Consider the following 57671-nt stretch of genomic DNA (forward strand, 5'->3'; position numbering starts at 1 on the left):
GGTGCCGACCATGAGGGCGGTGGGGGTGGCGAGGCCCAGGGCGCAGGGGCAGGCGATGATCAGGACGGCCACGGCCGCGGTGAACGCGGCGGTCAGCCCGGCGCCGTTGACGAGCCAGAAGGCGAGCGTGCCGAGTGCGAGCACCATGACCACCGGGACGAAGACGGCGGAGATCCTGTCGGCGAGGCGCTGGGCGGCGGCCTTGCCGTTCTGCGCGTCCTCGACGAGCTTCGCCATCCGGGCGAGCTGGGTGTCGGCACCGATCCGGGTCGCCTCGACGACCAACCGGCCGCCCGCGTTGAGCGTGGCACCCGTCACCGAGTCGCCGACACCGACCTCCACCGGGACGGACTCGCCGGTCAGCATCGACGCGTCCACGGCGGACGTGCCCTCCACGACCGTTCCGTCGGTGGCGATCTTCTCGCCGGGCCGGACCAGGAACCGGTCCCCGACCCGCAGCTCGGCCGTCGGGACGGTCTCCTCACGGCCACCGCGGATAACGGTGACCTCCTTGGCGCCGAGTTCGAGAAGCGCCTTGAGGGCCGCGCCCGCCTTCCGCTTGGAGCGGGCCTCGAAAAAGCGTCCGGCCAGGATGAAGGCGGTGACCCCGGCGGCGGCCTCCAGGTAGATGTTCCCGGCGCCGTCGCTGCGGCCGATGGTCAGCTCGAAGGGGTGTGTCATGCCGGTCATCCCGGCGGTCCCGAAGAACAGTGCCCACACCGACCACAGGAACGCTGCCGAGGTGCCGACCGAGATCAGCGTGTCCATCGTCGCCGCCCCGTGCCGGGCGTTGGTCCAGGCGGCCCGGTGGAACGGCCAGGCGGCATACGTGACGACGGGGGCCGTCAGGGTCAGGGCGAGCCACTGCCAGTAGTCGAACTGGAGCGCCGGGATCATCGACAGGGCGATCACCGGCACCGCGAGCACGACGGCCGTGGTCAGGCGCTGCCGCAGGGTGCGCAGCTCGTCCGGCTCCGGGGCGTCCTCGTCCCCGACCGCCGCCCCGCGCTCGGCGGGGACGGGAGGAGCGGGCTCCTGCGCGGTGTAGCCGGTCTTCTCGACCGTGGCGATCAGGTCCTGCACCGAGACGTCCTCGCCCCGGTAGCTGACCTTGGCCTTCTCGGTGGCGTAGTTGACGGTCGCCTCGACCCCGTCCATCCGGTTGAGCTTCTTCTCGATGCGGGCCGCGCAGGAGGCGCAGGTCATGCCGCCGATCGCGAGCTCGACCTCTGCGGTGGTGCCGGCGGCCGTGCCGGAACCCGTTCCGGTGGTGGCGGTGTGCGCGGACACGATGTCCTCCCTGACGAGACCTTCATACCCCTGGGGGGTATCCCTTGTGGGTTCAGGTATACCCCCCACCCCTATAAAACGCAAGGGCGGAATGGCCGAGTGAGTCCGGAGTGTGCGAGTCCGGGCGGTGGGATGCGTTCGACCTCACGCATCTTCGCTCCGCATTCCGGCTGCGTACGCGGTTGCTCGCCCCGTAGGCTGGTCATTGGACTAGACCTATTGGCCGCTTCCTGGAGGATTGGGATCCGATGAGCAACCGTGCAGTCCTGGAGGTGATCGCTCTCGACGCGGAGGACGCGGTCGCCGCCCAGACGGGTGGTGCGGACCGGCTTGAGCTGGTCACCGACATGGCGGCGGACGGCCTGACCCCGTCCTGCGCGACTTTCGCGGAGATCCGGGCAGCGGTGGACATCCCGCTGCGGGTGATGATCAGACTGGCGGACGGTTTCGCCGCCGGTGACATCGACGTCCTCGTGGCCAGGGCACATGAACTGCGGGCGGCGGGCGCCGAGGAGTTCGTCCTCGGCTTCCTCGACCCCGAGGGCTGCCCGGACCTGGTGGCCGTCGAACGGCTCGTCGCCGAACTGGACGGCTGCCACTGGACCTTCCACCGGGCGATCGACCGGGCCGCCGACCGGGACGCCCTGCGCAAGCAGCTCGCGGACCTGCCCGGCCTGGACACCTACCTCACGGCGGGCTCCCCGAAGGGCGTCGACGACGGCATCCCGACCCTGGTCGCCGAGGCGGCGCGCAAGGGCGAACCCGGGTACGAACCGCGGATCCTGGTGGGCGGCGGCCTCCGCCTGGAGCACCTGCCGGACCTGCTCGCCGCCGGCATCGACGCGGTGCACATCGGTGGCGCGGCCCGCCCGCACGGCTGGTCGGGCCCGGTGGACGCGGCGGCGGTACAGGAGTGGCGGACCGTGCTGGACGCCTGACCGGCTCCGCCACGCGAACGTTCCCCCTTCATGCCGCGCAGGGGCGGCGGGCGAGGCCAGTACCCGCCGCGCCGCCCCGGCGGAGTTCCCGCAGCCGGCCTGAGGCCGGCCCGCCTCCGGTGCTCGCCGCGCCGCCCCGGCGGAATCCCCGGACGAGTACGCCCCGCCGCCGCCGGGCCGCCCCCAATCCCAGCGCGTCCGGCATCCGGCCGGGCCGCCCCCTGCTCCGGCGCGTCCGCATCCGGCCGGGCCGCCCCTACTGCCTCAGCGCATCCGGCATCTGCGCCGCGTGCACCACCGTCAGCCCCGACACCGCACGCGTCAGCGCCACGTACAGCCGCCGGAGCCCCGTGCGCTCGTCCGGTTCGCCGTCCACCACCGCGGCCGGCTCGTCAAGCACCACGTAGTCGTACTCCAGGCCCTTCGCCAGCGACGCCGGAACCAGGGTCAGCCGGGACTCGGCCGTCGTCTCCTCGCCCGGGGAGAGGCACGTGTGGCCCGCGGCCGTCAGCGCCTCCGCCAGCGACGGCACCCGCGCGTCGGCCGCGATCAGCCCGATCGACCCCTCCCGGGCCAAGGACTCCTCGCACGCCGCCAGCACCGCCGCGTCCAGCTCCTCCGGACCGGCCACCCGCCGCACCTCCAGCGAACCCGGCGACTCGCGCACCGACTCCACCGCCGCGAGCCCCGGCGAGATCGACGGCAACAGCCTGGACGCGTACGCGATCACCTCGCGCGGCACACGGAAGCCCGCCGTCAACTCCTCCACCACCGCGTCCGACTTGCCGAGATGGTGCAGCGCCTGTGCCCAGCTCTCCGTCGACCACGGCGTCGTGCCCTGTGCCAGGTCCCCCAGCACCGTCGCCGAACCCGTCGTGCAGCGGCGGCCCACCGCCCGGTACTGCATCGGCGACAGGTCCTGCGCCTCGTCCAGCACCACATGGCCGAGCGAGTGCGTCCGCGCCACCAGGTCGTTCGCCTCGTCGATCAGCACCGCGTCCGCCACCGACCACTTCGCCGACTTCACGCTCCGGACGGGCTTCGCCCACAGGATCGCCTTCTGCTCGTCCTCGGTGAGCAGCCCGTCCGCGTGCGCGGCCAGGAACTCCGCGTCCGACAGCAACCGCAGTACGAGCTTCGCCGGATCGACGGCCGGCCAGACCGCCTTCACGGCCGCCTTCACCGCCGGATTGCGGGCCACCGCGTTCTGCACCCGGTCGTCGGGCGCCTCCCCGGCCTCCTCCATCCGGACCAGGACGGCGTGCGCGATGCGCTGCGGGAGCGCCTCGTGGGCGGCCCCGTACCGCATGTCACGGGCCAGCAGCTCGCCGACCATCTCCTCCAGCTCGTACGCGGGCACCCGCCAGCGGCGCGAACCCCGCACCACCACGACGGGCTCCGTCGGCATCGTCACGTGCGACCGGATCGCCCGCCGCAGCACCTCGGCCATCCTGGCGTCACCCTTGACGACGGCGGCCTCCGCCGCGTCCGTGCCGCGCACCTCGACACCCGCCGTCACCAGGTCGTCGACGGTCGCCTGCTTCACCTCCAGCTCGCCGAGGGCCGGAAGCACCTGCTCGATGTAGTGCAGGAAGGACCGGTTGGGCCCGATGACCAGTGTCCCGGTACGGGCGAGCCGCTCGCGGTGCGCGTACAGCAGATACGCGACCCGGTGCAGGCCGACGGCCGTCTTCCCGGTACCCGGCCCTCCCTGCACGCACACCGTTCCGCCGAGCCCGCTGCGGACGATCTCGTCCTGTTCGGGCTGGATCGTCGCGACGATGTCCCGCATCGGGCCCACGCGAGGGCGCTCGATCTCCGCCTGGAGCAGCCTGCTGGTCCGCTCGGCCTCCGCAGGGTCGGTGAGGTCCTCGTCCTCGTACGCGGTGAGTTCACCGCCGGTGTAGCCGAAGCGGCGGCGCCTGCCGACGTCCTGCGGGTCCTTCTTCGAGGCCCGGTAGAACGGCTGCGAGACGGGCGCACGCCAGTCGATGACCATCGGGTCCCCGTCGCCATCGTGGACATGCCGGCGCCCGATGTAGAACTCCTCCCCCTCCGCGCCCTCGGCCCGGTCGGCACCGACGACGTGCAGGTAGTCAAGGCGTCCGAAGAAGAGCGGCGTATGGGCGAGGTCCGCGAGGGACTTGATGCGTTCGTCGATCTGCGACTGCAGAACCGCCGCGTTGACCCAGTTCGCGGTGACATCGCGGATGTCGAGCGCCTGGACGTCCTCCCGCATGGCGCGCAACGCCGAGCGGGACGCGGCGAGGTGGGCGCGCTCGTGGGCCAGTGGGTCGGTGGTGGGGTCGCTTTCGTGTGCGTGCGCGGGCACGGTCTTGCCTCCGGCTTTTCAACGCAGGACGACGGACCGCACCCCGCCCCCGTCACGGCTCGGGGCGATGCGGTCCGCTCGGGGATCGATCACGGGTACGCACGCGGGCGGCGCGTACGGATGTCGGCCGGTTTCCGTCCGGTCGGCGGCGCTCCCCCGGCTGCCGGCGACGGCCGGTACCACGGTGCGGGAGGCGGGCAGACCGGCGAGTGTATCGACCGTCCCGGTCGGGGTCCAACGAATAACGGGCGGTGCGAGGCGTACGGCCCGCCCGGGGGCGGGCCCGGACCCGGGACCTCGTCCCCCGGCTCCCGTCCCCCGGCTCCCGACCCTCGTCCCCGCCTCCGTCCCCGAGACGTCGTTCCCCGTCCCGTAGGGGTCGGGTCCGTCGCGAAGAGGACAGCGTGAGACCCGAGAGGTACGAACGCGTCGTCCCGGTTCCGCCCGCGGGCCGATGCCTCCGCGGGGCGGGCGCAGCACCATGGAACACATGAGCACCGTCACCCTGAACCCCCGCAGGACCGGCCCCGCGCACGGCGCGACCGCGGCCACCGGTCACCCCCACGGCCACCGTTTCGGCGACAGCCTGCGCGCCGTCAAGGTCTTCGTCCGCGCCGCGTTCGGCGTGGTCGTCATGGGCGAGTACGCCGAGGAGGCAGGCGTCCGCACCCGCAGCCGTTAGCCCGCAGCCGTTGGCCCGCAGCCGTTGGCCTGCCGCCCCGCCCCCGGGGCGCCCGTGCCCGCACCCGCGTCCACCGAGCACGGACCTCCGGAGCGCCGAACGCGAACGCCGTACGAGGATCAGCCGCCGTTCAGCAGCTCGTCCGCGTCCATGATCCGGTACGCGTACCCCTGCTCCGCCAGGAACCGCTGGCGGTGCGCCGCGAAGTCCTGGTCGATCGTGTCGCGGGCCACCACCGAGTAGAACCGGGCCTCGTGCCCGTCCGCCTTCGGCCGCAGCACCCGGCCGAGCCGCTGTGCCTCCTCCTGCCGCGAACCGAACGTCCCCGACACCTGGATGGCGACGGTCGCCTCCGGCAGGTCGATCGAGAAGTTCGCGACCTTCGACACCACCAGAACGCTCAGCTCGCCCTCGCGGAACGCGTCGAACAGCTTCTCGCGCTGGGCATTGCTGGTCTCGCCCTTGATCACCGGGGCGTCCAGATGCTCGCCCAGCTCGTCGAGCTGGTCGATGTACTGCCCGATGACCAGGGTCTGCTCGCCCTTGTGCTTGCGCACCAGCGCCTCGGTCACCTTCCGCTTCGTCGCGGTCGTGGCGCAGAACCGGTACTTCTCCTCGGTCTCCGCTGTCGCGTACGCGAGGCGCTCGGAGTCCGTCAGATCGACCCGCACCTCGACGCAGTCCGCGGGCGCGATGTAGCCCTGCGCCTCGATCTCCTTCCACGGGGCGTCGAACCGCTTCGGCCCGATCAGCGAGAAGACGTCCGACTCGCGGCCGTCCTCGCGCACCAGCGTCGCGGTGAGCCCGAGCCGCCGCCGTGCCTGGAGGTCGGCGGTGAACTTGAAGACCGGTGCGGGCAGCAGGTGCACCTCGTCGTAGATCACCAGCCCCCAGTCACGGGAGTCGAACAGCTCCAGGTGCGGGTAGACGCCCTTGCGGCGGGTCGTCAGCACCTGGTACGTGGCGATGGTGACCGGCCGGATCTCCTTGCGGGTGCCGCTGTACTCGCCGATCTCGTCCTCGGTCAGCGAGGTCCGCTTCACCAGTTCGTGCTTCCACTGCCGGGCCGAGACGGTGTTCGTCACCAGGATCAGTGTGGTCGCCTTCGCCCGGGCCATCGCACCGGCCCCGACCAGCGTCTTTCCCGCACCGCAGGGCAGTACCACGACGCCCGAGCCGCCGTGCCAGAACCCCTCGACGGCCTGCTGCTGGTACGGCCGCAGTGCCCAGCCGTCCTCGGCGAGCTCGATGGGGTGCGCCTCCCCGTCGACGTAACCGGCGAGGTCCTCGGCGGGCCAGCCGAGCTTCAGCAACGTCTGCTTGATCTGCCCGCGCTCCGACGGGTGCACGGCCACCGTGTCCGGGTCGATCCGGGCCCCGACCAGCGGCTGTACCTTCTTCGACCGGAGCACCTCCTCCAGCACCGGACGGTCGGTGGAGGTCAGCACCAGGCCGTGCACCGGGTGCTTGGAGAGCGTGAGGCGGCCGTACCGGGCCATCGTCTCGGCGATGTCGACGAGCAGCGCGTGCGGAACGGGGTAGCGCGAGTACTGCACGAGCGCGTCGACGACCTGTTCGGCGTCGTGCCCCGCGGCCCGCGCGTTCCACAGCCCGAGGGGCGTCAGCCGGTAGGTGTGGATGTGCTCGGGCGCACGCTCCAGCTCGGCGAACGGCGCGATGGCGCGACGGCAGGCGTCGGCCAGGTCGTGGTCGACTTCGAGGAGGAGCGTCTTGTCGCTCTGGACGATGAGGGGTCCGGTCACGCGCGTCGGCCCTTTCTGCTGCGGGGGCGGCCCTGAACGGCCGGGACTGGCCAATCGTCCAGTGTGCCGTATGCGGGCGGCACATCGCCGGGTGCGGGGGAGCGGGGGCGGCCGGGTGCCGAGAGTGCGAGCGCCGTTCCCACCGGAGATCCGGATGCGTGAGAAGCCAATGTGTTGTCGTTTGAACAGCGCTATCGTCGGAATCTGACGAGAATGCTTGTCTGGTGACATCGTTCATTGCTTGGAGGAGCTGCTGTGCTGCTTCGGTTCCAGGTCACGAATCACGCTTCGCTCCAGGAGGAGCAGGAGCTGTCCCTCGTCGCCACGGACCGGCACCCGGAGCGGGCCGAGGCGGTAATCGCGGGCGGCGAGTTTCGCGCGGTGCCCGTCGCGGCCGTGTACGGGACCAACGCGTCCGGGAAGTCGAACGTCATCGACTCACTCGGCTGGATGCGGTCGGCGGTGCTGTCGTCGTTCCGCCGCTGGGATCCCGACGGCGGAATTCCGCGTCGGCCCTTCGCACTCAGACGCGATGCCTCTTCCTGCCCCAGCACGTTCGCTGTCGACTTCGTCGTCGCCGGGGTGCGTCATCAGTTCGGTTTCTCGGTCGACGACAAACGGGTGGCCGAGGAGTGGCTCTACTACTACCCCGAGGGCCGGCAGCGTCGTCTCTACGAGCGCGGGGCCGACGACAAGCCCGTCTTCGGGCGCTGGCTCACCGGACGGCGCAAGGTGATCGCCGAGTTGCTGAGGCCGAACAGCCTCTACCTGTCGGTCGCGGCAGCACAGGGGCACGATCAGCTCGGGGAAGTGTTCCGCTGGTTCGGGCACGGTCTGCGCATGGCGACGGACCACGATTTTCCGCAGCGGCTGGACCATACGGTGCAGCTCTGCCTCGCCGACGACGCCGAGCGCACAGCGGCGTCCACGATGTCCCTGCTCCGTTTCGCGGATCTCGGCGTGTCCGGACTGGAGATCAAGGAGTACGACGAAGAGGCGCAGGAGGATCACAAGCGGATCACCCGGGCGCTCAGGGACGCGTTGGGGGAGAAGGTCCGGATCCAGCACGGCCACGGCAAGCGCGTACGCGTCGAGCACCGTACGGCGGACGGTGTCTTTCCGCTCGACCTCGCCCAGGAATCGAGTGGGACGCGTACGTGGATCGGTCTTGTCGGTCCGGTGATCACCACACTGTCGCAGGGGGGTGTCCTCTGCGTGGACGAGCTGGACGCACGTCTGCATCCGCACCTGGTCGACGCGCTGGTCGGGATGTTCCAGTCGCCCGAGACCAACAGGACCGGAGCACAACTGGTCTTCAGTACACACGAAGCGGCTCTGCTCGGCCGGAACGTCCGGACCGAACTCTTCAGGGACCAGGTGTGGTTCACGGAGAAGGACCCGGACACGCTCGCGACCCGGCTGTTCCCGATGACGGAGTTCTCGGTGCGCGAATCCGCCGACAACCTGGAGAAGCGATATCTGGGCGGACGCTACGGAGCGGTGCCGCACTTGGACGACGCACTGCTGCGGGACATCGCCGCAGCCGTCCGGCACGGGGGTGGGCGTGAAGCGGGGCAAGCCGCTGCAACGAACGAAGGGCGCGCGCCCGGCGCAGCGTAGATCCGGGGTACCGCACGTCGGCCCAGGCACAGAAGGCGCTGGAGAAGCTGGATTCCTGCGGATACTCCGTCAGCCGCAGGCACCTGACGTACGGGGGTTTGCGGGACGGTCACGACCGGGCCGAGGCGCGCGCCCGGACGTTGCGCCGGAAAGGAACGAAGGGGCACAGGGAGAACCCGTGGACGGACGTGGACCGTTTGGTGGGGCTGCTGAAGGCGGCACGGTACGGACGGACCTGAGGAACCCGGGGCTCGCGACGCGATGCCCCGGGTCCTGCCGCTTCGGCCCGAACGGTCACGGCGTGGCGTCGTCCGCGAGTTCGGCGACGCCGGTGATGCGGTGCAGGGGGTAGGTGCGGACGCCGTCGGCCGTGTGGTCGTACGCGGTGACGAAACCGCCCTCGACCTTCACCGGGGCGATGACGTGCTGGCTGGCCGCGCCGTCCGCGTTGACGTAGCCGATCCAGAGCACCGTGCCGGTCATCGCGGCGGCCTGGACAGTGGCGAGGGTCTCGGCGGCTGAGGTCCGGGGCAGGGCGCCGGGCGGGGCGGGGGAGTCGGCGGAGTCGCGGCCGGGGTCCTTGCGGGCGACCGTGGCGGCGGTGTCGCCGGCCCGGATCGCCCGAATCGCCGCGCCGAGCAGGGTGGTGTCGGGGACCGGGGGGCCCTCGGGCACCGGGGCGGGGGGTGTGCGGGGCGGGGTGCGGTGGGCGCCCGCGCGGGTGATCAGGACGTCGCCCTCGGCGGATTCGGCGGCGGGCGCGTACCCCATCTCGCGCAGCCCGTCGAGCAGGGACGCCGGGTCGACCTGGGCGGCCAGGACCGTCGGGGCGAGGCGGCGCAGGCGCAGGCCGGCCGCGCGCCGGTCGGCGAGGATCTCGTTCAGCACGGCCTCGTCGTCGCAGCGCACGTACGAGGAGGCGGCCCCGATCCGCAGATGGCCGTGGCGGCGGGCCACGTCGTCGATGAGGTAGCTCAGCGGCTGCGGGACCGGTGTGCGGCTGTGCGCGGCGAGGAACGCGTGCAGGTCGGCCGCCGACCGCCCGGCGTCCAGGGCGCGGCGCACGGACCCGGGGGTGAAGCGGTAGACCGTGGCCCCGCCCTTCGACTCGATGTCCGCGAGCACGGAGAGCATGTCGGCGAGGGGGCGTTCCAGCGGGCCGGGCGCGACGGCCGTCAGGTCGGCCTGGAGCAGGACGTGGTCCAGTGGTTCGGGGATCAGCGGCGCGAGCCGGGCGGCGGCCTCGGCGGGCCCGGATTCGAGCAGGGCGCGGGTGTGCGCGGCGAGGGCGCCCCGGCCGGTGATGCCGAGGAGTTCGGCCTCGCTCAGCGTCCACAGGGCGATCCGGGAGCGCAGATCCCCCGTGTCCCCGCCGGAGGTGTTCTGCCCCGACGGGGCGCCTCCCGGCGCGGGGGCGGAGGCACCGCGCAGCGGGCGTTCCCAGCGGAGCCGGGCGAGCAGGCTGTCCGGGGTGGGTACGGTGCCCGGTTCCAGGTCGGCGAGGAGGGCGAGGATCCGGTGGCGCACCTCGGGCGCGCCGGAGCGGTCGAGGCCGGGGCCGAGGACGGACATCACCCGGCCCTTGGCGTCCTGGCCACCGGCCAGGCCCGGGGTGCGGGTGCCGGCGAGCCAGACGGTGGCGAGGGCCGCCCAGCGCTCCTCGGTCGGGAGTTCGGCCCACTCGTCGTACGCGGGCGTCGGCGCGTACCGTTCGTCGGCGGCGCCGTCGGAGGCCACCAGCCCGGCCGCGTGGGCGAGTTCGGTCCAGAACGCGGCGACCGGCTCGGGAACGTCGAGGGCGGCGGCGGTCCGCTTCAGGTCGCGGACGCCGATCCCGCCCGCCCGCAGTGTCGGGGGGCCGCCGCCGTTCCAGCCCTTCAGCAGTTCCTCGACGGTCGCCACGGCGAGGAACGCCTGGCCGGCCGCGGCGCCGTCCACAGCCTGTGGATCGCGTTTCGCGAGCACGTCGAGGACGGGCGGCAGCGGTTCCGGGACGCGGTGGGCGCGCCCGGCCCGCAGATGCAGGGCGGCCTCGCGGGGCAGCACCACGGTGCGGGCCGACACCGGGAGCAGCAGCCCCCGGTCGCGCAGCCACCGCACCGGCGGGGTGGGGTTCGGGGTCACCTCCCCGTACGGCGGCCCCCACACCAGCCGGTCCAGTACGGACAGGGCCTCGGCGGGTGCGGAGTCCAGCAGCGCGCCCATCGCGGCCCGGTCGGTGAAGAGCCCGGCCAGGGACGCCACGGCGGAGACCGGGTCATGGGTGGCGGGCAGCCCGGCGGCGGCCAGGATCTCCTGGAGGCGGCCCGGCGACATTCCGGCGGTCGCCTCGGCGACGGTCGGGCCCAGGCCGGTGGGGGAGGGATGCTGCGGGGACGGGGCGAGCAGTTCGCGGGCGGTGCGCACCAGCCGCAGCCGGTCGTCCTCGCCCCAGACGAGGGCCTGTTCGCGCAGTGTGCCCAGGGCCGCGGGCAGCGTGTCCGTGATCGCGCCGTCCGTGTCGCCGCGGTGCGTGCCGTCGTCGTGGCCGTCGCCGGTGAGCAGGCCGAGCAGCGTCTCGTACGGGGCGGGGTCGGGGGCCACGGCGAGCGCCTCGGCGGTCTGCAGGGCGAACCGGTCGAGGTGTTCCAGTGCCCGTATGACGGAGGCGCGGGTGCCCGCCCTGGTGGCGAGCTGGGTGATGTCGTTGGGCACGGGGGTGAGGAGATCGGGGCGGGCGCGCAGCAGCGCCGCCAGCGACTCGTCGTCCCGGGCGCGGAGGGCTTCGGCGAGCGTCCGCGGTGGTGTGGTCATCCCCATCCGACCCACCGTAGTCGTTGTCCTTCCCGAGGCAGCCGCTTCGGACGGGTCTTCTCGCGGAGCGGACTGTCCCGGGGAAGGGGGGCCGTGGGGGCGATCTCGTGCCAGGAACGGGGTTTCGCGGGGCGGTGCCGTGCCCGGGACGGGATTTCGCGCGGCGACGATGTCGTGCCCGGGACGGTGTTTCGTGGGGTGGTGCCGTCCCCGGCCGGCCGTCACCCGGTGGTCGCCCGCGGCGCGTCCCGAGGGACGGTCGCTCCGGACGGGCCCGGACGCTACCTTCGGTGCAGGGCGGTAGAGGGGAACCATCGCGTGGGGATCGAGAGCGACCAGCTCGTCTACGACTATCTGAGCCGGGTCGGGGACCTGGCCCAGCGGCAACAGCTTTCCTCGGCCGAGCGGATGAGACTCGTGTCGACGCTCCGGGGCGAGATCGACCGGCAGCGGCAGCAGCAGTCGGCCCACACCCCGGCGGCGGTCCGTCGCATCATCGGGAAGCTCGGGACGCCGGACGAACAGGTCGCCGCCGTCGCCGCGTCGGTGACGGGGGCCGGGGAGGGCGCCGGACCGGTGGAGCCGCCGCCGCGGCGGCAGGAGCGCGCCGCCCCGGGGAGGCGTGACGTGCCCGGTTCGCGCGAGGCGCGCAAGGGCTTGTTGCGGAAGTCCGGTTCCGGCACGGGCGCGTCGGGAGCGGGCGCGGGGGAGGGCACGCGGGCAGGGGGACCGGGAGGTCCCGAACGGCCGGAAGATCCCGAACGGTCCGGTGGTTCCGAACGGTCGGGCGGTTCCGAAAGGCCTGGCGGCCGGTCCGGCGGTCCCGGGCTCCCGGATGGTCCTGAGCGTCCCGGAGGGGCTGAGTCCGCGGTGGACGCGGGGGATCCGCCGTGGCCGGAACCGTTCGCCGGGAGGGGCGCCCTGCCGCCTCACATGGCCGGTTCCGACGAACTGGGACCGTCCGGTGACGACCCCGACTGGTGGCAGGTCGAGCCGGAACCGTTCGGAGTCGGCGTCGACGTGCCCGGGTTCACCGGCGGCGTCGAGATTCCGGACATGATGCGTCAGCCGTCGGCCGGGGACACCGTTCCTCGGCCGCGTACGGCCGAGGACGGACGGCCGGACACCGACGGGGACGAGGCCCCCGTCGAGGAGGCCGGACCCGACGGGGCCGCGCGGCGGCGTCGACGGTTCCCGGGACTGCGCCGCCGGACCCCGGGCGAGGAGACGAAGGCAGGGGGGAAGAAGGCCGGAGGGGAGGGAGCGGCACGGCGCGGGTTCTCCCACCCGCTGTTGCTGCTCGCCGCGGCGTTGCTGGTCGCCGGGGTGGCGCTGGGGTCCTGGCCGGCGCTGGCGGTCGGCTGGCTGCTCGCGTACGGCTCGCGCACCTTGTCCCGCCGGGAGGCGAAGTGGGCGGCGATGGGGCTGCCAGGTGTGGTCGGGGCGGGCGCCCTCGTCTGGCTCTGGGGCAGGACCGCCGGCCGGTGGGGCGAACCGATCGGCGACGGGCAGATGGGGGAGGCGCTCGGCCAGATGTGGCCGTGGGTGGTGCGGGGAGCGGCCCTCGCCTCCGCGCTCTACCTGGTGTGGCGGGCGCGGAGGCCGCGGTGAAGCCGTACCGCGTGGGCCGTTTCGACGGGCACGGAGGCCACGGCGGGCGGGCGGCAGCCGTCGGGCGGGCCCCGGCGGGCCCCGGCGGGCCCCGGCGGGCCCCGGCGGGCCCCGGCACGGTCGGGTGCGGTCGGGTGCCGGGCGACCGTCAGCCGGTCATCTTCGCCCGGAACTCGTCGAGGATCTCGTCGGCGGCGGTGTAGCCGATGCCCGCGATCCACAGCCGGTCGTCGACCTTGAAGACCTTTCCGGCCTTCGACGCCTTGAGCCCCTTCCACAGACCGCCGTCCATGGTCTTGGTCGTACCCGCCTTCGCCGGGTCCCCGTACGTCGACGTGAAGATGACGTCCGCGTCCGCGAGGTCGATCTTCTCGGGGGACACGTCGTACGAGAAGCCGTCCTTGGCCTTGTCGGTGATCGCGGGACGCCCCATGCCGAGGTCGGCGAGGATCGAGCCGATGTAGTTCTGCTTGCCGTAGATCCGGATGTCGGCGCCCTCGACGAAGCGGACGAAGTTGACCTCCGTGGCGGCGGCCTTCTCCTTGCCGCCGATCGCCTCGGTGACCTCGGCGACGTGGGCGTCGTACGCGGCGACGACCTTCTTCGCCTCGGCCTGCTTGCCGAGCGCCTCCGCGTGCAGCTGGAAGTTCTGCTTCCAGGCGGAACCGGTGGACTCGGTCATCACGGTGGGGGCGATCGCCTTGAGCTGGTCGTAGCGGTCGCCGTCACGGACCTTGCTGGTGAGGATCAGGTCAGGCTTCAGCGAGGCGACGGTCTCAAGATTGGGGTTGGCGATCTCGCCGACCTCCTTGATGCCCTTCGTCCGCTCCGCGGGCAGGTAGGTGGGGAAACCGTCCTCGGACGCCGAGTGCGTCGCCCCCACGGGCCGCACGCCGAGACTGAGCGCCGAGTCCAGTTCGCCGGTGTCGAGGACCACGACGCGCTTCGGGGCCACCGGGACCTGGACGTCACCCATCACGGTCTTGACGGTGTGCGTCCTGGCGGCGTCGGAACCGGAGGCCTTGTCGTCGTCCGAGGAACCGCAGGCGGAGAGTGCGAGCATCCCGGCCAGGGCGAGCGCGACCGGCGGGAGGGCGCGACGGGTGAGGGTGGTCATGGAGTGCCTTTCGTGAGGGTGAGGTGGGGCGGGGGTGCCGAGGCCGGTGCCGTTTCCCGTTCCCGCTTCCGCACCGACCGGGCCGACGGCGGGCCGACGCGGGCACCCGGCGGCGGGGCAGCGGTACCGGGGCGCGGGTTCACGGCGTCGGGGCGGCCTGCCAGGGAGCGCCCGGCACGACGAGCGGTGAGCCGGTCACCGGATCCGGGACGATCACCGCGTCCAGGCCGAAGACCTCGTGCACCAGCTCCGCGGTGACGATGTCCTCCGGGCGGCCCTCGGCGACGATCCGTCCGGCCTTCATCGCGACCAGGTGGTCCGCGTACCGGGCGGCCTGGTTGAGGTCGTGGAGCACGGTGACGACGGTCCGGCCGCGGGAGCCGTCCGCTGCCGGGGCGGCGAGCTGCCGCACCAGGTCCAGGACCTCCACCTGGTGCGCGATGTCGAGGTAGGTGGTCGGCTCGTCGAGCAGCAGCAGATCGGTCTCCTGGGCGAGCGCCATCGCGATCCAGACCCGCTGGCGCTGACCACCGGACAGCTCGTCCACCGACCGGTCGCCCAGCGCGGTGACGTCCGTGCGTTCCATCGCGTCGGTCACCGCCCGCTCGTCCTCCTCCGACCACTGCTGCCACCAGTGCTGGTGCGGCTGACGGCCGCGGGCGACGAGGCCGGAGACGGTGATCGCCTCGGGGGCCACCGGGGTCTGCGGCAGCAGCCCGATCGACTGGGCGATCCGCCGGGTGGGGATCTTCGACAGCTCGGTGCCGTCGAGGAGGACCGCGCCGCCGCTCGGCCGCAGCAACCGGCCCAGCGCGCGCAGGGTTGTCGACTTGCCGCAGGCGTTCGGGCCGACGATCACCGTGACCCGGCCGTCGGGCACGGAGAGGTCCAGCTCGTGCACGACGGTGCGGTCCTCGTACGCGAGGGTCAGCCCCCGTGCGGCGAGCCGACAGGTCGTGGCCGTTGCCGCCGTGTCCTTCGTGCCGGGTGCGGCGGGTGTGCCGGGGGCGTCGGACGCCCCGGACGCCTCGGACGTACGGGTCGAACTCATGCGGTACCTCCCTTGCGACCGCGACCGCCGCCGTGACCGCGAATGATCAGCCAGATCAGATACGGGGCGCCGACCGCCGCCGTCAGAACACCCACCGGCAGTTCGGTGGGGGAGAACAGCCTGCGCGCCAGCAGGTCCGCGAAGACCACGATCACCGCGCCCATCAGCGCCGAGCACAGCAACGGGATCTGCGCGGTGCGGGTCAGCCGACGGGAGATCTGCGGGGCGAGCAGCGCCACGAAGTCGACGGGCCCGGCCGTCCCGGTCGCCACGGACGCCAGCACCACACCGAGGGCGACGAGCCCCAGCCGTACCCGCCCGAGGCGCACCCCGAGCGCGGTCGCGGTGTCGTCGTCGAGCGAGACGGTGCGCTGCGCCCGCGCCGCCCACAGCACGGCAGGCAGCAGGATCAGCAGCGTCCAGCCGATCGGCGCGGCCTCGGACCAGCCGCGGCCGTTGAGCGATCCGGTCATCCAGATCTTCGCCTGCTGGGCGACCAGGTAGTCGCCCTTCGTCATGAACAGGGTGGTGACCGACTTCAGCGCGATGGCGAAGCCGATGCCGATCAGGACGAAGCGGGTGGCGTGCAGCCCGCCGCGCCAGGCGAACACGTACACCAGGGCCGCCGCGGCCACCCCGCCGACGACGGACAGGTACGGCAGCACGGTGTACGAGGTGATGCCGAAGGTCATCGCGCCGACCGTGAGCGCGCTCGCCCCCTGGCTGATGCCGATGATGTCGGGGCTCGCGAGCGGGTTGCGGGCGACGGTCTGGATCAGCGCTCCGGCGATCCCGAACGCCGCGCCGACCAGCAGTCCCACCGTCATCCGCGGCAGTCGCAGCGTGCCCACGACCAGCTCGTCCGGGGACGGCCGGCCGAGGATCACCTTCACGACCTCGCCGGGTGCGACGAAGTTCTCGCCGACGCACAGGTACGCGACGCAGAGCCCGGCCAGCAGCACGACGAGCCCGGCGGCCACGACGGCGGACCGCCGGTGCAGCAGGAACCGTCCCCGTGCCCCGATCCGCACCACCCGGTACCCGCTGGGCCGTACCCTCACGGCCTGCTGCGCGCTCATGCGGGCACCGCCTTCCGCCGGACCAGTGTGACGAGGAACGGCACTCCGAGCAGCGCGGTCATCACCCCGGCCGGGACCTCGCTCGGCGGGAAGACCACCCGGCCGACGACATCCGAGACCAGCAGCATCACGGGCCCGATCAGCGCCGCCGTCGGCAGTACCCAGCGGTGGTCGGTGCCGACGACCGCGCGGGCGATGTGCGGGACGGCGAGCCCGATGAACGCGATCGGCCCGGCCGCCGCGACCCCGACGCCGGTCAGCACCGTGGCGCCGAGGCCGCCGACGATCCGGACCGTCGCGACCTTCTGCCCGAGCCCCTTCGCGACGTCCTCGCCGAGCGCCAGCGCGTCGAGTCCGCGCGCCACCGACAGCACGAGGACGGTACCGAGCAGCAGGAACGGCCAGATCTGCCCGGCCACCTCGGTCTCCCGTCCGGCGAGCGAACCGACCTGCCAGAAGCGGAACTCGTCGAGTGCGGACGCCTTGGTCGTCAGCACCCCGGTCGTCACCGACACCAGCAGCGCGTTGATCGCGGCCCCGCCCAGGGCGAGCTTCACCGGGGTGGCGCCCCCGCGCCCGCTGGAGGCGATCGCGTACACGGCGACCGAGGCGGCCGCCGCTCCCGCGAAGGCGAACCACACGTACCCGGTCAGGGTGTGGACACCGGCGTACGCGATGGCCAGCACCACGCCGACCGACGCGCCCTGGCTGATGCCGAGGATGCCGGGATCGGCGATGGGGTTGCGGGTGATGCCCTGGAGCGCCGTGCCGGCCAGGGCCAGGGCGGCGCCGACCATCAGCCCGATCAGGGTGCGCGGCACCCGCATGCCCCGGACGACCTCGGCGTTCTGCGAGTGCCCGCCGTGCAGGAGGGCGTCGAGCACCTCGGACGGGGGTATGGTGCGGGCCCCCACGGCCAGGCTGAGGAGTACCGCGACCAGCAGCGCCGCGACGGCCGCCGCCGTCACGAGTGCGCGTCTGGGGCGGCGTGGTGCGGCGGCTGACATCGGACCCAATCGGAAGCGAGCAGAGGTGCCACCTCGCCCCTGATCGGCAGTGCGGCGAGATGGTTAGGCTTGGCTAAGTCTAAGCACCGCCGGTTTTCGGCCCGAGGGCGTGTTTCGAAAGTGGCCCCGCGACAATGGGGTCATGCCCGCGCAGCAGCCCTCCCCCCGGTCCCCGCTCCCGTTGACGGTCGGATTCGACCTCGACATGACGCTCATCGATTCCCGGCCCGGCATCCGGGCCGCCTATCTGGCGCTCTCCGCCGAGACCGGGACCCCCATAGACGCCGACCTGGTGGTGAGCAGGCTCGGCCCGCCCGTCGACGAGGAACTGCGGAACTGGTTCCCGGCCGAAGCGGTGGCCGCCACCGCCGACCGCTACCGGGAGATCTATCCCGCCCACGCCATCGCCCCGACGTCCGCGCTGCCGGGTGCCCGGGAATCGCTCGCGGCGATCCGCGGGCGCGGCGGGCGTTCGATCGTGGTCACCGCCAAGTACCGGCCCAGCGCGGAACTCCACCTGACGCACCTCGGGATCGAACCCGACGCGCTCGTCGGCGGTCTGTGGGCGGAGGCCAAGGCCCGGGCGCTGCGCGAGCACGGCGCGTCCGTGTACGTGGGCGACCACGTCGGCGACGTCCGGGGAGCCCGCACGGCCGGGGCCCTGTCGGTGGGGGTCACCACGGGCCCGTGCGACGCGGCCGAACTCCGGGCGGCGGGGGCGGACGTCGTCCTGTCGTCCCTGACGGAGTTCCCGGCCTGGCTGGAGACGTACGCGGCGTAGACGTCTAGCCGGGCCGCGCGGCGCAACCGCTCCACGGGCCCCGGCCGGGCGGTTCCTGCCGCTCCCGCGGTTTCTACCGCTGCCGCGATCCCGCGCGCGCCGACCTGACCACGCCCGCGGCGGCGATCAGGAAGCCGACGCCCATCAGCATGCACAGCGACCACGCGATGGACGGGAGCGGACGCGTGCCGAGGAACAGGGGGGCCATCGTGGCCAGTGTGGCCAGTGCGCCGAGGAAGAAGACGATCGCGCCGGCCCGGACCAGCCGGTCACCCGCGCCAGGAGGTGTAGTACTCACCACGCCAGGGTAGTTCCCGACGGCGGTGGGACCGGCCCGCGGGTGACGGCGGCCGGTGCAGGCATCGTTTCCGGACAGGGTCCGGATGATCCGGCTTGACGAGGGGTGCTCCCCCTGGGGAGGCTGCTGCCAGCAGGGGAGCAGCACCACTGGATAGCCTGACCTGCTGAGGCTTTGTTCCGGCATACGGGTTGAGATGGGGTGCGTGCTTTGCCGACTGGCAAGGTCAAGTGGTTCAACAGCGAGAAGGGCTTCGGCTTCCTCTCCCGCGACGACGGCGGCGACGTCTTCGTGCACTCCTCCGTGCTCCCCGACGATGTCGACGCGCTCAAGCCCGGCCAGCGGGTCGAATTCGGTGTCGTCGCAGGTCAGCGCGGTGACCAGGCGCTGTCGGTGACGGTCCTGGACCCGACCCCGTCGGTCGCGGCCGCACAGCGCCGCAAGCCGGACGAACTCGCGTCCATCGTGCAGGACCTGACCACCCTGCTGGAGAACATCACGCCGATGCTGGAGCGGGGCCGCTACCCGGACAAGGCGGCGGGCAAGAAGGTCGCCGGGCTGCTGCGCGCGGTCGCCGACCAGCTCGACGTGTAGACCCCGTCGTCCGCCGCGGACCTTCCGCGTCCCGCCGCGTCCGCTTCCGGGCCGGAGGTCACCCGACAGGCCCTCGGACGAACGACAGCGCGTCCGGCCCGAGGGGCGGTACCAGCCCCTCGGCCGCCGCGCGGGTCAGCAGCCCGCGGATCGCCGCGTAGCCGTCCTCGCCGAGGTCGGCGGTGAACTCGTTGACGTACAGCCCGATGTGCTGGTCGGCCACCGCCGGGTCCATCTCCTGGGCGTGCTCCAGCACGTAGGGGCGTGACGCCTCCGGATCGTCCCAGGCCATCCGTACCGAGGTGCGCACCGACTCGGCGAGCAGCTTCAGCGTGTCCGCGCCCAGCGACCGCTTCGCGATGATCGCGCCGAGCGGGATCGGCAGCCCGGTCGTGTCCTCCCAGTGCCGGCCCATGTCGGCGAGGTTGTGCAGCCCGTAGTTCCGGTAGGTGAAACGGGCCTCGTGGATGACGAGACCGGCGTCCACCTTCCCGTCGCGCACCGCGGGCATGATCTCGTCGAACGGCATGACGACGATCTCGCCGACGCCGCCCGGTACCGTCTCCGCCGCCCAGAGGCGGAACAGCAGGTACGCGGTGGACCGCTCGCTCGGCACGGCGACGGTCCGGCCCGTGAGGTCCGTGCCCGGCTCCTTCGTGAGGACGAGCGGCCCGCAGCCCCGGCCCAGCGCCCCGCCGCACGGCAGCAGCGCGTACGTGTCGAGCACCCAGGGCAGCACCGCGTACGAGACCTTGAGGACGTCGCCCTCGCCGCGTTCGGCCATGCCGTTGGTGATGTCGATGTCGGCGAAGGTGACGTCGAGGGCGGGTGCGCCGGGGACCTTTCCGTGGGCCCAGGCATCGAAGACGAAGGTGTCGTTCGGGCACGGCGAGAACGCGATGTCCAGCGGTTCAGGCGTCGTTTCGGTCATGACGGGTCCAGCCTTCCAGTACGACGGTTCCAGCCTTCCAGCACGGGGACGAGCTTCCCGAACGCCCCGGTGAGCGCGGCCAGCGCGTCCCCGATGCGCCAGGCGTCGCGGTCGCGTGGGCCGACGGCGTTCGAGACCGCCCGGATCTCCAGGACCGGGGTGCCGGTCCGGTCGGCGGCCTCGGCGACCCCGAAGCCCTCCATGGCCTCGGCGGCGGCGTCCGGGTGCGCGGCGCGCAGGGCCGCGGCGCGCCCGGCGCCGCCCGTCACCGTGGAGACGGTGAGGATCCCGGCCGCGAGCGCGCCGGTCGCGCCGGCCGCCTCCCGGACCAGCGACCGGGGCGGAAGGTACTGGTCGCGGCCGAAGCCCAGCGCGGTGACGGGCACGAAACCCTCGGGGGTCTGTGCCCCCAGGTCCGCGGCGACGATCCGGCTCGCGACGACGAGCGAGCCGACCGGGGCGACGGGAGCGAACCCGCCGCCGATCCCCGCCGAGACGACGAGGTCGTACGGGGCGGCGTCCGGCCCGGGCCGGTGACCGGCGGCCAGGGCGAAGGCGGTGGCGGCGGCCGCGGCGGCCGGGCCCGCACCGCCCGCGAGGATGTCGAAGCGCCCCGCGCCGCCGGGGGCGTCCACCCGGTGGATCCCGGCGCCGGGCACCTGGTGCGCGGACTGCCCGGCCCCGTCCCCGAACGCACGCGCGACCGCGTCCCGTTCCGCGGGGACGGCGGTCACGACGAGCACACGCACGGAGGAGATCACCGGATCGGGGAGGGCCGGAAGAGGGACGACGGGGGCCGGGAGGTCAGGAGGACTTCTTCAGCTGGAAGTGCCAGATGCCCGTGAGGTTCTTGCCGTTCGTCTCCACGATGCTGACCTGCGTCTCGTTCGAGGTCTCACCGGTCTGGCTGGAGAAGAAGGCGCTGCCCGGGATGGACCGGTAGGTCTTCTTGTACGGCTCCTGCTCGGCCTGCTGGCCGTTGATGAACAGGGTCCAGCCGTGGTCGGCGATCTCGGGGTCGACGCCGAAGCGGACCTTGTCGTCCATCGAGACCTCGACGGACTTCTCCGCCTTCTTGTTGAGGCAGCTCTTGATGTCGGACGTCTTGATGGCCTTGCCGTCGTTGTAGCAGGCGGCCTCGGTGTTCACCGAGTTGCCGCCGACCGTGACGGTCGCGAGCGGCGTCGGCTTGTCGCAGGCGGACAGGACGAGGAGTCCCGCGGACACGGCACCGAGGGCGACGCCGATTCGACGGCTCTTGCCGGAGAAGAACGCAACGGTCATGGGCCGAAGGCTATCGGTCGCCCCGGCTCACGCCACGCGGGGGTGCGGCGAGCCGTGCCGCGCGGCGCTCAGCAGCCCCCGTACGGACGTGGCGGCACCGAGGGCGAGGACGGCCGCGGCGACCGCCATGCCCAGTACGCCGTTGAGGGGCAGGAGGATGCCGATGCCGCCCCCGGCCACCCACGCCATCTGGAGCACCGTCTCGGCGCGGGCGAACGCCGAGGCCCGCACCTCCTCGGGCACGTCGCGCTGGATCATCGCGTCCAGCGAGAGCTTCGACAGGGCCTGGCTGAAGCCCGCCGTCGCACTCAGCGCGGCGACCGTGACCGTGCCGAAGAACAGCGCGGCGAGCACGGCCACCCCCAGCGCCAGGGCCAGCACCGAGGCGGCGATCACCTCGGGGCCGCGGGCCCGGAGCCAGGACCCGACCGCCGTGCCGAGCGCGTTGCCGATCCCGGCGGCCACGCCGACGATGCCGAGCGAGACCGCGGCGCTCTGACCGGCCAGCGGCTGGTCGCGCAGCAGGAACGCCAGGAAGAAGATCAGGAAGCCGGAGAGCGCGCGGTGGGCCGTGTTGGCCTGGAGCCCGTTCAGCACGGACGGCCCCACGGACCGCAGCCCGGGCCGCCTCTCGCCGTTGCCCGCCCGGCCCCACCGCCGCCCGTTCCGCTCCGCCCGGGGACGCGACGGCGTCACCCCGTACGGCGGAACCAGCCGCGCCTTCCGCTCCCCCTTCGCGGAGTCGACCTCGGGCGGCAGCGTGAACGCGAGGACGGTCCCGCCGGCGAAGACCGCGCACGCGCCGTACAGCGGCCAGGCCGGACCGACGAACTGGAGCCCCGCCCCGACCGGCGCGGCGAGCCCGGTCGCCAGCAGACCGGCCAGGGTGACCCGGGCGTTCGCCCGCACCAGGGAGATGCGCGGCGGCAGCAGTCGCGGCACGACCGCGCTGCGCACCACCCCGTACGCCTTCGAGCAGACGAGGACGCCCAGCGCGGCCGGATACAGCTCCAGACCACCCGTGGCGACCGCGCCCGACATGGCGAGCGCCAGCACCGCACGGGCCAGCATCGCCCCGGCCATCGCGGCGCGGCGGCCGTGCGGCAGCCGGTCCAGGAGCGGGCCGATCACGGGCGCGAGGAGGGTGAACGGCGCCATCGTGACGGCGAGGTAGAGCGCGACCCGGCCGCGGGCCTCGTCCGTCGGCACGGAGAAGAACACGGTCGACGCGAGCGCCACCGTGATCATCACGTCGCCCGCGCCGTTCACGGCGTGCAGCTCGATCAGCTTGCCGAGTCCGGATTCTCCCGCGCCGTGGGCGTGCGTCGCCCTGCGGACGGACCGCGCGGTGCCCGTGAACGGGGCGCGGAGGGCACGCCCGACCGCCCGGCCCGTCCTGCGGAACGGGCCGGAATCCTGGTGCGACCGGGCGGAAGTCACTTCGTCATAGTGCCCCAGCCCGGGCGGTCACGAACCGGTATCGGCCCGGGGCACGGGCGCACATGGCCCTGTCGGGTCAGTGGCCGGTTCCCGTCGGTCTCCCCCGGTTCGGGACGGGCAGGTGGGCGGGGGACGGCGAAGGGGGTAGCGTGCGTAGCGCGCCACCGGCGGTTGTGCTCGGCCGCGCGCCTATCGGCGATCCCGCAGAATGGATGGCAGAAGGTGCGCCCGAGGCAGGCACGACGGGTGTGGACGTCGACGCGGCCCCCAGGTCCGCTCCGCCCGCATCCGCCACGGCCGAAATCGATGGATGTGCAGGCGCGCCCGTGAGACTGGCGTATGGAGAGAAGCGATACCTGTGAGTGCTGCGACGACGCGAAGCCGTTCGGCCCGTACCCCTGCCCTCGATCGCCTGTGCGCCGAGGCGGTGGACCTCGCCCGCGCCGCGGCCGAGGAGGCAGCCGACCCGGGGGCCGTCGGCGAGCATGCGGGGGTGATCGCCGAGGGCGACCGGGTCGTCACGCACTTCTTCGAGTGCCACCTGCCCGGATACCGCGGCTGGCGCTGGGCGGTGACGGTCGCCCGGGCGTCCCGCGCGAAGAACGTCACCCTTGACGAGACGGTTCTGCTGCCCGGCGACGACGCACTCCTCGCCCCGGAGTGGGTGCCGTGGAGCGAGCGCCTGCGCCCCGGCGACATGGGCCCCGGCGACCTGCTGCCCACCCAGGCGGACGACCTCCGCCTGGAGCCCGGCTACACCGGCGAGGACGAGCCGCCGCCGAACTCCGCGGTGTCCGAGGTCTCGCGGGAGATGGCCGACCTCGTCGACACGGAGGACGCGGAGCTGACCACCCGCCCCGCGACGACCGGCCGGGGCGCGATCGCGGCGCTGGCGGACGAGCTCGGCATGCGGCGGGCCCGGGTGCTGTCGCGGTACGGGCTGCGTCAGGCGGCCGAGCGCTGGGACGAGGCGTTCGGGGCGAGGACACCGATGGCCCAGGCCGCCCCGGCCTCCTGCGTCAGCTGCGCGTTCCTGGTGCCGCTCGCGGGCTCGCTGCGGCAGGCCTTCGGCGTGTGCGCCAACGAGTTCGGCCCGGCCGACGGGCACGTCGTGTCGCTGTCGTACGGATGCGGCGGCCACTCCGAGGCGGCAGTGATGCCGAAGACCCCGAAGCCGGCCCCGCACGCCCTGGACACCATGCGGGTGGACGAGTACCCGCTGCGCCCGGCCCGCGACTCCGGCTCGGTCCCGGCGGAGCCGGACGGCCCGGCGGAGGAACTCGGCCACTCCTGACGCGGGGCGCGCGGCACACGGTCGCACACGTCCCTGCGCACGCCCGTACGCCCGGGCACACCCCGGCGGTGGCGGGCGCACGCCCCGCACGTCCTGGGGCCTCCCGCCCCCCGGCGGTGAGCACGCCCTGTCCCCGGCCGCCGGGCCCGTCGCCCGGCGCGGGCCCCGCGTACCCGCAGTCGACCGTGCGAAGCGCGGCAGGGGCGGCACCGCCCGCCGGGGTGACCCGGTACCTTCGAGCGCACACTTGGCGGCACGGGGCGCCCATCGGCGGCACGGGGCGCTCAACCGGAAAGAGCGGAGCACAGCGTGAGCATGAATGCGACCGAGGGGGCCGACCCGTTCGGGACCGCACGGCTGCGACGTGGGGTGCTCGACGCCTGGGGCGCCGGCCCCGCCCGGTTCCGTGAGGACGCCAACGCCGAGGAGGAGCTCGCGCTCGGCGGCTACCGCGACCGCCTCGTCGTCGAACTCGCCCAGAACGCCGCCGACGCCGCCGCCCGCGCCGGTGTGCCGGGCCGGCTCCGCCTCACCCTGCACGCGGCGGCCCCCGACGCCCCCGCCGTGCTCGCCGCCGCCAACACCGGCGCCCCCCTGGACGCCACCGGTGTGGAATCGCTCTCGACGCTGCGCGCCTCCGCCAAGCGCGAGGGCCACGAGGGCGCCGTCGGCAGGTTCGGCGTCGGGTTCGCCGCCGTACTCGCGGTGAGCGACGAACCCGCGGTGATCGGCAGGCACGGCGGCATCCGCTGGTCCCTCGCCGAGGCCCGCGACCTCGCCGCCCGCGCCGCCACCGCCAGCCCCGGCCTCGGCGACGAACTGCGCCGCCGCGACGGCCACGTCCCGCTGCTGCGCCTCCCGCTGCCCGCCGAGGGCACCGCGCCCGAGGGCTACGACACCGTCGTCGTCCTCCCGCTGCGCGACGGCGGTGCCGAGGACCTCGTCGTCCGGCTGCTCACCGCCGTCGACGACGCGCTGCTGCTCACCCTGCGCGGCCTCGACGAGATCGTCATCGAAACCCCGGACACCGCACGGACACTGCGCCGCACCCAGCAGGGCCCGTACACGCACATCGAGGACTCCGCGCACGGCACGCACCGCTGGCGCACCACCACCCACCACGGCCCCGTCGACGCCGGACTGCTCGCCGACCGGCCCCGCGAGGAACGGCTGCGCCCGCACTGGTCGGTCACCTGGGCCGTCCCGGTGGACGCCGAGGGCGCCCCGACACGCCCCCGCACCGCCCCCGTCGTCCACGCCCCGACCCCCACCGACGAACCCCTCGGCATCCCCGCGCTGCTCATCGCCTCGCTGCCGCTCGACACCACCCGCCGCCACCCCGCGCCCGGCCCGCTCACCGACTTCCTGGTGCGGCGCGCCGCCGACGCGTACGCCGAACTGCTCGCCGACTGGCAGCCGGTGTCCGTCGACACCATCGACCTCGTCCCCGGACCGCTCGGCAGGGGCGAACTGGACGGCGCCCTGCGCGGGGCGATCCTGGAACGGCTGCCGCGCGTCGCGTTCCTGGAGCCCGCCGCCCCGCGCCCCGCCACCGAGCCGGAGGCCGCGGACCGGTGGGACGCCTGGGATGCCGACGGCATCCGTGGGACCGCCGCCGCCGCGCTGCGCCCCATCGAGGCCGAGGTCCTGGAGGGCGTCGGCGCCGAGACCGTACGGGTGCTCGCCGAGGTCCTGCCGTGCCTGCTGCCCGCAGGACTGGAACGCCGCAGCGAACTGCGCACCCTCGGCGTCGCCCGTGTCCCGCTGACCGAGGCCATCGACCGGCTCGCCGGACTGGAACGCGACCCCGGCTGGTGGCGGCGGCTGTACGACAGCCTCTCCGGCATCGACCCGGACCGCCTCTCCGGCCTTCCCGTCCCGCTGGCAGGGACACCGGGGACGCCGGAAGCCGAGCCCCCGGCCACGCCCCGCACCACCATCGGCCCCCGCCAGGTCCTGCTGCCGCTCCCCGACGCCCTCACCGGCCCGGTCCTGGAACGGCTCGCCCGGCTCGGGCTGAAGGTCGCCCACCCGGACGCCGCCCACCCGCTGCTGGAGAAGCTCGGCGCCCTGCCCGCCACCCCGCGCGCCGTGCTGACGACCCCGCAGGTGCGGGCCGCCGTCGCCGGATCGCTGGACGCGGGCGAGATCTGGGACGAGGACGCGCCGAGCGCCGACGAACTCGCCGAGACCGTCCTCGCCCTCGTCCGGGACGCCGAACTGGCCCCCGGCGACGAACCCTGGCTCGGTGCCCTCGCCCTGCCCGACGAGGACGGCGAACTCGCCCCCGCCGGTGAACTCGTGCTGCCCGGCAGCCCGTTCGCCGCGATCATGCGCGAGGGCGAACTGGCCCACTGCGAAAGGGAACTCGCCGAGCGCTGGGGCGAACAGCCGCTCACCGCCTGTGGGGTGCTGGCCACCTTCGCCCTGGTGAGGGCCACCGACGTCGTCCTCGACCCCGACGAACTGGAGCCCCGCGAGGGAGACTTCGCCGAGCCCGACGACGCCGGACTGCTCGACGCCGTGGACGTGTGGTGCGAGGACGTCCTCGACCGGCTTCCGGACGCGCCGGTGCCACCGGTCGCCACCGAGATCGTCGCCGTCCGCGACCTGGACCTCGTCGACGACGACGCCTGGCCACAGGCGCTCGCGATGCTCGCCCGTCCGCCGCTGCGGGACGCGCTGATCCAGCCGGTGCGGGTGCTCCTGCCCGACGGCACCACGCGGTCCGTCCGCCCCTACACCGCCTGGTGGCTGCGCGACCACCCGGTCCTCGACGGCCGCCGGCCGGCCGGGCTGCGCGCCGCGTCCGGCGACCCGCGGCTCGCCGGGCTGTACGACTCCGCCGACGCGACGGGCTTCGACGACGCACAGGTGCTGCGCGCCCTGGGCGTCCGCACCTCGGTGGCCGCGCTCCTCGACGAGCCGGGCGGCGCCGCCGAACTCCTCGGGCGGCTGGCGGACGGGGACCGTCAGGTCGACCCCGTGCAACTGCACGCCCTGTACACGGCACTGGCCGACCTCGACCCCGAACAGGTCACCCTTCCCGACGAGCTCCGGGCCGTTGTGGACGGAGAGGTCCGGGTCGTCGACGCGGCGGACGCCGTCATCGCGGACGCCCCGGACCTGCTGCCGCTCGCCGCGGGACTGCCGCTGCTCCCGGTCGCCCCGGCGCGCGCGGCCGAACTCGCCGAGCTGCTCCAGGTGCGGCGGCTCGGCGACAGCGTCGAGGCCGAGGTGACCACGGACGGCGAGGAGCACCGCGTACCCGATGCGGTACGGGTCCTGCTCGGCGTCGGCACCCCGGACACGTACCTCGAACACGCCGAACTGCGCGCGGGCGGCGTCGAGCTGGACTGGCGCCGCACCCCGGACGGCACCGTGCACGCCGCCACGCTCGAAGGCGTCGCGGCCGGGCTGGCCTGGGCGGCGGGCCAGTGGCCGCGCCGCTTCGAGGTCGCCGCGCTGCTGGAGGACCCGTCCCGCACGGAGGAACTGGCCCGGGACCGCTGGTTCGACTGACCCCCGGCGGGGGCCGGACCGCCGCGCGGACCGTGCCCCCGCCGACGGCCGAGGGCCCGCCCGGGGATCTTCCGGTGGCAGCCCGGCGGGAGCGGCTCGATGATGGGGTGAGACTCCGTCCCCGCAGGGGGTCCGATGAACTACGGAATCAGCGTCCTGTTCCGTGCCGTCCCCGTCCTCATGGGCGCCGTCTCGGCAGCTCTGGGCGGATACGTGCTCGCCCACGCGTCCGGTGCGAGTGCGCGCGTCGCGGGGCTGGTGCTCGTGTTCCTCGCGGCCATCTGTCTCTGCCTGTTCGCCACCGCGGCGACGATCATCAGACAGCTCATCGGCAGGTACACCGCGCTGGACCGGCTGGTCTACCCGGTGTTCGGCTTCGCGGTCAGCGGTGTCACCACGGGGTACGGGCTCTGCCTGCTCACCCAGACCCCGCGGCCACCGCCCGATTTCATCGCCGGGCACGTGGTCTTCGGCGTCGGCATGATCTGCGTGTGCGTCTCGTGCGTGGCCACGGCCTCCACCCGGTTCACCCTGATCACCGAGAACTCGGCGCTGCCCGAGGGCTCGCCGCCGCGCTCTCCCGCCCCCTTCGGCCCGCTCGCGGTACGCGTCCTGCTGGCGCTTCCGGTGCTCGCGGCCCTGGTCACCTGGGCGTGGGCCTTCCTCCTGCTGGCGGGCGGGGGCGGCGGAGTCGCGGCGGGACGTTTCACCTCCGGGCACGTGATGATCGGTCTGGCGCTCGTCTGCACCTGCCTGATCGGGCTGGTGGCCAGCATCCTGCGGCAGATCCAGAACACCTACACCCCGCGGGACCGCGTCCTGTGGCCCGCGTCGGCCGCCGCCCTGGGGGCCGTCGGCATCCTGTGGGGCCTTGTCGTCATCGCCGCGCACACCCGGCCCACCCAGCTGTCGGCCGGTTTCGTACTGGTCGGGCTGGGGCTCATCTGCTGGAGCATCCTCAGCAAGGTGCTGCTCCTCGCGCTGGTCTGGCGCCGGAGGGCCCCGCTGGCGAACCGGGTTCCGCTGATTCCGGTCGGTACGGCCCTGCTCTGCCTGTTCCTCGCGTCGTTCCTCTTCGAGTCGGCCGATCCCGCGGTGCTGGTGGCGGCCCGCGTGCTGATCGGTCTCGGCTGCATCTGCTTCTCCCTGTTCTCCATCGTCTCCATCCTGGAGTCCGGAACCAGTGGCGACGCGGACGACGAAGGGACCGCACCGGCGAGCAGGTGACGCCCCACCGGGACGGCGGTGGGCCGCACCACCGGCCGGTGGTGCGGCCCCGGGGGCACCCGTCGCGGGATCAGGCCGGGAAGCGGCGGCCGACCAGCCGCCAGGCGTACTCCAGGGCGGCCGACGCCACCACCGCGATCCCCACCGCCGTCCACGGCATCGTCGTCCCCACCAGCTTCAGCGCGAAGAACTCCTGGAGCCACGGCACCACCAGCACGAGCAGGAACGCCAGCCCCATCGCCACCACCAGGCAGATCCGCCACCAGGTGTAGGGGCGGGCGATGATCGCCAGGACCCACATCGAGACCAGGAACAGGGTGAGGGTCGCCGCGCTGGTCTCCGCGTCCAGCGCGTGCGCGCCGGTGTAGTGCTGCCGGGCGAGCAGGTACGTCACGAAGGTGGCGGCGGCCGCGATGACACCGGACGGGATCGCGTACCGCATGACCCGGCGCACGAAGTGCGGATGGGCGCGTTCCTTGTTGGGCGCGAGCGCCAGGAAGAAGGCAGGGATGCCGATCGTCAGCGTCGACAGCAGGGTCAGGTGGCGCGGCAGGAACGGGTAGTCGACCTGGGTGCACACCACCAGGATCGCCAGCAGCACCGAGTAGACGGTCTTGGTGAGGAACAGGGTGGCGACCCGGGTGATGTTCCCGATCACCCGGCGGCCCTCGGCGACGACCGACGGCAGCGTCGCGAAGCTGTTGTTCAGCAGCACGATCTGGGCGACGGCCCGGGTCGCCTCGGAGCCCGATCCCATGGACACGCCGATGTCGGCGTCCTTGAGGGCCAGCACGTCGTTGACGCCGTCGCCGGTCATCGCGACGGTGTGGCCGCGGGACTGGAGGGCCGCGACCATGTCGCGCTTCTGCTGCGGGGTGACCCGGCCGAAGACCGCGTTCTGTTCCATGGCCGAGGCCATCTCGTCCGGATCGGTGGGCATCCGGCGCGCGTCCAGGGTGTTCTCGGCCCCCGGCAGGCCGAGCTTTCCGGCGACCGCGCCCACGGAGACCGCGTTGTCGCCGGAGATGACCTTCGCGGCGACGTTCTGGTCGGCGAAGTAGGCGAGGGTCTGCCCGGCGTCCGGCCGCAGCCGCTGTTCCAGGACGACGAGGGCGTGCGGCACGGCCCCGGCGGAGATGTCCGGCCCGTCGAGTTCGCCGCGCGCCCGGGCCAGCAGCAGCACCCGCAGCCCCTGCCGGTTGAGCTGCTCGATCTCGTCGAGCGCCGGGTCCTGCTCGGGCAGCAGCACGTCGGGGGCGCCGAGCAGCCAGGCCGACGTCCGGCCGCCGCCCTCGTCGAACGCGGCACCGCTGTACTTGCGGGCCGAGGAGAACGGCAGCGTCTGCGTGCACCGCCACTCCTGGCCGTCCGGGCAGGCGTCGACGATGGCCTGGAGGCTGGCGTTGGGCCGGGGATCGGAGGCGCCGAGGGCGCCGAGCACACGGTGGACGTATGCCTCCTGCGCGTCGCCGAGGGTGCGCACCTCGGTGACGTCCATGCCGCCCTCGGTGAGGGTGCCCGTCTTGTCCAGGCAGACGATGTCGACGCGGGCCAGCCCCTCGATCGCCGGAAGCTCCTGCACCAGGCACTGCTTGCGGCCGAGCCGTACGACACCGATCGCGAAGGCGACCGACGTCAGCAGCACCAGGCCCTCGGGGATCATCGGGACGATGCCGCCGACGGTCCGGGCGACCGCGTCCTTGAAGTTGTTCTCCTTGACGACGAGCTGGCTGATGACCAGCCCGATCGCGGTCGGCACCATCATCCAGGTGACGTACTTGAGGATGGTGGAGATCCCGGTGCGCAGCTCGGACTGGACGAGGGTGAAGCGCGAGGCCTCCTCGGCGAGCTGCGCGGCGTAGGCCTCCCGGCCGACCTTGGTCGCGGAGAACGAGCCACCGCCCGCGACGACGAAGCTGCCGGACATCACGGGGTCGCCGGGGCGCTTCAGCACCGGGTCGGCCTCGCCGGTGAGCAGGGACTCGTCGATCTCCAGGCCGTCCGCCTCGGCGACCGTGCCGTCCACGACCACCTTGTCGCCGGGGCTCAGCTCGACGAGGTCGCCGAGGACGATCTCGGAGGTGGAGATCTCGGCCGAGACCCCGTCCCGCCGCACCGTGGGCTTGGCCTCGCCGATGACCGCGAGGCCGTCCAGGGTCTTCTTGGCGCGCCACTCCTGGATGATCCCGATGCCGGTGTTGGCGATGATCACGAAGCCGAAGAGGCTGTCCTGGATCGGCGCCACGAACAGCATGATCAGCCAGAGCACGCCGATGATCAGGTTGAACCGGGTGAAGACGTTGGCGCGGACGATCTCGCGGACGGAGCGGGACGAGCGGACGGGGACGTCGTTGACCTCGCCGCGGGCGATCCGCTCGGCCACCTCGGCCGCCGTCAGCCCGCGGGTGTCCGCGGCCGGGACCGGCAGCTCCACCGGGTGGACCGGGTCGAGCTCGGCCCCGGCGTCGATCATGGCCGGCCCGTGGCGGCCGTCGGCGCCGGAGGCCTCGGAGGCCTGCTCGCCGGAGGAATGGGGTGCCCGCTGCGTCATGGTTCCGACGGTACGGGGGGAACGCCCGGATCACCCATCGGGGGTCCGAAGATCAGACCGGGGGAGGAGAGGAATGGTCCCGTGGGGGTACGGGTGCCCTGACGGGACCCGGAGAGGCCACGGGCCTGCCCCGGGTCCCTGCGGGCCTTGACGGGCTCCGGACAAGCCTTGACGCATGCGGGACACGGAACGCCGGACGCCGCGTGCGGAACGCCGGGCGGAGGGGGCGGTGCCGGGTCAGGCGGTCGCGCCGCTCGCGCCCCCGGCGTCCGGGGCCGACGCGCCGGAGGCGCCGGACGCCTCCGCCTCCCGGGCCGCCGCCCGCTTGATCGCCGCGTCGCGCTTCCGCACGTACCAGATGCCGATCAGACCGAGTCCGGCACCGGCGAGGCAGGTCCACAGCCACCACAGGTGGCCGTGGTCGTCGAACCAGCCGTAGAACGGGAGCTGGACCAGGAAGAGGACGAACCAGAGGATCGTGCCGCCGGTGATGGTGGCGACGACGGGCCCCTCCAGGGGCTCGGGTGCCTCGTGCTTCGGTGTCCACTTCGCCATGAACTCAGTGTATGGGCCGCACGCGCCACCCTTCCGGCCCCCGTCGGGAACGGGTGCGGACAGCGGGCCGGGCCGTACCCGACAAGGGTCTACGCGCGGAGATAGCGATCTTCGCCCTATGTATTCATACTGAATCTGCTTAAGACTGTCTCGAATTATTCGTGTGAAAGTCCAAAGCTGGCTACTTTTTGTCCCCCTCTACGTACGACTGAGGTCATACATGTCCCCCTCGGCCACCGCCCCGGTCGATTCCGAGCAGTCACCGGTCCCTCGGCCGCAGGGCGGCCTGGATCGTTTCTTCAAGATCTCCGAGCGGGGGTCGTCGGTCGCGCGCGAGATCCGCGGTGGATTCGCCACATTCTTTGCGATGGCATACATCATCGTGCTGAATCCGATCATTCTCGGCAGCGCGAAGGACATCAACGAGCACTACCTCAACCACGGGCAACTGGTCACCGCCACCGTGGTGACGGCGGCGTTCTCCACCCTCCTCATGGGGGTCATCGGCAACGTGCCGATCGCGCTGGCGGCCGGACTCGGTGTCAACACCGTCGTCGCGCTCCAGCTCGCGCCCAGGATGACCTGGCCCGAGGCGATGGGCATGGTGGTGCTCGCGGGCATCGTGGTCATGCTGCTGGTCGCGACCGGGCTGCGGGAACGCGTGATGCACGCCGTGCCCGGGTCGCTGCGCAAGGGCATCGCGATCGGTATCGGTCTGTTCATCCTGCTGATCGGCCTTGTCGACTCCGGCTTCGTCTCCCGCATCAAGGACAAGGCCGAGACCACCGTTCCGCTCCAGCTCGGCGCGGACGGTCACCTCAACGGCTGGCCGGTCCTGATCTTCGTCATCGGCGCGCTGCTCACCATGGCGCTGCTCGTCCGCAAGGTGCCGGGCGCCATCCTGATCTCCATCGTGTCGATGACGGTCCTCGCGCTGGTCGTCAACGCCGTCGCGGGCCTGCCGGGCGAGGCGTGGGGGCTGACCGTCCCGGAGTGGCCGGGCAATCCGGTCGCCACCCCGGACTTCGGGCTGATCGGGCAGGTCGACCTGTTCGGGGGATTCCAGAAGGTCGGCATCCTGACCGGCATCCTGTTCGTCTTCACCGTGCTGCTGTCCTGCTTCTTCGACGCGATGGGCACCATCCTCGGCGTCGGCGACGAGGCGAAGCTGACCGACAAGGACGGCAACTTCCCGGGCATCAACAAGGTGCTGTTCGTGGACGGCATCGCGGTCGCCGCGGGCGGCGCGAGCTCCTCGTCCGCCTCGACCTGCTTCGTGGAGTCCACGGCGGGGGTCGGCGAGGGCGCCCGTACCGGCCTGGCGAGCATCGTGACGGGTCTGCTGTTCACGGTGGCGCTGTTCCTGACGCCACTGGCCACCATGGTCCCGTCCCAGGCGGCCACCCCGGCGCTGCTGGCGGTGGGCTTCCTGATCATCTCGGGCTCGGTGCGGGACATCGACTGGAGCGACTACACGCTCGCGATCCCGGCCTTCCTGGCCATGGTGATGATGCCGTTCACGTACTCGATCACCAACGGCATCGGCATCGGCTTCATCGCCTTCTCCGTGCTGCGCGTGGCGGCCGGGCGCTGGCGCGAGGTACCGGCGGCCATGTACGTGGTCTCGGCGGTCTTCGTCTTCTACTACGCGATGCCCGCCCTCGGCCTCACGTAGCCTCCTCCGCCCCGATCCCCGCGGTCCCCTCCGCCGCCCCGACCCCGGCCGCGCCCCCGGCCGGGACCGGGCCGGTGCCCTCCGCGGCGTAGAACTTCTCCGTCTCGTCGACGGCCGCCTTGAAGCGCTCGTCGAAGTCATCGCGAATGAGCGTCCGGACGACATAGTCCTGGACGCTCATTCCGCGTCTGGCGGCGTGCTGCCGGAGCCGGTCGAGCAGCTCACCGTCTATCCGCAGGCTGAGCACAGTCGATCCCATGACAAGCAGGGTTACCTGTCCGAGAAGTCGTTTCACGGCTCTTTCCGGATCCGACTCACTCGTTCGGGTGAGCGATTGGGCGATCCGGTCGCGCGCGTGTAGCCGCGCGCGTGTCACACGAATGGTCTTTAGGGTAGGTAATGAGTTACGCTAATAAACATGCCTGACCTGATCCACGACGGCGACAGTGCGGCCGCCGTGAGTTCCCTCCGTTCCGCCGTGATGCTGCTCGGCCGGCGCCTCAAGCACCAGCGCGTCGACGAGTCGCTGAGCCCCACCGAGATGTCGGTGCTCGGCACCCTGGCCCGCTGCGGCTCGGCCACCCCCGGCGAGCTGGCCCGCAAGGAGCACGTGCAGCCGCCGTCGATGACCCGCATCGTCGCGCTGCTGGAAGCGAAGGGGCTGGTCAGACTGGAACCGCACCCCGATGACCGTCGCCAGAAGATGGTCAGCCAGACCGAGCAGGCCGAGGCCATGCTCGAAGAGAGCCGCGCCAAGCGGAACGCCTGGCTGACCACGCTCGCCGAGGGCCTGGACGAGGACGAGTGGGAGACGCTGCGCAAGGCGGCGCCCGTGCTGGAGAAGCTGGCCCACCTGTAGCGGGGCGGGGCGCGCCGGACCACGGCCGACGCGCCTCCCGCCGCGTCCCGTCAGTCAGAGAACCGCAGACGCCCGAGGAGGCGAACCCCTTTGAGTACGGGATCCGGAGCAGACTCCGCCCCCGCACCGACTTCCACCCACGAGAGCAAGCCCGGCGGGACCTTCTCGTCGCTGAAGATCCGCAACTACCGCCTGTTCGCCACGGGCGCCGTGATCTCCAACACCGGTACCTGGATGTCCCGCATCACGCAGGACTGGCTCGTCCTGAGCCTCACCGGGTCCGCCGCCGCCGTCGGCATCACCACGGCCCTCCAGTTCCTCCCGATGCTCCTCTTCGGCCTGTACGGCGGCGTCATAGCCGACCGCGTGCCGAAGCGGAAGCTCCTTCTCGTCAGCCAGGCGGCGCTCGGCCTGTGCGGGATCGCCCTCGCGGTGCTCACGCTCTCCGGGGTCGTCCAGGTGTGGCACGTCTACCTCATCGCCTTCCTGCTCGGCATGGTGACGGTCGTCGACAACCCGGCCCGCCAGTCGTTCGTCTCCGAGATGGTCGGCCCCGCCCAGCTCCGCAACGCCGTCAGCCTCAACTCGGCGAACTTCCAGTCCGCCCGGCTCATCGGCCCCGCCGTCGCGGGTGTCCTGATCACCACGGTCGGCAGCGGATGGGCGTTCATGTTCAACGGCCTCTCCTTCGCCGCACCGCTCATCGGCCTGCTGCTGATGCGACCGCACGAACTCCACAAGGTCACCGTCGTGCCCCGCGCCAAGGGACAGCTGCGCGAGGGGCTGCGCTACGTCTCCGGCCGCCCCGAGCTGATCTGGCCGATCGTCCTGGTCGGCTTCGTCGGCACGTTCGGGTTCAACTTCCCGATCTGGCTCACCGCCTTCGCGGACGAGATCTTCCACGGCGGCGCCGGGATGTACTCGTTCTTCAACATCCTCATGGCCGCCGGCTCCCTCGCCGGAGCCCTGCTCGCCGCCCGCCGCCGCTCCTCCCGGCTCCGGATGCTGGTGGCCGCGGGCACCGTCTTCGGGCTGCTGGAGATCATCGCCTCCCTGGCACCGGCCGTCTGGATCTTCGCGATCCTGCTGGTCCCGATCGGCATGATCGGCCTGACGACCAACATCAGCGCGAACACCAGCGTCCAGATGGCCGCCGACCCGGAGATGCGCGGCCGGGTCATGAGCCTGTACATGATGGTCTTCGCCGGTGGTACGCCGGTGGGCGCCCCCATCGTCGGCTGGATCAGCGACGCCTACGGGGTCCGTACGGGCATGGCCGTCGGCGGTGCGCTCTCGCTGGCGGCGGCGCTCGGCGTCGGCCTCATGCTGGCCCGCGTCGGCGGCCTGCGCCTCCGGGTCGACCTGCGTCCCGGCCGCCCGCACGTCCGCTTCGTTCCCCGGGAGGAACTGGCCGCGGCGGCCTGACGGCCGCGGGCACACACGGCACGGCCCCGACCGGAGGCCACCGGCCGGGGCCGACGTCCGCGCGGACACGGGCCCCGGCCGGTGGCCGACGACGCGGACCGGGCCCGGCGCCCCGTACCCGCACCGCACGGCCCGGCGCCCCGTACAGGTACCGCACGGCCCGGCGACACGTACGCGGGCCGGGCACGTCGTCGCGGTGCCAGACTCGGCCCATGAGCAGCCTCAGACTCTTTGTCGCCGTTCTCCCGCCCGACCCCGCCGTCCAGGAGCTGCGCCGCGCGGTCTCCGCACTGCACGCGCTTCCCGGCGCCGACCGGCTGCGCTGGACGGCCGAGCCGAACTGGCACTTCACACTCGCCTTCCTCGGGAACGTGGACGAGGACCTGCTGCCCGAACTCCACACCCGCCTGGCCCGCGCCGCCCACCGCACCGAACCCTTCCCGCTGCGCGTCCACGGCGCCGGGCGGTTCGGCGGCCGGGCCCTGTGGGCCGGGGCGGCGGGGGCGCTCGACGCCCTGCGGCTCCTCGCCGAACGCGCCGACGCCGCCGCCCGCCGGTCCGGCGTCCCGATGGACGAGCACCGGAGCTACAGCCCGCACCTCACCCTCGCCCGCAGCCGCGCCGAGACGGACCTGCGCCCCTTCGCCGAGGCGCTCGGGGGCTTCGAGGGCACCCCGTGGGAGGTCGGCGAGGTCGCCCTGGTCCGCAGCAGTCTCCCCGGGAGCGGCGTGCCGGGCGAGCGGCCCCGGTACGAGGCGCACGCATCCTGGGCGCTGGGCCACTGAGCACGGCGGTTACGCTCGAAGGGTGGACCCGAAGACCAGAAACCGCATCATGGCGGCCGCGCTCGTGCTGATGTTCGTCGTCGTCGCCGTGGCAGCCGCCGTCGGCCAGTGACGCGTACGGCTGCCGTCGGCGGTCGGGCCGGGCGTCCTGTACCGGGTCCGGAGACGTACGCCGAAGCCGTGCGGGGGAGAACCGCACAGACCGTCCGAGGCCGCCGGGTCCGGAATCGGAACGTAAGCCACCGCGTCGGCCCCGGCCCTGCTCGGAGCCTGCCGAACTCCCTCCGGCCGGACCGGCACGCCCGTGATTCCGGGCGGAGGTCACCCGACGGGTTCCCCGGAGGCGTGGGGCTCCGCCCGCTGCATGAGTGTCCACAGGTCGGCGTACTTCCCGCCGGACGCCACCAGCTCGTCGTGCGGGCCGAACTCCACGAGTCGGCCCCGGTGGAGCACCGCGATGCGGTCGGCGTCGCGAATGGTGGAGAGCCTGTGGGCGATGGTGATCACCGTGCGCCCCTCGGACACGCGGTCGAGCGACCGCTGGATGTCGTGCTCGGTCCTGCTGTCCAGGGCGCTGGTCGCCTCGTCGAAGATCAGCACCGGCGCGTCACGCAACAGTGCGCGTGCGATCGAGAGCCGCTGCTTCTCCCCTCCTGACAGCTGGTGGCCCCGCTCGCCGACCGTGGTGTCGTAGCCGTCCGGCAGCTCGGATATGCGGGCGTGGATACCGGCGGCCGCGCAGGCGTCCCTCAGCTCCCGGCCCTCGGCGTCGGGCTTGGCGATCCTCAGGTTCTCGGCGATGCTCGCGTGGAAGAGACACGGGTCCTGCGACACGATGGCGACCGCGTCCGACAGGGTCTCGAACGTCAGATCCCTCAGGTCCTTGTCGTCCAGGGTGACCCTGCCCTGTGTCGGGTCGTACAGCCGGGCCAGCAACCGGGCGAGGGTCGACTTCCCCGATCCCGTCTCACCCACGATGGCGATTCGGGATCCGGCGGGGATGTCCAGGGAGATTCCCCGGAGAGCCGGCTCGGCATCGGCGGAGTAACGGAAACCGACATCGTGCAGATGGAGGGAGCCCCTGATCCGCGACCTGGGCACGGACAGGGCCGTCGGCTTCTCCTCGATCTCGGGTTCCTGGTCCAGGTACTCGAAGATCCTGGTGAACAGCGCCATGCTGGTCTGCAGTTCGACACCGAGCTGCGCGAGCGACATGGCGGGCCCGAGCAGGGCGGACTGGAGGGTCACGAAGGCGACGAGGGTCCCGATCGAGAGGGAGGAACTCCCGTACGCGGAAGCCAGCCCGGCACCCCAGTAGAGGAACACGGAGAGCGAGGCCATGGCGATGGACAGCTGGGCGATGCGCCGGCGTCCCGTCACCGCGGCCCGGACGTCGAGGTCGGCGAGTTCGCGGGAGCGCACGGCGAACTTCTCGACCATCGCGGCGGACCGGCCCATGGTCCGCCCGAGGACGATGCCGTCCACGGACAGCGATTCGTTCACGAGCGACGTGAGGGACGCCATCTTCTCCTGACGCCTTCGCATGATCTTCCTGCGTGCCCTGCCGACGTTCAGGCTCACCAGGGCCACGACCGGAAGCAGGGCGAGGGAGACGCAGGCGAGCCGCCAGTCGAGAACGAACATCGCCACGGCGGTCGCCAGCAGCGTGGTCACGCAGTTGACGGCGGCAGCCGCGGTGTTCGTCACGAACGACTGCACGCCGCCGATGTCGTTGGCTATCCGGGACTGCAACTCACCGGAGTGCGTCCTGATGAAGAAGTTCAGGGAGAGCCGGTGCAGATGGCTGTAGACGGACACCCGCAGGTCGTTGATGACCCGCTGTCCCACGGTGGTGGACATCCGTGCCTGCCGGACCTGCAGGGACTCCGTGACCGTGATGACCGCGAGCATGCCGACGGCCAGCGCCGACAGCAGCCCGGTGCGCCTCTGCGGAATGGCGGTGTCGATGATCTCGCGTATGAGGAACGGAGAGCTCAGCGAGATCGCCGAGGCGACGACGATGAGGCCGACCACGGTGAACAGACGTGATCGGTAGGGAGCGAAGAGCGCGAGGATTCTTCGTGCCTGTGCCGTGTCGAACGGCATACGAGTCCCAATCTGCGGAGACGGCGGCCGGAGCCCGTCGGGGACGGGCTCCGAGCCGGAACGGCTGTCACACGGTGAGCAGGGCGGCCCCCCATTCCCCGGCCGTCGTGTTTCCCCGTGCGTACGACTCCAGGGCGAGGCCCACCCCCGTGGCTCCGTCGAGGAATCCGGGGAAGTCCGCCGTTCCGTCCGAGCCCTCCACCGTGAAGCGCAGCCCGAACGCGCTGTCCGCGTCGAAGGATTCGATGATGCGGACGACGATGTCGTCGAGGACCCGCGACACCTGCGGGCAGTCCTCCTCGAAGAACTGGAGCAGGTGGAGAGCCCCGGCCCAGCCGTGGCAGGCGGAGGCGTCGTGCACGACCCAGTCGGACGGGGGGACGCTCAGCTGGGAGGCCACCGAACGGATCGCCAGGTCCGACCAGTCCGGACGGCCGAGCGCGTCTCCGGCGAGTTGCAGGGCACGCGACACCCCCGGCGAGCCGTAGCACCACGAGGGACGTTTCCTGCGCCACGGGCCCACCTCGCCGGCCCGCCACTCGTCGAAGCTCACCCACCCGGGCCAGAAGACCCCGCGTTCGTCCCGGAGGCTCCAGTCGTCGAGGAGACCGACGAGCCTCTCCACGGCCCCGCGCTGTCCGTCGACGACGACGCCGGCCGACCACGCGAGGGACAACAGGGCGAGGGGGCCCGCGATCCCGTGGGCCAGGCCCAGGTTGAGATGGCCGTCCGCGCCGAAGGGCAGAGCCCTGTCCGGATCGGCGGTCGGCGGCACCAGGGACCAGTACCCGGGCACCCGCGAGCCGCCGTACTCCACGTCGGACGCCATCCGCACCAGGGCGGAGAGAACACCTTCGAGCTCTTCGCCCATGGTGTCCTTCCGCATGAGCAGGTAACGCCCCATTCCGGTCAGGCCGGAAAGCACATCGAAGTCCTGAAAGCTCCGGCAGGGGCCGCCGTCGGCCATGGAGACCATGGTTTCGGAAACGTGGCGGACATGTGTGTCGAGTTTCCCGACCGCCTGGACGTATCCACCGGTCGCGCGATGTGCGGCCCAGGTGGCGAACGCCAGGGAGCTGACGTCGTTGTACAGGCCCTTGATGCGGTCGGTGCCCCGGAGGGCGGCGAGCGATTCGGCGAGGTACCTATGCGTGAATGCCGCGCTTCCGGGATCCCTCCCGATACGGCTGCTGAAGAGGAGGGAAATTCCGGTGAGTCCTGAGCCGAGGGAGAGCGGATACCATTTCTGACTCTCCGGGAGCAGTTCCTCGGGTGCCCATACCTGGGCGTGCACCCTGACCGGATCCGCGAGCTTCTCCGCGATGAGGTCGGAAATGCGGAGGGCTTCCTGCGCGTACGTGCGGGCCACTTTCCTTCTCCTTCTTCACCGGGTGGCGTCGAGGGCGCGCGACGCTTTTTCCAGGAGCGCCAGGGTCCTTCGCTCGTGTGGGACGTCCGTGCCGAACAGGCGGTTGTGCTGCATATGGAGCAGACCGACGAGTGCCGTGTTCCGGGAGTCCGTGTCACGCTGCCCGTTCCGGACGCGGAGGATATGGTTCCCGTACTCCCGCGCCACCGCGGAGTTCTCCCAGAAGGGCCCGAGCGCGGCGACGCCGGTGACCTCGGCGAGCCGCTGGGCCGTTCCGCCGGGACGTATGAGTGCGGTGGCCATGTCGACGAAGTCCCTGGGGACGGGCACCGGGCCGGAACTCCTCGGCACGACATGCGTTGCCCACTCGCACCAGTCCCATTTCCCCAGGGATTCCAGGAGGGTCGCGTAGTTGGCGACCAGGAGGACCTCCGTCGGGATGTCCTTCCCGACGGTGGACAACTGCGCGAGAACCGACTGGCTGTCGACGCAGAAGAGCTGTTCCGCCGGGACGATCGCTTCCGGGCCGCCGTAGCGCGACACCTCGGGTTCGTAGGAGCCCAGTTGCACATCCCGGAGCAGCCCCGCACTCCTCATCGTCCGCGTATGACGGAACAGGGCGGGAAGAACCTTCTGGCAGATCTTCTCGGGGTCGCCGTGAAAGCGGATTCTCAGATGCGGGTCCGGATCGGCGTACCGGATGAAGTGCCATCGGTCGATGGAATCGGCAACGTCCCGTACGAGCGCCGGTACGAACGTCGAGAGGAGTTCGTTCTGGGTCGACTCGGAGCAGTAGAGCTTCGCGAAGATCCACTCGCCGCCGGGAAGGTGAAGGGTTTCATCGAGCACCGCCGGCATGGTGAAGTGCGAGTGGTCTTCCTTCTTCGACCGCCGGGGCAGGAGCGGAACAATGAATTCATTGCTCCGTCCGTGGATCCAGTCGAATTCCCGGCGGCTGGAGTTCCTGTCCTCCGACACCCTGGTGTCGGGATTCCTGGAGATCTCGCGACGCAGCATCTCCTGTTGGAAGGCGTTGCCGAGATCGATGCCGTACACGCGGTCGTACGTGGCGACGTTGATCCGGTCGGGCACGTCGAATCTCTCGCGCCAGTCGTCGAGCGAGGCCCTCCAGGTCCTCCGGTCGGTGGCGGCGCGCCGGAGTTTGCCGTCGATGTTCCACTGGAGGGGCGAGGCCACGGTTCTTCCGAAGCGCACGCGTGGCAACTGCGGGGCGTGTTTCTGGCCGGACCAGTCCCAGGGCTGCCACATCTTGGACTCGCCGCCGTACCGGAATTCCGCGAGGAACCGTGCGATGTTGGGTGCGTGATCCCGCACGTTGAGCATGTGCGGGAGCACCGAGACGACCTCCTGGCCGGTCTTCTGCCAGTACAGGCGCATGCGGTGCCCGTCGTCCGCCACGCAGAGGTCGCGCCAGTCGATGTTCGACGGATCGGCCGGATCGTGGAAGGTGCCCAGATGGATCTTGTACGGTGCGACGGCCGGGACCTGGACGAGGTTGAAGAGCCTGGGCGTTCTGGGCATGAAGAACACCTGGGCCGTGATCGCGTCGGGGTCCGGTGCGGCCATGAGTTTCGCCAGTTCGTCCGTACTCCCGGTGACGCCGGCGAACCGCCCGGTCGTCGCGCCCGCGGTGACGCTTCCGGTCAGCGGTGTCGCGAGAAGTTCGAAAGCCCCCGAGTTGAGTGCTTCCAGGTCGCGTGCGAGTACCTGGAAGCTCAGTTCCATCGCGGTGGGAACGCCCGGCTGCCGGTCTCCCGACAGATCGAGGATGTCCTGACGACTGAGACGTATTTCCCGGGTGCCGCGACCGAGGCCCTCCTGCAGCAGTGACGCCAGTTTCTCTTCGCGACCGGTGTCCGTTTCCGGGTGCTGGTGCGTGAGGCTCCGGTGCGAGGACGGGTTCTGATAGGTCGCCGGAAAACCGAGCCCCGCATGCGGATCGATGAGCCTCCCCAATGGAACGGACCGTGCCGTGCCGTATTTTTCGAGAAAGGCGTTCCGGTACTCGTTCCAATGGGAGTTGGGCGCGCTCTCCGGCGCAATGGTCCACATCGCGGACGCGTAGGCCTCCGCTTCGTCCAGCACGGATCGGGGCAGGGTCACCGACAGCCCGGAGAGCAGATCCACCTGAACGGGAGGACGGCCGCTGTCCTCCACGGCGGGGACGAGTTCCAGAATGTCCCGCCAGCTCTCGATTCCGTCTCCCGGAGCGAGTCCGGCGTACGCCTCCAGGGATTGGGAGACGGCGGCCATGCGAGGTGTTGCGGGGGAGTCCGGGCCGAGCGCGGTCATCGCGCTGCGCAGGGGCGTCTCGTTCGGATGCGCGGGGACGAACGAAGTCAGCAGCAGTTCGTGCCGGATGAGCCCGGCCATCATGTCGTCGATCTTTTCCAGCGCGGATTCGCCGAACTTTTCGGCCGCCTCGTCCAGCAGCGAGGAGTATTCCATTGCTTTACTTGTTCGTGACCGGAGCCAGGAGACGGCCTCGGTATGACGGACCGAGAACTCGCCGCTGAGACGTGATGTGCCGTCGGTTGCCTCGTCGCCGACTCCGGAGCGGGTATAGGGAAGTATCAAACGGTTTCCGCGGACGAAACACAGGTTGTTGAATGTGACCGTGACCCGCCGTCGCGTCGAGGGGTCCTCCAGCCACTGAGTCGTCATTCTGTGGAGCCATTCGCTGTCCAGTCGGACGGACTTTCGCTCCGGAACCTTCGGGCCGACGCTCCCCGCGGTATCGACCGATGCCCTGGTAATTCCTGCGAACAGACCGAAAGGTGTGGTGCGTCCGATCATGCGGAGCATGTAGCGGGTCAGGGACACGGCCGAACTCATCAATTTCTTCCGCTTCACGGGAGAGCCGTGAACGATGCGTTCGACAGTTTCGAGGAGGGAGGTGCTGGAGACTGCGATTCCTTCGCGGAGGACGGGATCCTTCATGAGCAGCCCGATGTATTGGATCAAATCTTCGTCCGTCGCATCCGGACCACCGGGTGCGTCCGGACCCACGAATTCGAAGTCCTCCCGGGATCGCGAGGAGATCCGGCACATGACGGGTTCGCCGACTGCGTAGCTCTTCTCCGGTTCCAATTCCTCATCCTCACGCGCTTCGTCCAACGAGAAAGGCCCCCTGCCGGGCGTGTGCGATGCCGGCAGGGGGCCTCCCGCCACCTCGGCCGGGGGCTGTCCGGCCGGGGCGGCGGGGCCGGCCCTCACTTCCCCCCGACGGGGCAGCCCTCGGTCAGCAGCACGACCTGCACATGGAGAGGAGCGAGCAGGAGTGGGTGGCGCCGCTCTGGGTCGGGGCACAGTTGACGGTGCCGCAGTCCTGGCCCATCGACATCATGGGCTTGGTGTCCTCCGAGACGGACGCGCCGGGGATGAGCTGGATGTCGAGATCCAGCTCGCTGAGCTCGATGGCCGTGGCGTCGTTTTCCAGAAGCATGGAAGTGCCCATGGGGAATCTCACCTTCAGTTGATGGAATGAGTGCTTTCCCTGCGGCAGAAATTCACCGCGGTTGGACGGTGCCATGCCGACGAGGAAGGTTCCTTGCATGTTCCTTGAACCGGTTCTCAAGGAATCTGCAAGTTCCTTCGTCCCCTTCCCGGATTCCACGCCATCGCCCGCACATGCCGCTTTCGTCCGGCGGCCGGTGCCCACCGGACCACTTCCTCCACGAGGCCGGGCGAGGGGTGCCGCAGGTCGGCCCCCCGTGATGTGCGGCCGTCGGCGAACCGGAATTCGCGTGGTTTCGGACGTGCCGGAACCGGGTTCATGCGGCGTCGTGCCGGACCGGTATCCGGGGGCCCGGCCGGGCCGGAGTCCTTCCGTTATCCGGCCGGACGGCGGTGGTGGATACGGATGCCGGCGCGACGAAAGCCCGCCCGGTGGAGCTCGAATCCCCGACGGGTGGAAAACGCTGCGCAGTGCGTGTTACGAGTCCCGAAGGTAAAGGCTGTCCGGGCTCCGCCGTGCCCTGGTCCGGTAGAAGTTCCTGACCTACCATGATCTTTCCAGCGGAGCCGTCGCGGCTCTTCGGTACCGCGACGACGGCAGGGGGGCGCGTGAGATTTCAGCTGCTGGGCCCCGTGATGGGCTACGCGGGCGAACGGCGGATTGATCTCGGTTCGGCAAAGCAGCGGTGCGTACTGGCGGTTCTGCTGCTCGACGCGGGACGTGTCGTGCCCATCGAGCAGTTGATACACCGGGTCTGGGGCGAGGAACCGCCCCGTACGGTTCGTTCCACCCTCTACAGCTATGTGGCGCGCATCAGGTCCGCCCTGCGCGAGCCGGACGGGCAGGCGGCCGGAACGACAGTGGTGCGGCACGCGGGCGGCTACGTGCTGGAAGCCGGGCACGAGCGCATCGACGTGCACAGCTTCCGGCGCCTCACCGAGGCCGCCCGGGTCGCCGGCGACGGTGAGGCGGGCGGCCTCCTGCACACCGCGCTCGGTCTGTGGCAGGACGAGGCCCTTTCCGGGCTGACGGGTGCGTGGGTCGAGGGCATCCGCACCCGGCTCGACGCCGAGCGGGTCGCCGCGGCGCTCCAGTACAACGACATCCGGATCGCGCTGGGGGAGGGCGAGGCACTTCTGCCGGAGCTCCGCAGCCTGATGGCGTTCCGGCCGCTGGACGAACGGCTCGCGGGGCAACTGGTGACGGCTCTCTACCAGGCGGGGCGTCAGGTCGAGGCGCTGGAAACCTACGAGGCGATCCGCGACCGGCTCGTGCGCGAACTCGGCATCGACCCGAACCCGGACCTCCAGGCACTGCACCGGCAAGTGCTGTCGGCGGCCCCCGCGCTGAAGGGCACGAGCAGCCGCGAACCGGAGGCCCTCACCACGGTCCCCCGCCAGTTGCCGGCGCTGCCGACCCCCTTCGTCGGCCGTGAACCCGAGCTCTCGGTCCTGGACGAGATGATCAGCGAGGGAGCGGAATCCGAGAACGCCGCGGTGGTGGCGGTGATCGCGGGCATGGGCGGGGTCGGCAAGACCTGGCTGGCGTTGCGTTGGGCATACCGGCACCTCGGCCGGTTTCCCGACGGACAGCTCCATGTCGACCTGCGCGGATTCGACCACACCGAGGGCCCGATCTCGCCGACCGCGGTTCTCCGGGGGCTGCTCGGCGCCCTGGGCGTCCCGCCCGCCGCGATTCCGGCCGGGGTGCACGCGCAGACGGGCCTGTACCGGTCCCTGGTCGCCAGGAAACGCATGCTGATCGTGCTGGACAACGCACGTGACACGGCACAGGTGGCCCCCCTGTTGCCCGGTGGTCCCTGCTGCACCACGCTGATCACCAGCCGCAACACGCTGGCGGGGCTGCACACCACTTCTCGGACGCGTGCTCTCACCCTCGGCGCCTTCGCGGACGAGGACGCGCGTGGACTGCTGGCCGAGCGGCTGGGCTCCGACCGGCTCGACGACGAGACGGACGCCGTCGACGCGTTCCTCTCGCACAGCGCGGGCCTCCCGCTCGCCCTGGGCATTCTGGCGACCAGAGCCGCCGCGCATCCCGGATTCCCGCTGGCGGTGGTCGCCAAGGAACTCCACGACGAGGCGACGCGGCTCGACGCACTGGCCACCGGCGACCTCTCCACCGACCTGCGCGCGGTATTCGCCTCCTCCCGCTCGGCGCTCGACCAGGAAGCGGCAAGGATGTTCGACCTGCTCGGGCTTGTCCCGAGCTCCGACATCGGCCTGGACGCGGCCGCCAGCCTCGCGGACCTGCCTCCGCCGCGTACGCGCGTGCTGCTGCACCGGCTCGGCGCGGCCCACCTGGTGCAGCAGCAGAACCCCGGGCGGTACGCCATGCACGATCTCGTCCGGCTCTTCGCGGCGGAACACGGCAGCATGACGCTGGGGGTCGTCGCCAGGCACTGCGCGCTGAGGCGCCTTGCCGACTTCTGCCTCCACACCACCTACCGGGCCGACCGGTTGCTCAGCCCGCACCGGGAGACGATGGGGCTGCCGATCCCCCTGGAGGACAGGCCCTCCGACGTGGTCCACGACGCGGCGAGCGCACTCGCGTGGTTCGAGGCCGAGCACGGCCTGATCGCGGACGTCCAGTCACTCGCCGCGAGGCACGGGTGGCACGCGCTGGTCTGGCAACTGGCCTGGCTCTCTGAGCCCTTCCTGCTGAGGCAGGGCCGCTACCAGGACAACCTCATGGCGTGGCGGCTGGCACTCAAGGCTGCCGAACACCTCCGTGATCCGGGCGTGTCCGCCCCCACGCTGCGCTTCGTCGGCCGCGCCCTCGCGATGGCCCGCGAGTGGCCGGGAGCCGAAGCCCACCCGTCCTGAGCGTCCGCCGAGCCGGGAGAACGCGGGGTGACGACGGGCCGGCCCGCAGACCCGGCCGACCCGCCGTCACCCGGCCGTCGTCACCAGGCGAAGGCCTCCGGCGACGGACCCGGCCCCGGGAAGATCTCGTCCAGCGAGGCCAGCAGCTCCGCGGAGAGGTCCAGCTCCAGCGCCCGCAGCGCAGAGTCCAACTGCTCCCGGTTGCGCGGACCGACGATCGGCCCCGTCACACCCGGCTGCGCCAGCAGCCAGGCCAGGCCGACCTCGCCCGGTTCCAGACCGTGCTTGTCGAGCAGGTCCTCGTAGGACTGGATCCGCTCGCGCTGCGCCGCGTCCTTCAGGGCGTCCGCGCTGCGGCCGGAGCCCGAGCGTCCCGCCGTGCCCTCGCGTTCCTTCCTCAGCACACCGCCGAGCAGCCCGCCGTGGAGCGGGGACCACGGGATGACGCCGAGACCGTAATCCCGTGCGGCCGGGATGACCTCCATCTCGGCGCGGCGTTCCATCAGGTTGTAGATGCACTGCTCGCTGACCAGGCCCTGGGAGCCCCGCCGGGCGGCGGCCTCGTTGGCCTGCGCGATCTTGTAGCCGGGGAAGTTCGATGATCCCGCGTAGAGGATCTTGCCCTGCTGGACCAGGACGTCGATCGCCTGCCAGATCTCCTCGAAGGGGGTGTTCCGGTCGATGTGGTGGAACTGGTAGAGGTCGATCCGGTCCGTCCGCAGGCGCTTCAGCGACGCGTCGACGGAGCGACGGATGTTCACGGCGGACAGTTTGTCGTGGTTGGGCCAGGCCTCGCCGTCGGCGCCCATGTTCCCGTACATCTTGGTGGCCAGGACCACCTTGTCGCGGCGGTCGCCGCCCTTGGCGAACCAACTGCCGACGATCTCCTCGGTGCGGCCCTTGTTCTCGCCCCACCCGTACACATTTGCCGTGTCGAAGAAATTCAGGCCCGCGTCCAGTGCCGCGTCCATGATGGCGTGGCTGTCGGCCTCGTCGGTCTGCGGGCCGAAGTTCATCGTGCCGAGGACGAGTCGGCTGACCTTGAGTCCGGTGCGTCCGAGCTGCGTGTACTCCATGACCACCAAGCCAACGCCTTCGAGTCCGCTCAAGGCAAGGGCTGCCGGATCGCGCGGTGCCCGCGTCCCGGCGGAACACCGGGACGGCGGACACGGACGCGGCCGCGGAAACGGCTGCGGAAGCGGGCGCGAACGGGTCGTCGCGCCCGCTTCGGACAGGGGCGCGCCTACTTCAGATAGACGATGCCGTCGGTGGTGACCGTCGGGCGGCCCTTGGTGGCGACCACGACGATCTTGACGGTGTGCCTGGCGCTGCCGGACCAGTTCGTCGTCCACAGCGCGTCGCGGTACTTGGTGGTGGCGGACTTCAGGTCCACCGTGGTGACCTTCTTGCCGTCCACGTAGACATGCGCCTGGCCGGAGGTGGAGGCCCGGGACGCGACGAGGGCGACCGAGCGGCCGGTGAACGTCCAGGTGAGGGTGGCGTTCTTGGCCGAGCTGGAGTACGACTTGCCGCCCAGGTAGCTGGAGGAGGACTTCGTGGTCCAGCTACCGGTCTTCTTCGCCGCGCTCTCCTGGAGGATGACCGGCGTGCCGGAGACCGACGCGGCGGCGGTGTTGCCCGCCCGGTCGTACGCGGTCATGGCCCACTTGGCCGCCACCCCGGACTTGGCGGTGTGCGAGGCACTGGTGGCCGTCGGCCCGTAGGTCCTGGCGACCGGGGCGGTGAGCCGGACCTCCTTGAGCGCGGCGGCGTCGGTCGCCTTCCACCTCAGGGTGAGCGGGACGGCGGCGGTGTTCACCGTGCCGGTGCGCAGCGCCAGGTTCGGCTTGGTGGTGAACGTGGGCGCGGTGCGCTCGGCGACGACGGTGGCCGCCGCGGACGTGGTGACCTTGCCCGACTGGTGGGTGGCGCGCACCTGGACCTTGTGGGTGCCGACGGCGAGCACGGCCTTGGCCGAGGCGGCGGTGCCCGCGGTGGTCGCGACGGCCTTGCCGTCGACCAGCAGCTCGTAGCGGGAGACGAACGCGGCAGGGGTCGTCGACGTCCAGCCGACGGTGATCGCGGACGTGGTGTAGTACGTCGTGCCCGAGAGCCCGGCGCCGGTGACCGATTTGACGGCGAGTCCGGTGACGGGGCCCGCGGCGAGGGCGCGGATCGCGGGCAGTTGCCCGTACAGCCTGGTGCCGGGGCACTGGGTGTTGAAGCCGTCGCGGTGACCGGAGACGGTGCTGAAGGTGTACTTCGTGCCGACGGCGAACTTGGTGCCCGCGAAGTTGTTGCCGGTGGCCCCCGCGGTGAGCTGGGTGCTGCCCGCCGGGTCGGTCTTGTACTGGCCGAGCTTCCACGCGGCGACCCGGGCGACCGCGCTGGTGGCCGCGGCGGGGGCGGTGGTGTCGGTGTACGTGCCGATGACCGCGATGCCCGCGGTGTCCCGGTTGAAGCCGTAGGTGTGCGCGCCGAAGACCGGCCGGTCGACGCCGCCCTTGCGGCCCTCGAAGACGGTCCCGCACTTGTCGACGACGAAGTTGTAGCCGAGGTCCTTCCAGCCGTTGGCCTTCACATGGAACGCGTACAGGCCGCGCACGATCGCCGCGGAGTCGGCGCACGAGTAGTTGTTGGTCTCGGCGGTGTGGTGGACGAAGACGGCCTTGACCGTGTTCAGGTACTCGGGTGCCTCGGGGCTGATCGACTCGTCGGCGCCCCAGCCGGACCGCGAGACGATCGGCGGGCGCGGCACGGTCGACGGCGGGCCGGGCTGCGTCGTCTGCGTCGGGGACGCGGAGGGGCTGGGGGCGGTGCTCGCCGGGGGAGTGGGCTCCTGGGAGGCCGGGGCGGTGTCGGTGGGCGGGGCGGCCGGGGTGACCGCGTCGGACGGGCCCGTGCCGTCACCGGGCTCGGGGGGCTCGGGCGAGCCCGGGTCCGCCGGGTCGGTGGGCGGCGTGGACGCGGGGTCCGACGTGCCGTCCGGCGTGTCGTTCGCCGCACCGTCCGGGGCGCTGCCCGACGTGCCGTCCGCCGCGGGCAGGTCGGCGGCGAAGGCGGCGGGCTGGGCGTTCAGCGTGGCCCGGCCCGGGTCCACGGTGTCGAGCCGCAGTCCCGCGGGCAGCTTCGCGGAGACCCTGCCGCCCGCGTTGACCCGTACCTCGACACCGTCGGACGGACCGACCCAGCGGGGCTCGGTGCTGCCGCGGACGCCGGACCGGCCGGCTTCCGTGCGCGCGTCCAGCTCGGTCCCGAGCGGCAGCCAGGACGTCCAGGTCCCGTCGGCGGCGGACCGGGTCCGCACCTCCACGGTCCCGGTCACCTCGGCCGACGGGTCGGTCCAGGTGACGCCCAGCATGCTGAACGGCGCGGTGTCCCGCTTGCCGAGCGAGGCGGACGTGCCGTTGTCGGCGACCTCCAGCGCGGTCGTGCGCACATCGGCGACGGCCGGGCCGGACTTGGCGTCGGTGTCCGCGGGGGAGGTGTCCTTCACCCCCTCGAAGACCAGGACACCCACTACGGCCGCGGTGGCCGTGGCAGCCGTGAGCCAGACTCTTCTTCGCGTTCTCAAGTCGTACCCCGGGGATCGTCTCGGACGGATGGTGCATCGGGCGCGCTGCGGCAGGCGACGGATGGTCGGGCCGGGACCGGTGAGGTTCCGGGACCAGCGGGGTTCCGGAACCAGTCGGGGTATCGGGACCAGTGGGGGGGGTACGAGCGCGGTTGCGCGCATGCGGCGGAGCCACAGCATGCCATGTGCGGGAGTTGTGAACATTATGTGGGTGGTGTTCGGTGCGTGATCCGCGGAGCGGTGGACGCCGGGACCCGTTCCGGCCCGGGGCGGTGACGGCCGGACGCCCCGAGCCGGTGAACCCTTCAGGTCGCGGCACCGGACGGCTGCGCGGCGGTCCGCCCGTCGGCGCGCGGACCCCTGCTCGCCGGTCTTCGGTCCCCCCCGTCCGTCCGTGAACTCCCCGGGGACGTCAGGACGACCGGGGCGCGGGTTCGCTCCCCGGCGCCGCGAACCGGTCCAGGGCGCCCTGCAATACCCGGCGCGTCTCCGCGTCGCCCAGATGACCCGCGCCGTCGATCACGATCAGCTCCGCGTCGGGCCACGCCTTCGCCAGCTCCCACGCGGTGATCAGCGGCCCGCCCAGGTCGAACCGGCCGTGCACCAGCACGCCGGGAATCCCGGCCAGCCGTCCCGCGTCGCGGATCAGCTGCCCCTCCTCCAGCCAGGCGCCGTGCGAGAAGTAGTGGGAACAGATCCGTACCAGCGCCTGCCGGGCCCGGCCGGGGCGCCCGCTGTACGGCGACGGCCCGGTGTACGCCTCCTGGGAGAGCACCGCGTCCTCCCAGGCGCACCAGTCGGCCGTCGCCCGCGCCCGTACCTCGGCGTCGGGGTGTTCCGTCCGCCGGGCGTACGCGGCGAGCACGTCCGGCGTCGCGCCGCCCGCCGCCTCCGGCACACCGGCCCGGAACCGGTCCCACGCCTCGGGGAAGATCTGCCCGGCACCCCGGTACAACCAGTCGATCTCCGACCGCCTTGTCGTCGTGACGGCCGGGATCACGATCTCGGAGACCCGCTCCGGGTACTGCTCGGCGTACGCGAGGATCAGCGTCGAACCCCAGGACCCGCCGTACAGCAGCCACGCCTCGATCCCGAGGTGGGTGCGCAGCCGTTCCATGTCGGCGATCAGCCGGTCGGTGGTGTTGAACCGCATGTCGGTCGCGGGGTCGGCGGCGTGCGGCGTGGAACGGCCGCAGCCGCGCTGGTCGAAGAGGACGACGCGGTACCGCTCCGGGTCGAAGAACCGCCGCTGCCGCTCGGTGCACCCCGAGCCCGGACCGCCGTGCACGACGACCGCCGGTTTGCCGTCCGGGTTGCCGCACACCTCCCAGTACACGTGGTTGCCCTCCCCGACGTCGAGCATCCCGTGCTCGTGGGGTTCGATCGGCGGGTACGTTCCGTCGGCTGCGCGGTCCATGGTGTGCTGCGGCTCCCTCGGCTCGGTACGCGGCCCGGGGGCCGTGAGGCTCCACGGGTGGTCATGGGGTGGTTCCACGGGCGGACATGAGGTTCCACGGGCGGTCTGTGGAGGGGGCTTCCCGCGAGACCGCCGGGCGTAGCCTGGGCGCCGTGAACTCCGTACCCCGGGTACTGACCGTACTCGACGAACTGCTGACCGCCGCCGCCCCCGCCGGACGCGGCGCTCTGTGGCAACTTGCCGAATCAGGGCGGGAGTTGGATGCGAACCTGGTGCGCCTGCCGCCCGGTGCCGAGGTCGGTGAGCACCAGGAGGACGTGCTGGACGTCCTCCTGGTCGTCGTCGCGGGCGGCGGCCGGGCGGTCTCCGGCGGCGAGGCCCTGGGCCTGACCCCGACGACTGTGCTCTGGCTGCCCCGTACCTCCCGCCGCGCCCTCGCCGCGGGGCCGGACGGCCTGACGTACCTCACCGTCCACCGCCGCCGCCCCGGGCTGACGATCAAGCCCGCGGTCGCACCCGCCGGGCGTCCCGCGGCGCACGAGGGCGGCGAGGGGCCCTGCATGCTGGACCGGGTCTGCCCCGGGTGCGGCCGGCTCTCGGCGGACCCGGAGCCGGTGTTCTGCAGCCGGTGCGGGGAACGGTTCGCGGACCTCTGAGCGCCGCGGTGCGCGCGGACCGGACGGGCCCGCGCGGCACGTCGTGCGGCGGGGACGGCACGGCGCTGCGGGTGGGCGGGGCGGCACGGCACGTCGTGCAGCCGGGGCGGCACGGTACTGCGGGTGGGCGGGGCTGCGTGATACCTCGCATACAGAGATAAAATGGACAGGTGATGGCGAGTGATGTGTCCGATGAACTCGCCGGAATCCTGCCCCGCATCCAGCGGCTCGTCCGGCGGAGGCTGCGCGGTGGTCTGAGCGTTCCGCCGTTGGGCGGCGCGCACGCCGAACTGCTGCGGCTGGTCGCCGCCGAACCCGGCGTCCGGGTCTCCGCCGCGGCGCACGCCCTGTGTCTCGCGGCCAACTCCGTCAGCACCCTGGTCAATCACCTCGTCGCGGAGGGGCTGCTGCGGCGGGACACCGACCCGTGCGACGGGCGTGCCGCGTTGCTGTACCCGACCCGGGCGGGCGAGGCCCGGATGCGGGAGTGGCGTGCCCGGCGCGACGCGCTGTTCCGCGATCACGTGGCGCGACTCGGTGCGGCCGACCGCGCCGCACTTGCCGCCGCGCTCCCGTCCCTGCGGCGACTCGCCGAGTCGCTGCGCGAGGGGGAGGAGAACCCATGTCGACACGCCGATACCCCGAAGGACCCGGCACCGCTCCCCGAACGGCCCCCGCCCCCGCTCTCCCCACCGTCACCGCCACCGATGTCCCCGCCGTCCGTTGCGCCGGGCTGACGTACGCGTTCGGTGCGTCGCGAGCGGTCGACGGCCTGGACCTGATGGTCCGTCCCGGCGAGGTCTTCGGCCTGCTCGGCCCCAACGGGGCGGGCAAGACGACAACGATGCGCGTGATCACCACCCTGCTGCCGGTACCGCCCGGAGTCGTCGAGGTGTTCGGCAAGGACGTGGCTCGCCACCGGATGGCGGTGAGGCGCCTGCTCGGATACGTGCCGCAGCAGTTGTCGGCCGACGCGAGCCTCACCGGCCGGGAGAACGTCAGGCTGTTCGCCCGGGTCTTCGACGTGCCGCGCCGCGAACGCGCCGCCCGGGTCTCCCAGGCCCTCGACGCGGTGGGGCTCGGGGAGGTCGCCCACCGGCTCGCGGCCACCTACTCCGGCGGCATGGTGCGCCGTCTCGAACTCGCGCAGGCCCTGGTCAGCGCACCAAGGCTGATGATCCTCGACGAACCGACCATCGGCCTGGACCCGATCGCACGGGACGGTGTGTGGGACCGGATCACCGAGATCCGGGCCGGGACGGGCATGACCGTTCTGGTGACCACGCACTCCATGGACGAGGCCGACCGGCGCTGCGACCGGCTGGCGCTGATGCACCTCGGCAGGCTCCGCGCGTTCGGGACGCCCGCCGAGCTGAAGGGCGAACTCGTCGCCCGCCGCCGGGAATCGGGCGCCACCGACCTGCCGCCGCCGACCCTGGAGGACGTGTTCCGGTACCACTCCGGAAGCGGCCTGGACGATCCCGCCTCCGCCACGGAGAACGACGGGGACGACAGGGACTCCAGGGGCGGCAGGGGCGACAGGAACCAGGGGCACAGGAGGAAGGGCCGCAACGAGCGGAGAGGAGCGTTCGGAGATGTCCGCCGCACCCGTCGTACCGCATCCCGCCTCGGCTGAGTCCGGCCCGCCCGACCGGCGGTTCGCACTGCTGCTGACCCCGCCGCCGCCCCGCACCGGCTGGCGCGTCGTACCGGCCCGGGTGGCCGCGATGTGCGCCGTCGAGTTCCAGAAACTGCTCCACGACCGCACCGAGATCTACACCCGCGCCGTCCAGCCCGCGCTGTGGCTGCTGATCTTCGGCGAGACCTTCTCCCGGATCCACGCCATCCCCACCGGTGGTGTGCCCTACCTCGACTTCCTCGCCCCCGGCATCATCGCCCAGTCCGCCATGTTCATCGCGATCTTCTACGGGATCATGATCATCTGGGAGCGGGACTCGGGCGTGCTCACCAAACTCATGGTCACCCCGACGCCCCGCACCGCCCTGGTGACCGGCAAGGCGTTCGCCGCCGGGGTGAAGGCCCTGATCCAGGCGGCCGTGGTGGTGGCCCTCGCCGCCCTGCTGGGCGTCGGCATGACCTGGAACCCGCTGCGGCTCCTCGGGGTCGTGGTCGTCGTCCTGCTCGCCTCCGCGTTCTTCTCCTGCCTGTCCATGACGATCGCCGGGATCGTTCTCACCCGCGACCGGCTGATGGGCATCGGCCAGGCCATCACCATGCCGCTCTTCTTCGCCTCGAACGCCCTCTACCCGGTCGCCCTGATGCCGGGATGGCTCCAGGCCGTCAGCCGGGTGAACCCGCTCAGCTACGAGGTCGACGCGCTGCGCGGACTGCTGATCGGCACCCACGCCCACCTCGGTGCGGACTTCGGGGTACTCGCCCTCGCGGCACTGGCCGGCATCGTCGCCGCCGGTTCGCTGCTGGGACGCCTCGCCCGCTGAGCGGTACGGGAACGCGCGGCCGGGCCCCGCGAGGAGGGGCGGGCACGGAGGGAGGGGCGCCGCCGGGCCGTCGTTGCACCGGCGGAATCCGGCCCGGACCGATGACCATGGCTCAATCACAAGTACGTCTCGACGGCGCGGAGATGACGGTGCCTCTAGTCTGAGCCCCGGTTGATCCATGGAGCGCACAGGGGGTCGCATGCACGGCGACGACACGGCGGACCGAGGCACGGGCGACGGGCGGGTCGGCGAGGGGGCCGAGGAGCGGGCGGACGGTCCCGAGGCGCCGTCGCCGCCGGAGGCGGGCGCCGCGCCCTACGAGGTGATCGATGCCCGCTACCAGTTGCTGCGCCGGCTCGGGCACGGCGGGATGGGTGAGGTCTGGGAGGCCCTGGACACGCGCCTGAACCGCAAGGTGGCGGTGAAGGGCCTGCTCGACCGGGACGCCCCCGGTTCCGTCACGCACGCGCAACTCATGAAGCGGGCGCGGCGCGAGGCGGAGGCCATCGCCAGGATCAAGCACCAGAACGTGGTGGCGGTGCACGACAGGGTCGAGACCGACAACCAGGTCTGGATCGTGATGGAGCTGCTCAACGCGCACTCCCTCGCCGATCTGCTGCGTGAGGAACTGCAGTTGACGGTGCGGCGGACGGCCAGGATCGGCCTCCAGGTGCTGCGCGGGCTGCGGGCCGTGCACGACGCGGGGGTCGTCCACCGGGACGTGAAGCCGCACAACGTCCTGTTCGGACCGGACGAGTTCGCGATCCTGTCGGACTTCGGGATCGCCACCTTCGACGGCGCCGTACCCGTGACGCGGTCCGGGGAACTCGTCGGCACGATGAAGTACCTCGCGCCCGAACTGTTCGACAGTTCGTCGGGCCGGCCGCGTGTGGCGACGCCGGCGTCCGACCTGTGGGCGCTGGGCGTCACTCTCTTCGAGATGGTCGAGGGCAGGACCCCCTTCGACGGACTGTCCCCGGTGGAGTTCCTGGTGGCCGTCTGCGAGTCGCCCCTGCCGCGCATGCGGTACGGCGGACCGCTGATTCCGGTGGTGGAGGAGTTACTGCGCAAGGACCCCCAGCAACGACTGTCCGCGGCGGAGGCGGAGGAGATGCTCCGGGCGATCGTCCGCGAGGGCGGTGCGGCCCCGGAGGCGCCGGTGCGCGAGGCCGTCTCCGGCCGCGCGCCGGACCCCGTACCGCCCGCGCCCGTCGCACAGGAGCAGCAGGAGCAGCAGCAGGAACGGCAGCCCGTACCGTCCGCGCCGTCGCCGTCGCCGTCGCCGTCGCCGCCCCCGGCCGTCGTACGGGCGGGGGCCCCGCGGGGCGGGCCGCGGCGGCGGAGGGCCGGGGCCGCGGCCTTGTGCGCCGTCCTGCTCGCCGGTGTCGGCTGGTACGTCGTGGACCGGTCGGGGCACGACGACACCGCGAAGGCGCCGACCGGACCGGCGCCGGGCGCGGAGGTCCATGAGTACCGCTTGTCGCACCCGAAGCTGAAGATCGGCGTCAAGGAGGACCAGCCCGGACTGAGCGAGGCCACCGGGAACGGGAAACAGCCGTACCGGGGGTACGAGGTCGCACTGGCCGTCCAGATCGCGAACGACATGGGATACGGAGCGGGCGAGGTCGACTTCGTCCCCGTGAACACCGAGAACCGGAGCAGTCTCCTCGCCTCCGGGAAGGTGGACCTGGTGATCGCCACCTACAGCATCACGAAGGAACGGCAGCGCGCGAAGCCCACAGAGCCCGGCGTCGCCTTCGCCGGCCAGTACTACATCGCCAACCGGAGCTACCTGGTGAGGAAGAAGGCGAAGCTGCACACGGTCAAGGACTCCAGCGATCTGATCCGCGACGATCTGGAGGTGTGCACCGCGCGCAGATCGACGTACGCCGACTCCTTGCCCGCGGACGGATTCAAGATGACGAAGCCCCTTCCCAACAGCTACGAGGAGTGCGTGCAACGGCTGTTGGACCCGAAGTCCGACGTCTACGCGGTGAGCACGGACGACGTCATCGTGGCCGGGTTCGCCAAGAAACACCCGGACCAGTTGACGCAGTTGCCGAGCGACGCGGGCGCGGAGGGGTACGGCGTGGCGATGAAGCCCGAGGCGAAGGGGCTGAAGACGGAGGTGTGTTCCGCCCTGGGCGAGATCATGGCGGACGGGCGGTGGGAGGACCTGTACCGGCAGTACCTCCAGCCGCTGCTTCACCAGGGGGTGCCGAACAAACCGGCGTTGGATCAGTGCGGGGCGAAGAAGTGAGGGCGCGCACGCCCGGAGCGAGCGGACCGGGCGGTCCGGCCCGCGGCTCCCGGCGGCCGGTTCCGTAACGCGCTGGAGACTCCCGGCGCGTACCGGCATGATGTCCCGATGACCAGTTCCGTGCGGCCGGTCGAGGCCCTTCTCGTCGTGGATGTCCAGCGTGCCGCCGTCCGCGGCGACCGGGCGGTGCCCGAGTCGGCCCGGCTCGTGGACCGGACGGCCGACCTGATCGCCCGGGCGCGCCGGGGCGGCGCGCTCGTCGTGCACATCCAGAACGACGGAGCGCCCGGGGCGGACGACGAACCCGGCACGCCCGGTTGGGAACTCCACCACCCCGTCCGGCCGGGCCCCGCGGAGGCCGTGGTCCGCAAGATCGAGGACGACGGCTTCCACGAGACGTCACTGGGCGGTCTGTTGGCCGACGCGGGGGTGCGGGCGCTCGCCGTCTGCGGGGTGATGTCCGAGATGTGCGTGCAGGCGACCGCGCGCACGGCCCTGGCGCGCGGATACCGGGTCGTGATGCCGCACGACGCCCATGCGACGCATGACATCCCGGCCGCCCCCGGGATCAGCGACGCGATCCCGGCCGCGGCGGTCTCACGGGTCGCCGAATGGGGGCTCGGCAGCGACCTCGAAGTCGTCGCGCACGCCTCGGACGTCGTGTTCACGGCCCCGCCGCGGCGGGGCTGAGAGGCTGTCGGGCCGGGTCGCGGTCCGGCCGACGCGGCGGTCCGGACCGGCAACCCCGCCCCGTCCGGACCGCTTTCCTTCACGGGCGCCGGAACAGGGCAGTCCAGAGGAACGGTTCACCGAAGTGCGGCGACTCGGATGGTTCGTCGTTCATGCGGCGCAGTTCGACCTCCGTCAGGTCGGAGAAGATCCGGCGCAACGACTCGGGCGTGTAGGCGAGCCCGCCGCGCAGGCCGCCCCCGTCGTAGAAGGCGGCGTCGGGGAGTTCGGAGCCCATGCCCCGCTCGCCGGCCGCGAAGCAGGTGAGCGCGAGGT

At 72.1% G+C, this 57671-nt stretch carries 44 protein-coding genes (1 of these 44 running past the window's edge); 20 read left to right on the forward strand and 24 right to left on the reverse strand.

Annotated features, from left to right (window positions below; translation table 11 throughout):
* Positions 1-1290: heavy metal translocating P-type ATPase (locus ACF1CT_RS27280; protein ID WP_391786610.1), on the reverse strand; the 1290-nt coding region annotated here is incomplete at its 3' end.
* Positions 1291-1538: 248 nt separating this feature from the next.
* Here ACF1CT_RS27280 and ACF1CT_RS27285 point away from each other — a divergent pair.
* Positions 1539-2228, forward strand: a complete 690-nt coding sequence (locus ACF1CT_RS27285; RefSeq protein WP_391786611.1) for a copper homeostasis protein CutC — start codon at positions 1539-1541, stop codon at positions 2226-2228.
* A 256-nt stretch (positions 2229-2484) separates the two neighbouring features.
* On the opposite strand, the gene ACF1CT_RS27290 is transcribed toward ACF1CT_RS27285, so the two are convergent.
* Entirely contained in the window at positions 2485-4560 is a 2076-nt protein-coding gene (locus tag ACF1CT_RS27290) for a HelD family protein (protein ID WP_391786612.1), read from the reverse strand.
* Between the two features lie 490 nt (positions 4561-5050).
* Here ACF1CT_RS27290 and ACF1CT_RS27295 point away from each other — a divergent pair, with 490 nt between their 5' ends.
* Complete coding sequence (locus ACF1CT_RS27295) at positions 5051-5242, forward strand: hypothetical protein (protein ID WP_391786613.1); 192 nt, start codon at positions 5051-5053, stop codon at positions 5240-5242.
* Between the two features lie 119 nt (positions 5243-5361).
* Here the strand turns inward: ACF1CT_RS27295 and ACF1CT_RS27300 are convergent, their stop codons facing one another.
* Entirely contained in the window at positions 5362-7005 is a 1644-nt protein-coding gene (locus ACF1CT_RS27300; RefSeq protein WP_391786614.1) for a DNA repair helicase XPB, read from the reverse strand.
* Between the two features lie 255 nt (positions 7006-7260).
* Here ACF1CT_RS27300 and ACF1CT_RS27305 point away from each other — a divergent pair, with 255 nt between their 5' ends.
* Entirely contained in the window at positions 7261-8625 is a 1365-nt protein-coding gene (locus ACF1CT_RS27305) for an ATP/GTP-binding protein (RefSeq protein ID WP_391786615.1), read from the forward strand.
* A 294-nt stretch (positions 8626-8919) separates the two neighbouring features.
* On the opposite strand, the gene ACF1CT_RS27310 is transcribed toward ACF1CT_RS27305, so the two are convergent.
* On the reverse strand, positions 8920-11424 hold the full coding sequence (locus ACF1CT_RS27310) for a helicase C-terminal domain-containing protein (RefSeq protein ID WP_391786616.1): 2505 nt from the start codon (positions 11422-11424) through the stop codon (positions 8920-8922).
* Between the two features lie 312 nt (positions 11425-11736).
* On the opposite strand from ACF1CT_RS27310, the gene ACF1CT_RS27315 reads away from it, so the two are divergent.
* On the forward strand, positions 11737-13029 hold the full coding sequence (locus tag ACF1CT_RS27315) for a hypothetical protein (protein ID WP_391786617.1): 1293 nt from the start codon (positions 11737-11739) through the stop codon (positions 13027-13029).
* A 148-nt stretch (positions 13030-13177) separates the two neighbouring features.
* Here the strand turns inward: ACF1CT_RS27315 and ACF1CT_RS27320 are convergent, their stop codons facing one another.
* The 4 genes from ACF1CT_RS27320 to ACF1CT_RS27335 all read right to left on the reverse strand — a co-directional run bounded on the left by ACF1CT_RS27320 (position 13178) and on the right by ACF1CT_RS27335 (position 17283).
* On the reverse strand, positions 13178-14146 hold the full coding sequence (locus ACF1CT_RS27320; RefSeq protein ID WP_391786618.1) for an ABC transporter substrate-binding protein: 969 nt from the start codon (positions 14144-14146) through the stop codon (positions 13178-13180).
* A 139-nt stretch (positions 14147-14285) separates the two neighbouring features.
* Positions 14286-15197, reverse strand: a complete 912-nt coding sequence (locus tag ACF1CT_RS27325; RefSeq protein ID WP_391786619.1) for an ABC transporter ATP-binding protein — start codon at positions 15195-15197, stop codon at positions 14286-14288.
* Positions 15194-16276, reverse strand: a complete 1083-nt coding sequence (locus ACF1CT_RS27330) for a FecCD family ABC transporter permease (protein ID WP_391786620.1) — start codon at positions 16274-16276, stop codon at positions 15194-15196. The genes ACF1CT_RS27325 and ACF1CT_RS27330 overlap by 4 nt, the downstream gene beginning before the upstream one ends.
* Positions 16273-17283 carry a FecCD family ABC transporter permease gene (locus tag ACF1CT_RS27335; RefSeq protein WP_391786621.1) on the reverse strand — a complete coding sequence of 337 codons (1011 nt, stop codon included), beginning with the start codon at positions 17281-17283 and terminating at the stop codon, positions 16273-16275. Before ACF1CT_RS27335 ends, ACF1CT_RS27330 begins: the two co-directional genes overlap by 4 nt.
* Before the next feature lie 142 nt (positions 17284-17425).
* On the opposite strand from ACF1CT_RS27335, the gene ACF1CT_RS27340 reads away from it, so the two are divergent.
* Positions 17426-18064 carry an HAD family hydrolase gene (locus ACF1CT_RS27340; RefSeq protein WP_391786622.1) on the forward strand — a complete coding sequence of 213 codons (639 nt, stop codon included), beginning with the start codon at positions 17426-17428 and terminating at the stop codon, positions 18062-18064.
* A gap of 73 nt (positions 18065-18137) precedes the next feature.
* Here the strand turns inward: ACF1CT_RS27340 and ACF1CT_RS27345 are convergent, their stop codons facing one another.
* Positions 18138-18362 (reverse strand): hypothetical protein, encoded by a 225-nt coding sequence (locus ACF1CT_RS27345; RefSeq protein WP_391786623.1) that lies wholly within the window; start codon positions 18360-18362, stop codon positions 18138-18140.
* Between the two features lie 210 nt (positions 18363-18572).
* On the opposite strand from ACF1CT_RS27345, the gene ACF1CT_RS27350 reads away from it, so the two are divergent.
* On the forward strand, positions 18573-18956 hold the full coding sequence (locus ACF1CT_RS27350; protein WP_391786624.1) for a cold-shock protein: 384 nt from the start codon (positions 18573-18575) through the stop codon (positions 18954-18956).
* A 58-nt stretch (positions 18957-19014) separates the two neighbouring features.
* Here ACF1CT_RS27350 and ACF1CT_RS27355 read toward each other — a convergent pair whose 3' ends face one another.
* Genes ACF1CT_RS27355 through ACF1CT_RS27370 form a run of 4 tightly spaced genes read right to left on the reverse strand, consistent with a single transcriptional unit; the run spans position 19015 to position 22611 of the window.
* The gene (locus ACF1CT_RS27355; protein ID WP_391786625.1) at positions 19015-19887 is read right to left on the reverse strand and encodes a 1,4-dihydroxy-6-naphthoate synthase; all 873 of its coding nucleotides are present in this window, start codon (positions 19885-19887) and stop codon (positions 19015-19017) included.
* Positions 19884-20636: a futalosine hydrolase gene (locus tag ACF1CT_RS27360; RefSeq protein ID WP_391786626.1), complete on the reverse strand. Its 753-nt coding sequence runs from the start codon at positions 20634-20636 to the stop codon at positions 19884-19886. Before ACF1CT_RS27360 ends, ACF1CT_RS27355 begins: the two co-directional genes overlap by 4 nt.
* Positions 20637-20691: 55 nt before the next feature.
* Positions 20692-21171, reverse strand: coding sequence for a DUF2771 domain-containing protein (locus ACF1CT_RS27365; RefSeq protein ID WP_391786627.1), 480 nt, complete (start codon positions 21169-21171; stop codon positions 20692-20694).
* A 27-nt stretch (positions 21172-21198) separates the two neighbouring features.
* Positions 21199-22611 (reverse strand): MFS transporter, encoded by a 1413-nt coding sequence (locus tag ACF1CT_RS27370; protein WP_391786628.1) that lies wholly within the window; start codon positions 22609-22611, stop codon positions 21199-21201.
* Between the two features lie 358 nt (positions 22612-22969).
* Between ACF1CT_RS27370 and ACF1CT_RS27375 the strand changes: the two genes are divergently transcribed.
* From ACF1CT_RS27375 to ACF1CT_RS27385, 3 genes are all read left to right on the forward strand, one after another.
* Positions 22970-23905, forward strand: coding sequence for a DUF3027 domain-containing protein (locus ACF1CT_RS27375; RefSeq protein ID WP_391786629.1), 936 nt, complete (start codon positions 22970-22972; stop codon positions 23903-23905).
* A 315-nt stretch (positions 23906-24220) separates the two neighbouring features.
* The gene (locus ACF1CT_RS27380) at positions 24221-27427 is read left to right on the forward strand and encodes a sacsin N-terminal ATP-binding-like domain-containing protein (protein ID WP_391786748.1); all 3207 of its coding nucleotides are present in this window, start codon (positions 24221-24223) and stop codon (positions 27425-27427) included.
* Between the two features lie 135 nt (positions 27428-27562).
* Positions 27563-28654, forward strand: coding sequence for a DUF2776 family protein (locus tag ACF1CT_RS27385; RefSeq protein WP_391786630.1), 1092 nt, complete (start codon positions 27563-27565; stop codon positions 28652-28654).
* Positions 28655-28724: 70 nt separating this feature from the next.
* On the opposite strand, the gene ACF1CT_RS27390 is transcribed toward ACF1CT_RS27385, so the two are convergent.
* Together ACF1CT_RS27390 and ACF1CT_RS27395 are read right to left on the reverse strand one after the other, a co-directional pair.
* Positions 28725-31205: an HAD-IC family P-type ATPase gene (locus tag ACF1CT_RS27390; protein ID WP_391786631.1), complete on the reverse strand. Its 2481-nt coding sequence runs from the start codon at positions 31203-31205 to the stop codon at positions 28725-28727.
* Positions 31206-31442: 237 nt separating this feature from the next.
* On the reverse strand, positions 31443-31760 hold the full coding sequence (locus ACF1CT_RS27395) for a DUF2530 domain-containing protein (RefSeq protein ID WP_391786632.1): 318 nt from the start codon (positions 31758-31760) through the stop codon (positions 31443-31445).
* 220 nt (positions 31761-31980) lie between these two features.
* On the opposite strand from ACF1CT_RS27395, the gene ACF1CT_RS27400 reads away from it, so the two are divergent.
* On the forward strand, positions 31981-33435 hold the full coding sequence (locus tag ACF1CT_RS27400) for an NCS2 family permease (protein ID WP_391786633.1): 1455 nt from the start codon (positions 31981-31983) through the stop codon (positions 33433-33435).
* On the opposite strand, the gene ACF1CT_RS27405 is transcribed toward ACF1CT_RS27400, so the two are convergent.
* Positions 33428-33694 carry a ribbon-helix-helix protein, CopG family gene (locus ACF1CT_RS27405; RefSeq protein WP_391786634.1) on the reverse strand — a complete coding sequence of 89 codons (267 nt, stop codon included), beginning with the start codon at positions 33692-33694 and terminating at the stop codon, positions 33428-33430. The genes ACF1CT_RS27400 and ACF1CT_RS27405 overlap by 8 nt on opposite strands.
* 159 nt (positions 33695-33853) lie before the next feature.
* Between ACF1CT_RS27405 and ACF1CT_RS27410 the strand changes: the two genes are divergently transcribed.
* The 3 genes from ACF1CT_RS27410 to thpR all read left to right on the forward strand — a co-directional run bounded on the left by ACF1CT_RS27410 (position 33854) and on the right by thpR (position 36504).
* Entirely contained in the window at positions 33854-34294 is a 441-nt protein-coding gene (locus ACF1CT_RS27410) for a MarR family winged helix-turn-helix transcriptional regulator (RefSeq protein ID WP_073785628.1), read from the forward strand.
* A gap of 90 nt (positions 34295-34384) precedes the next feature.
* Positions 34385-35719, forward strand: a complete 1335-nt coding sequence (locus ACF1CT_RS27415; protein WP_391786635.1) for an MFS transporter — start codon at positions 34385-34387, stop codon at positions 35717-35719.
* Between the two features lie 212 nt (positions 35720-35931).
* On the forward strand, positions 35932-36504 hold the full coding sequence (thpR, locus tag ACF1CT_RS27420; protein ID WP_391786636.1) for an RNA 2',3'-cyclic phosphodiesterase: 573 nt from the start codon (positions 35932-35934) through the stop codon (positions 36502-36504).
* Between the two features lie 321 nt (positions 36505-36825).
* On the opposite strand, the gene ACF1CT_RS27425 is transcribed toward thpR, so the two are convergent.
* The 4 genes from ACF1CT_RS27425 to ACF1CT_RS27440 form a co-directional block, all read right to left on the reverse strand.
* A complete protein-coding gene (locus tag ACF1CT_RS27425) occupies positions 36826-38610 on the reverse strand; it encodes an ABC transporter ATP-binding protein (RefSeq protein ID WP_391786637.1) in 1785 nt (594 codons plus the stop codon).
* Positions 38611-38677: 67 nt separating this feature from the next.
* Positions 38678-39979, reverse strand: coding sequence for a lanthionine synthetase C family protein (locus tag ACF1CT_RS27430; RefSeq protein WP_391786638.1), 1302 nt, complete (start codon positions 39977-39979; stop codon positions 38678-38680).
* 15 nt (positions 39980-39994) lie between these two features.
* A complete protein-coding gene (locus ACF1CT_RS27435) occupies positions 39995-43090 on the reverse strand; it encodes a lantibiotic dehydratase (RefSeq protein WP_391786639.1) in 3096 nt (1031 codons plus the stop codon).
* 151 nt (positions 43091-43241) lie between these two features.
* The gene (locus ACF1CT_RS27440) at positions 43242-43457 is read right to left on the reverse strand and encodes a hypothetical protein (RefSeq protein WP_391786640.1); all 216 of its coding nucleotides are present in this window, start codon (positions 43455-43457) and stop codon (positions 43242-43244) included.
* 608 nt (positions 43458-44065) lie between these two features.
* Here ACF1CT_RS27440 and ACF1CT_RS27445 point away from each other — a divergent pair.
* On the forward strand, positions 44066-46300 hold the full coding sequence (locus ACF1CT_RS27445) for a BTAD domain-containing putative transcriptional regulator (RefSeq protein ID WP_391786641.1): 2235 nt from the start codon (positions 44066-44068) through the stop codon (positions 46298-46300).
* A gap of 80 nt (positions 46301-46380) precedes the next feature.
* Here ACF1CT_RS27445 and ACF1CT_RS27450 read toward each other — a convergent pair whose 3' ends face one another.
* The 3 genes from ACF1CT_RS27450 to pip all read right to left on the reverse strand — a co-directional run bounded on the left by ACF1CT_RS27450 (position 46381) and on the right by pip (position 51291).
* Positions 46381-47376 (reverse strand): aldo/keto reductase, encoded by a 996-nt coding sequence (locus tag ACF1CT_RS27450; protein WP_391786642.1) that lies wholly within the window; start codon positions 47374-47376, stop codon positions 46381-46383.
* 167 nt (positions 47377-47543) lie between these two features.
* On the reverse strand, positions 47544-49874 hold the full coding sequence (locus ACF1CT_RS27455; RefSeq protein ID WP_391786643.1) for an N-acetylmuramoyl-L-alanine amidase: 2331 nt from the start codon (positions 49872-49874) through the stop codon (positions 47544-47546).
* 412 nt (positions 49875-50286) lie between these two features.
* The gene (gene pip / locus ACF1CT_RS27460; protein ID WP_391786644.1) at positions 50287-51291 is read right to left on the reverse strand and encodes a prolyl aminopeptidase; all 1005 of its coding nucleotides are present in this window, start codon (positions 51289-51291) and stop codon (positions 50287-50289) included.
* A gap of 152 nt (positions 51292-51443) precedes the next feature.
* Here pip and ACF1CT_RS27465 point away from each other — a divergent pair, with 152 nt between their 5' ends.
* The 6 genes from ACF1CT_RS27465 to ACF1CT_RS27490 all read left to right on the forward strand — a co-directional run bounded on the left by ACF1CT_RS27465 (position 51444) and on the right by ACF1CT_RS27490 (position 57356).
* On the forward strand, positions 51444-51947 hold the full coding sequence (locus ACF1CT_RS27465; protein ID WP_391786645.1) for a hypothetical protein: 504 nt from the start codon (positions 51444-51446) through the stop codon (positions 51945-51947).
* Between the two features lie 173 nt (positions 51948-52120).
* Positions 52121-52684 (forward strand): MarR family winged helix-turn-helix transcriptional regulator, encoded by a 564-nt coding sequence (locus ACF1CT_RS27470; RefSeq protein ID WP_391786749.1) that lies wholly within the window; start codon positions 52121-52123, stop codon positions 52682-52684.
* Complete coding sequence (locus tag ACF1CT_RS27475) at positions 52570-53583, forward strand: ATP-binding cassette domain-containing protein (RefSeq protein ID WP_391786646.1); 1014 nt, start codon at positions 52570-52572, stop codon at positions 53581-53583. The genes ACF1CT_RS27470 and ACF1CT_RS27475 overlap by 115 nt, the downstream gene beginning before the upstream one ends.
* Positions 53543-54406, forward strand: coding sequence for an ABC transporter permease (locus tag ACF1CT_RS27480; protein WP_391786647.1), 864 nt, complete (start codon positions 53543-53545; stop codon positions 54404-54406). The genes ACF1CT_RS27475 and ACF1CT_RS27480 overlap by 41 nt, the downstream gene beginning before the upstream one ends.
* Positions 54407-54605: 199 nt before the next feature.
* Entirely contained in the window at positions 54606-56666 is a 2061-nt protein-coding gene (locus tag ACF1CT_RS27485; RefSeq protein ID WP_391786648.1) for a serine/threonine-protein kinase, read from the forward strand.
* 108 nt (positions 56667-56774) lie between these two features.
* Positions 56775-57356 carry a cysteine hydrolase family protein gene (locus tag ACF1CT_RS27490; RefSeq protein ID WP_391786649.1) on the forward strand — a complete coding sequence of 194 codons (582 nt, stop codon included), beginning with the start codon at positions 56775-56777 and terminating at the stop codon, positions 57354-57356.
* 79 nt (positions 57357-57435) lie between these two features.
* Here ACF1CT_RS27490 and ACF1CT_RS27495 read toward each other — a convergent pair whose 3' ends face one another.
* Positions 57436-57671, reverse strand: partial view of a class I SAM-dependent methyltransferase gene (locus ACF1CT_RS27495; RefSeq protein ID WP_391786650.1) — the end only. Its footprint extends 499 nt past the window's final position; 236 of the gene's 735 nt are visible here — the last part of the coding sequence; its start codon lies beyond the right edge, outside the window; its stop codon occupies positions 57436-57438.

The sequence above is a fragment of the Streptomyces sp. NPDC014734 genome, assembly GCF_043083325.1.
Taxonomy (GTDB): domain Bacteria; phylum Actinomycetota; class Actinomycetes; order Streptomycetales; family Streptomycetaceae; genus Streptomyces.

Coding starts and splice junctions, on each gene's coding strand:
- ACF1CT_RS27285 (WP_391786611.1), top strand. CDS start 1,539: ATGAGCAACCGTGCAGTCCTGGAGGTGATCGCTCTCGACGCGGAGGAC.
- ACF1CT_RS27295 (WP_391786613.1), top strand. CDS start 5,051: ATGAGCACCGTCACCCTGAACCCCCGCAGGACCGGCCCCGCGCACGGC.
- ACF1CT_RS27310 (WP_391786616.1), bottom strand. CDS start 11,424: ATGGGGATGACCACACCACCGCGGACGCTCGCCGAAGCCCTCCGCGCC.
- ACF1CT_RS27320 (WP_391786618.1), bottom strand. CDS start 14,146: ATGACCACCCTCACCCGTCGCGCCCTCCCGCCGGTCGCGCTCGCCCTG.
- ACF1CT_RS27325 (WP_391786619.1), bottom strand. CDS start 15,197: ATGAGTTCGACCCGTACGTCCGAGGCGTCCGGGGCGTCCGACGCCCCC.
- ACF1CT_RS27330 (WP_391786620.1), bottom strand. CDS start 16,276: ATGAGCGCGCAGCAGGCCGTGAGGGTACGGCCCAGCGGGTACCGGGTG.
- ACF1CT_RS27335 (WP_391786621.1), bottom strand. CDS start 17,283: ATGTCAGCCGCCGCACCACGCCGCCCCAGACGCGCACTCGTGACGGCG.
- ACF1CT_RS27340 (WP_391786622.1), top strand. CDS start 17,426: ATGCCCGCGCAGCAGCCCTCCCCCCGGTCCCCGCTCCCGTTGACGGTC.
- ACF1CT_RS27355 (WP_391786625.1), bottom strand. CDS start 19,887: ATGACCGAAACGACGCCTGAACCGCTGGACATCGCGTTCTCGCCGTGC.
- ACF1CT_RS27365 (WP_391786627.1), bottom strand. CDS start 21,171: ATGACCGTTGCGTTCTTCTCCGGCAAGAGCCGTCGAATCGGCGTCGCC.
- ACF1CT_RS27380 (WP_391786748.1), top strand. CDS start 24,221: ATGAATGCGACCGAGGGGGCCGACCCGTTCGGGACCGCACGGCTGCGA.
- ACF1CT_RS27385 (WP_391786630.1), top strand. CDS start 27,563: ATGAACTACGGAATCAGCGTCCTGTTCCGTGCCGTCCCCGTCCTCATG.
- ACF1CT_RS27390 (WP_391786631.1), bottom strand. CDS start 31,205: ATGACGCAGCGGGCACCCCATTCCTCCGGCGAGCAGGCCTCCGAGGCC.
- ACF1CT_RS27395 (WP_391786632.1), bottom strand. CDS start 31,760: ATGGCGAAGTGGACACCGAAGCACGAGGCACCCGAGCCCCTGGAGGGG.
- ACF1CT_RS27400 (WP_391786633.1), top strand. CDS start 31,981: ATGTCCCCCTCGGCCACCGCCCCGGTCGATTCCGAGCAGTCACCGGTC.
- ACF1CT_RS27405 (WP_391786634.1), bottom strand. CDS start 33,694: ATGGGATCGACTGTGCTCAGCCTGCGGATAGACGGTGAGCTGCTCGAC.
- ACF1CT_RS27410 (WP_073785628.1), top strand. CDS start 33,854: ATGCCTGACCTGATCCACGACGGCGACAGTGCGGCCGCCGTGAGTTCC.
- thpR (WP_391786636.1), top strand. CDS start 35,932: ATGAGCAGCCTCAGACTCTTTGTCGCCGTTCTCCCGCCCGACCCCGCC.
- ACF1CT_RS27425 (WP_391786637.1), bottom strand. CDS start 38,610: ATGCCGTTCGACACGGCACAGGCACGAAGAATCCTCGCGCTCTTCGCT.
- ACF1CT_RS27440 (WP_391786640.1), bottom strand. CDS start 43,457: ATGGGCACTTCCATGCTTCTGGAAAACGACGCCACGGCCATCGAGCTC.
- ACF1CT_RS27450 (WP_391786642.1), bottom strand. CDS start 47,376: ATGGAGTACACGCAGCTCGGACGCACCGGACTCAAGGTCAGCCGACTC.
- pip (WP_391786644.1), bottom strand. CDS start 51,291: ATGGACCGCGCAGCCGACGGAACGTACCCGCCGATCGAACCCCACGAG.
- ACF1CT_RS27470 (WP_391786749.1), top strand. CDS start 52,121: ATGGCGAGTGATGTGTCCGATGAACTCGCCGGAATCCTGCCCCGCATC.
- ACF1CT_RS27475 (WP_391786646.1), top strand. CDS start 52,570: ATGTCGACACGCCGATACCCCGAAGGACCCGGCACCGCTCCCCGAACG.
- ACF1CT_RS27480 (WP_391786647.1), top strand. CDS start 53,543: ATGTCCGCCGCACCCGTCGTACCGCATCCCGCCTCGGCTGAGTCCGGC.
- ACF1CT_RS27485 (WP_391786648.1), top strand. CDS start 54,606: ATGCACGGCGACGACACGGCGGACCGAGGCACGGGCGACGGGCGGGTC.
- ACF1CT_RS27490 (WP_391786649.1), top strand. CDS start 56,775: ATGACCAGTTCCGTGCGGCCGGTCGAGGCCCTTCTCGTCGTGGATGTC.